Here is a 57,671-nt window from a genome sequence, read left to right on the forward strand (position 1 = left end):
GCCTCAAGGCTTACCGCCGCTCTATTCCCGTTTCTCATGTTCATGTCCTTGGGGGCCCTTGCAATGGGGGTTCTCAACAGCCTGGACCGTTTCTTCGTACCCGCGGTGGCCCCCGCGCTGAGCAACCTGGTGTTCATAGTCTGCGTGTGGTCCTTCTACCCAACTGTTACGGTATGGCACGTGGTGGCGGCGGTCCTTATGGGTGGGCTTTCCCAGATGGTGCTCCAATGGGTGTGGTCCTACCGCTGTGGCATACCCTTGAGTCCCTCGAGGCCCGACATGGGGAACTCGGATCTGCGGAGGATGATGAGGCTCTTCCTGCCCTACGCGGCGGGGCTCTCGCTGAACCAGCTGAACCCGGTGGTGAGCCGGTTCCTCGCGTCGTACCTGGAGGGGGGGGCCATATCGGCGCTAAACTATGCGGACCGGGTGCTGCAGCTCCCCTTGGGGTTGTTCGTGGTGGCCATAGCCCAGGCGGTTTTACCTGCCCTTTCCCGCCTGGATCCATGGGACAGGGAGGGCTTCCGGGTCTTCCTTAGGGATTCTCTGCGGTTCAACCTTTTCGCGGTGCTGCCCGTTTCCCTGGGGCTTGTGATGTTCGCAAGGCCAGTTACTCACCTCATCTTCTTCCGGGGGGCCTTTGGCCAGTGGGCCCTGGATGCCACCTCCGGGGCCCTTAGGATGTACGGGGTCGGCCTTGCCTTCATGAGCTGTAATGCCATAGTGATGAGGGCCCTTTACGCCCGGGGCTTGGCTCGGGGGGCCATGACGGTTACGGCCGTCACGGTGCTGTGCAATCTGGCCTTTGGGTACCTTCTAATGGCCCGGTTCTCCTACTCGGGCCTTGCGCTTGGAACGTCCTTGGCGTTCCTCGCGGCCTCCATGACCGGCATGGCCATGGTGTCCCGGGACTTGGGTGCTCCGCTGGGTATGTTTGAGCTTAAGTGGGTGTTGAGGCAGGGGATCCCCTTGGCTTCTATGGGGGCGGCGCTTGTCGGTTTTTCGAGCATATGGAGCTACCCTTACGGCGGGGCCTTGGGAGGGCGGCTTTGCTGGTTTGCCCTATGCGGGCTTACAGCCCTTGGGGTTTATCTAGGGGTCGCGCTGGGGATTGGCATGGAGGAGCTTAAGTGGCTTAAGCTCAGGGGAAGGAGAGTGGGGACCGGTGTTTAAATCTTTGAGGGCCTGGTTTTCAGCCGTTATCGGGTGTTTTGCGGCGGCAGCGGTGTTTTTGGCCCTTTTGCCCGGGGTTTCGTTGGGGGTGGATGAGAAACTCGCCAAGGTCATAGAGGGGCAGAGCGCCAAGTGCTACGTGGAGGGTCAGGTCCTGGGGGATCTGGTTATAGGGGCCCGCTGCAGCGTGGAGTTCATCCTGGTGGACAGGAGGCTTGCGGATGCGGTTAGGGAGGCCCAGTTCCCGCCCCAGTGGCTTGTGGAGCAGGTTCAGAAGCTGGACTCGGTGCCCAGGGGGCACAGCCTTGTGGCGGTGGCGGTGAGGGCCTATAAGCCCTTTGACCTGGATATGGGCAAGTTGGTGGTGGGGGAGAGGCTGAGCGAGGACCTGCTGATGACGCCCAAGGATCGGATGTTATTTCAGCTCTCATCCGGGGATGAGAGCTTCTTTGGGGTGTTGTCCCCTGGTCGGATAGCCAGGGGGTCGGTGGTGAAGGTGGGTTACGGGGACGACCTGGTGGATATGAGGGTTTCCAGGTGACCATGGAAGGTGGTTTGAGAACCTTGGTTTTAGATGGGAAAAGCGGCGAGGAGGTGTTTGGGTTGCACGTTTATCGTTGTGTGGAGTGTGGGAAGAGGATAGAGACGGAGGGGCACATATCATCCTGTCCTCATTGCCGGTGTAAGGTGTTGATCCACGAGAAGGGAGAGCGGCGCAAGGCCTGTTCCTGTGGCGGTTCCAAGTGCGGCACCTGCGGGAGTTGCAGCTGCGGATGAGGGGGTGCGGCAGCGGCCTTGTGTTGGGCATAGAGAGCAGCTGTGACGACACGGGGGTTGCGGTTCTCGAGGCTCCACGCCGGATAAGGTCGTCCCTGGTGATGAGCCAGGTGGAGGAGCATGCTCCCCACGGTGGTGTGGTGCCGGAGCTGGCCAGCCGAAGGCATCAGGAGGCGGTGGTGGGGCTGGTGAGGCGGTGTCTTGCGGAGGCGGGGGTTTTGAACCCCATGAGGGAGCTGTCCCTCATAGCGGTCACCGCTGGGCCGGGTCTCATGGGGTCTCTCCTGGTGGGTCTTATGGCTGCCAAGGGGCTGTCCCAGGGGTGGGAGGTCCCCATGATAGGGGTTAACCACATGGAGGGTCACGTGTTCGCCAACGTCATAGCCCACGAGGATCTTGAGCCTCCGTTCCTGTGCCTTGTGGTCTCCGGGGGGCACACGGAGATCCAGTTGGTGCGGTCCTTTGGGGACTATCGTTTCCTTGGGGGCACCAGGGACGATGCGGCGGGGGAGGCTTATGACAAGGTGGCGAAGCTGCTTGGGTTGGGCTACCCAGGTGGTCCCGTGATAGACCGCCTTGCCGCCCAGGGGGATCCTAGGAGGTACCAGCTGCCGGTGCCTCTGCGGGGAACTTCGGACGTGGAGTTCAGCTTCAGCGGTCTTAAGACCGCGGTATTATGGCTTGTCCGGAAGGAGGGGGATTCCATTTCGCTGCCGGACCTTTGTGCCTCTTTCCAGAGGTCGGCGGTGGACTCCCTGGTGGAGAAGCTGGAGCTGGCGGTGCAGCTCACGGGGGTTAAGACCGTGGCGGCTTCCGGGGGAGTGGCGGCGAACTCGGAGCTCAGGAGGCGTCTTTTAGGCCTTTCCGACAGGGGCATCAGGGTTTTTCTGCCCCCGAGGGACCTTTGTACCGACAACGGGGCCATGATAGCCGCCGCTGGGTGGTGGGCCTTCATGAGGGGGATCCGGGATGACCTCACCCTCAGGGCGGACCCGTCCTGGGAGATGGCCCGATAAGTCAAAAAACATCAGAAAAAGCAGCTTGGGCCGGATAGAGGCGGTTTATTTGCCTCTATCCGGCTTTATTTGTAGATAATGGTTCTTGAGGAAATCCCGGACTTTGAATAGACTTTCAGCCGTGAGGGTTAGCACTCGGTTGTTGGGAGTGCTAACACTAAAAAACCGGGTAACAAACTCCAAGGAGGAGGGATTTAGATGCAGCTTAGGCCTCTCGGCGACCGTCTTGTGGTGAAGGCGGTGGAGAAGGAGGAGATGACCAAGGGTGGCATAGTGCTCCCTGACACCGTGAAGGAGAAGCCCGTGGAGGGCGAGGTTGTGGCGGTTGGTACCGGCCGGGTGCTGGACAACGGCCAGCGGCTTCCCATGGAGGTCAAGGTGGGCAACCGGGTCATCTACAGCAAGTACTCTGGCACGGAGGTCAAGTTTGACGGCCAGGAGTACCTGATCCTCAGCGAGCGGGACGTGCTCGCCATAGTGGAGAAGTAAGCGACCCTAAGCAGATAGAACACCTTTACTGAAGGAGGGCAAGACACGATGCCGAAGATCCTGCTTTTCAAGGAAGAGGCCCGCAGGGCCCTTGAGCGCGGAGTTAACAAGGTGGCTGACACGGTTGGCGTGACCTTGGGCCCCAAGGGGCGCAACGTGGTTCTGGAGAAGAAGTTCGGCTCCCCCACCATAACCAACGACGGTGTGACCATCGCCAAGGAGATAGAGCTGGAGGATCCCTTTGAGAACATGGGGGCCCAGCTCCTGAAGGAGGTGGCCTCGAAGACCAACGACGTGGCCGGCGACGGTACCACCACCGCCACGGTGCTCGCCAGGGCCATGATCCGCGAGGGTCTCAAGAACGTGGCCGCCGGCGCCAACGGCATGCTGCTCCGCCGGGGCATCGAGAAGGCGGTCGACGTGGTGGTGGAGGAGCTCAAGAAGCAGGCCATCCCTGTTAAGGAGCACGCCAAGATCGCTCAGGTGGCCTCCATCTCCGCCAACGACAAGCGGATCGGCGAGCTCATCGCCGAGGCCATGGACAAGGTGACCGAGGATGGTGTCATCACCGTTGAGGACAGCCAGACCGTGGGTACCACCCTCGAGATGGTGGAGGGCCTCCAGTTCGACAAGGGCTACGTGAGCCCCTACATGATCACCAACCCGGAGAGGATGGAGGCGGTCCTTGAGGACGCTTACATCCTGGTCCACGACGGCAAGATCAGCAACGTGAAGGATCTGCTCCCGGTGCTTGAGAAGGTGGTTCAGACCGGCAAGCCCCTGCTCATCATCGCCGAGGACGTGGAGGGCGAGGCCCTCGCCACCCTGGTGGTCAACAAGCTCCGGGGCATCCTGCAGGTGGTGGCCGTCAAGGCCCCGGGCTTCGGCGAGAGGCGCAAGGCCATGCTCCAGGACATCGCGGTGGTCACCGGCGCCAAGGTGATCAGCGAGGAAGTGGGAATCAAGCTGGAGAACGCGGACATCTCCATGCTCGGTAGGGCCAAGAAGATCCGGGTGGCCAAGGAGGAGACCACCATCGTTGAGGGTGCCGGCGATCCCAAGGCCATAAAGGACAGGGCCGCCCAGATCCGCAAGGAGCTTGAGGACTCCACCTCCGAGTACGACAAGGAGAAGCTCCAGGAGCGGCTCGCCAAGCTGGTGGGCGGAGTGGCGGTCATCCAGGTCGGCGCTGCCACCGAGACGGAGCAGAAGGAGCTTAAGCACCGTATCGAGGACGCCCTCAACGCCACCCGCGCCGCGGTGGAGGAGGGTATCGTCCCCGGAGGCGGCGTGGCCCTTGTGTCCTGCGCCAACGCCCTGGACGAGTTCATCTCCAAGCTGGAGGGGGACGAGAAGACCGGCGCTTCCATCGTGCGGAAGGCCCTCACGGAGCCCCTGCACCTCATCTCCACCAACGCTGGACTCCAGGGTGACGTGGTGGTTGAGAAGGTCCGGGGTCTCAAGAAGGGTCAGGGACTGGATGCTTCCACCGGCGAGTACGTGGACATGATCGAGTCCGGCATAATCGATCCCGTGAAGGTCACCAGGAGCGCCGTCCAGAACGCCGGCTCCATCGCCGCCATGCTGCTCACCACCGAGGTCCTTGTGGCGGACAAGCCGGAGAAGAAGGACATGCCCAAGATGCCCGGCGGCATGGAGGACTACGACTAACGTACCGTCCGAAGTTACCAGGGAGGGGCTTAGGCCTCTCCCTTTTTTATGCCTTGGCCTGATTCAAAAGGTGTGGCATACTGATCCGTGTTTACTTTACCGCCCCTTGGGGTGTTTTAGTCAAGTTGAGGAAGGACGTGTTTCTCATGGACGTTAAGGACATGGTGGTGGTCCTGGACTGCGGTTCCCAGTATACCCAGTTGATCGCCCGGCGGGTGAGGGAGCTTGAGGTGTACAGCGAGATACTCCCTTGGGACGCGGAGCCCGAGGAGGTGCTGTCCAGGTCTCCAAAGGGGATCATAGTCTCCGGAGGGCCCAGGAGCTGCGTGGAGGAGGGGGCCCCTAAGCTTTCGGAGAGGCTCCTCAAGTCCGGCATCCCCATATTGGGCATATGCTACGGAATGCAGATGCTGGCCCACCAGCTGGGGGGGCGGGTCGTCAAGGCCCCAAGCGCCGAGTACGGCCGGTGCAAGGTCCAGGTTGACTCCCCCGGGGGGTTGCTCCGGGGGTTCCCCGAGGAGTTCACCGTTTGGATGAGCCATTGGGATCAGGTGGAGCAGGTTCCGCCGGGGGCTAGGGTTCTTGCCAGGAGCGAGTCCGGAGCGGTGGCGGCCTTCGAGACCGAAGGGGGCAGGATTTCCGCCCTTCAGTTCCATCCAGAGGTGGCCCACACGGAAAAAGGCACCCTGGCGCTGGCGAACTTCCTCTTCGGGGTTTGCGGCTGCGAGAGGACCTGGGTGCTCACCGATTGGGTGGATCGAATGGTGGAGAGCATCCGCACCCAAGTAGGGGATGACCGGGTGATCTGCGGCCTTTCCGGTGGCGTGGATTCCACCGTGGCGGCGGTCCTTACCTCCAAGGCCATAGGGGACAGGCTCAGCTGCATCTTCGTGGACAACGGCCTTCTCAGGAAGGACGAGGCCCGGAAGGTCATGGAGACCTACACCAAGCTGGATCTCAACGTGAAGATGGTGGACGCCTCGGACCGGTTCCTTGAGGCCCTTAAGGGGGTGGAGGAACCGGAGGCCAAGAGAAAGACCATAGGAGAGGTGTTCGTCCGGGTGTTCGAGGAGGAGTCCTCCCAGGTGGAGGGGGCTAGGTGGCTGCTTCAGGGGACCTTGTACCCCGACGTGATCGAGAGCGGGCATCAGGGCAAGGGAGCGGCGGTTATAAAGTCCCACCACAACGTCGGGGGGCTGCCGGACTTCATGAAGCTAAAGGTGTTGGAGCCCCTCAGGGACCTCTTCAAGGATGAGGTTCGACGGATAGGGGCCATTCTGGGGGTCCCCGAGGGTTTCCTCAAGCGGCATCCCTTCCCTGGCCCTGGGCTTGCGGTGAGGTGCCTTGGGGAGGTTGCCAGGGAGCGCCTCGATGTGCTGAGGGAGGCGGACCACATCCTGCAGGAGGAGATAGCCAACTTCGGCTTGTACGATTCTCTTTGGCAGTGCTTCTGCGTGCTCCTTCCCGTGAGATCCGTGGGGGTCATGGGGGACGTTAGGACCTACGCGGAGACCGCGGTCATAAGGGCCGTTGAGTCCCAGGACGGGATGACCGCGGACTGGGCGAGGCTGCCCTATGAGCTCCTCGACCGGGTCAGCCGGCGGATATGCAACCAGGTGAGGGGCATAAACCGGGTGGTCCTAGATGTGACCGGCAAGCCCCCGGCCACCATCGAGTGGGAGTAGGCTGGATATACCGTTGATAGGGGAGCTGGGATAAACAGGAGGGCCCGGTTTTAAAGGGCCCTCTTCCCCTCCCATCCCAGGTACCGCTGTATCCTAAGCTCCGACCGTTTAAGGTCCAGCAGCCGCAGGGCGTCGCTGAGGCTTCCGTCGGGGTTGACCTTGATCATGATCACCGGCCTTAACAGGTCCTCCCCTCCGGAGGACACCACCACCCCTATGGACTTGTCCGAGAGCTCCACCACCGACCCGGGGGGGTACATCCCGAAGGAGGTGAGCAGCAGGCGGCTCACCTTGGGGTCAAAGTGGGTGCCTCCGTCCACGATTATGGTGTTGACCGCGTCCCTGAACGGCACCGCCCGTTTGTAGCTCCGTTCAGATGTCATGGCGTCGAAGGCGTCCGCCACCGCCACGATGCGAGACAGCAGGGGTATGTCCTCCCCCCGCCTTGCCGTCCGGGTATCCGCTTCCGCACCACCTCTCGTGGTGGCTTCTTATTATGGCCAGTACGTCTGGATCGTCTATGCCCAGCTCTCTGGCTAGCTTCTCCCCGAGCACCGGATGGGATTTCATAACGTTGAACTCTTCGTTGGTGAGGGGCCCGGGCTTGTTCAATATCTCAAGGGGTATCCGGGCCTTGCCCAGGTCGTGCAGGAGGCCTCCAAGCACCGCGGTCTCCGCCGACTCCGGTGCCATCCGATGGGCCAGGAAGCCGGATATGGCGGCGGTGTTGAAGGAGTGCACAAAGGTGTACTCGTCCCAGCGGTGCACCTTGGCCACGGAGAAGAGGATCTTGGGCTTCGTTAATATCTGCTCCAGCAGCTCCTTGGCCACCTCGGTGATGGGGCTTAGCAGCTCCGGGGTTATGTGTTGGGTCCTTATGGAATCGAAAAGCCCCTTGATCTCGTTTATGGACTTGCTTGCCACCTCCGGGTCTATTATCACGTTGGAGTTGATCACCTGGTCTATGAACGAGTCCAGGGCGTCCTGTTCCACGTGATCATCCCTGCGGACGTGGACGTAGCCTATCCCCTCGTCCAACAGGTGTCTTATGAGCAGCAGAACGGAGTCCCCGAGCATGGCGAGCCTGGTCCCCTTGGGGATGATGACGGAACCCCTGGCGGATATGATGTCCTCCGCCACGATGCCCCCAAAGCTTATGAGGTCTTGCACCGGCACCTTAAAGACCTCGCCGTCCAGATCCGTCACCTCCCATAGTTCAATTGATAGCTTTGTTTTAATTATATCATTTTGACGGAAACATTGTGGATTTTTGTTCCTAGGGGTTTTGATGTATCATTCTCAGAGCTCCACAAGCGAAGCGGCGGAGGTGTTTTAAGTGTTGCCCATAGTTTGTGTGTGTGGACTCAAGGACAGCGGGAAGACCACCCTTTGTGTGAAGCTGCTGGAGATGTTGAGCCAAAGGGGATGCCACGTGGGTTTCATAAAGAGGACCAGCGAGGAGGTTTTGTCGCCGGTTTCCACCGATACCGGCAAGGCCCTGGGTTCGGTGGGATCTGCGGTTTTGTTGGGTCCCGACGGTGCCAGGCTTGACATGGCGGGGCAGTGGGACGTGGGGGGGCTTGCCATGCGTGTCTTCCCCACCAAGGACCTGGTGATAGTTGAGGGGGGCAAGTCCCTTAGGTTCCCCAAGGTTTGGGTTGGCAACGAGGTGTCGAAGGGGGTGGAGGGGGTCTTCTTCACCTACCGTGGAGGGGATGAGGAGCTTGAGGATCTTTGCGAGAAGCTCCTTGAAATGGCAAGAAAGGGGCATAAGAGGAGCCGGGTTTTCACCCCCGCCGGGGAGGTCCCCATGAAGGACTTCGTGGCGGACTTCGTGCGGGGCGGCCTTATGGGTATGGTGAGAGAGCTCAAGGGGGTTCGATTAAAGAGGGGATGGGTCAGGGCTTACGTGTGGTGTGAAGGGGAAGGAGAGGACTCCTAGGGGAACTTTCCGAATTTGTCAACTCTGGATCTCCCTTGTCTTGGGGTTGAGGGATGGATATAATCAACGTCGGCTTTAGTGCCCCCCTTTTGTGCGGGGGGGCAGTGTTTCTATTTCACTTTTTTGTTCGAGGAGGTCTGGTCATGGGTTACTCGTGGTTAGGAGTGGTGGGCGGAACCGGTGTTCTGGCCATCCTGTTCGCGTTGGTGGCCACGGGGCGCATCAACGCCTTCAAGGTGGACGACGAGAACGTGGTTCGCCTCTCCGGCATCATCCAGAGGGGGGCAATGGCGTTCCTCTACAGGGAGTATAAGGCGCTCATCCCCTTTGTGGCGGTGGTAGGGGCCCTTTTGGCGTACAAGATAGGGGTGCCCAGTGCGGTGTGCTTTTTGGTCGGCGCGGTGTGCAGCGCTTCCACCGGCTACGCGGGCATGAGGGTGGCCACCAAGTCCAACGGCAAGACCGCGTTTGCCGCCACCATGGGCATGAACTCCGCCCTGAGGCTGGCGTTCCAGGGCGGCAGCGTCATGGGCATGACCGTGGTGGGGGTGGGTATCATCGGCATAGTGGCCATGTACGTGCTGTTTGGTGACCCCAACGTGATAGCCAGTTTCGGGTTCGGCGCCAGCTCCATAGCCCTGTTCGCCCGGGTGGGCGGCGGAATCTACACCAAGGCGGCGGACGTGGGGGCCGACCTGGTGGGCAAGGTCGAGGCGGGCATACCGGAGGACGACCCCAGGAACCCCGCGGTCATCGCGGACAACGTGGGGGACAACGTGGGGGACATCGCCGGCATGGGGGCGGACCTGTTTGAGTCCTACGTGAACTCCATCATAGCCGCCATGTCCGTGGGCGCCCTGGTCTCCGGGACCGCCGGGGTGGCCTATCCGCTGTTCCTCGCCGCGGTTGGCATAGTGGCCTCCATACTTGGTACGTTCTTCGTGAGGGTCAAGGAGGGTGGAGATCCCCAGCTCGCCCTTAGGATGGGCCTCGTCTCCACCGGTGTCTTTATGGTCCTGGGCACCTTCTTCGTAACCCGTTGGATATTCCAGGACCTCACCCTCTTCTGGGCGGTGGTGGCCGGTGTGGCCGCCGGCGTGGCCATCGGTTACGTGACCGAGATATACACCTCCGCCAACTACAAGCCGGTCAAGGAGATAGCCGAGGCATCCAACACCGGTTACGCCACCAACATCCTGGCTGGCCTCGGGGTGGGCATGAAGTCCACCGGTTGGCCGGTCATCCTCATCTGCGTCGCCACCCTTGTGGGTGTCAAGTTCGGCGGTCTCTACGGCATAGCCTGCTCCGCGGTGGGCATGCTCGCCATAACCGGCATGGCCCTGTCCGTGGACGCCTACGGTCCCATCGCGGACAACGCGGGTGGGATCGCCGAGATGAGCGGGCTCCCCAAGGAGGTAAGGAACATCACCGACAGGCTGGATGCGGTGGGCAACACCACCGCCGCCATAGGCAAGGGGCTCGCCATCGGCTCAGCCGCCCTCACCGCCCTTGCCCTTTTCGTGGCTTATGGTCAGGCGGTTAAGCTTTCCGTCATAGACCTCAAGGACCCCAAGGTCATGGTGGGGCTCTTCATGGGTGGTCTCCTGCCCTTCATCTTCAGTGCCCTCTCCATCCAGGCGGTGGGCCGGGCGGCTCAGCGGATGATAGACGAGGTGCGCCGCCAGTTCAGGGAGATCCCCGGGATAATGCAGGGCACCGCGGAGCCCCAGTACGAGAGGTGCGTGGACATCTCCACCGCCGCGGCCCTTAGGGAGATGGTGGTGCCCGGGCTTATGGCGGTGGTGGTGCCGGTGCTGGTGGGCTACTTCCTGGGGGTCCAGGCCCTTGGCGGGCTTCTTGGGGGATCCATCGTCACCGGTGTCATGATGGCCATCTTCATGTCCAACGCCGGCGGCGCCTGGGATAACGCCAAGAAGTACATCGAAGAGGGGCACCACGGCGGCAAGGGTACCCCTGCCCATTCCGCAGCGGTGGTGGGGGACACCGTGGGAGACCCGTTCAAGGATACCGCCGGTCCAAGCCTCAACATCTTGATCAAGCTCATGTCCGTGGTGGCCCTGGTCTTAGCTCCTCTTTTCATGTAAGCTTGACCTGTTGAGCTAGGAGGAAGACGCGCCCCCTGGGGTCTCCCCAGGGGGCTTTTGGGCCCTCCAGGGCTTTTTTTAGTCCAAAGATCCGCAGGGGCGGCTCCCACCTCCCTGCGGATCCTTGGTTTGTCGGGGGTGTAGGACTTGAACGACCACGTGCGCCTCATAAAGGAAAGGTTGGACATAGTGGACGTGGTGTCCTCCTACCTGCCCCTGCGCAAGAGGGGCAGGAACTACGTGGCACTGTGCCCCTTCCACTCCGAGAAGACCCCATCGTTTACGGTTTCCCAGGAGCGCCAGACCTATCACTGTTTTGGATGCGGCAAGGGTGGGGATGTCTTTTCCTTTGTCATGGCCATTGAGAACCTGTCCTTTCCGGAGGCGCTGGAGAAGCTGGCCCAGATGGCAGGGGTTGAGATAGACAGGCGAGGTTCCTCCCGGCTCCCCATCTTGGAGGAGGCGCTGCGGTTCTTCCGGGATAGGCTGGACTCCCAGGAGGGGGCGGTGGCTCAAGGGTACCTCGGCAGAAGGGGGCTTGACCGCCGGGGGATTGAACTCTTTGAAATCGGCTGGGGGCCCATGTCATGGGGGGCCTTGAGGGATCACTTGATTTCCAGGGGCTTCAGCGTGAAGGACGCGATCCAGGCGGGCCTCCTGGTGGAAGGCCAGCGGGGCCCCTATGATAGGTTCAGGGGAAGGGTTATATTCCCCTTGAGGAACGAGACCGGACGACTAGTTGGATTTGGGGGCCGGTTGGTGGATGGGGAGGGGGCCAAATACGTCAACAGCCCCGAGGGGCCCCTGTTCGAGAAGAGGAAGTTCCTGTATCTTTTGAACATGGCCAAGCAGGCCATAAGGGAGAGGGGAAGGGTGATACTTGTGGAGGGCTATATGGATGCCATCCGCTGTCACCTGAAGGGCTTCAACGAGACCGTGGCTTGTCTTGGCACGTCCCTTACGGAAGAGCAGTGTGCCGTGATAGCCCGTCATTCGGATCGCTGCGCCGTTTGCTTCGACTCGGACCTGGCGGGCCAGGAGGCGGCGATCCGCGGCATGTATATGTTGCACCGCATGGGCGTTGAGGTTGTGGTGGTACAGATCCCCTCCGGGAAGGACCCGGACGAGCTCCTGTCCGCCCCTGACGGGGTGGAGATGTTTAAGCGGGCCCTTGACGCCGCCTTGCCGCTGCCGGTCTTTCACGCGGTATCCAGGGTGAGGGGCGGGGCTTCCGGGGTGGGGCTCAAGGGGCAGCGGGAGCTGCTGGAGGGCCTTGCTGGCCTGTCGCCCCTGTATCTCAGGGAGCACATACCGAGGGTGGCGGAGGTGCTTGGAGTTTTGCCCCACCAGTTGGAAACGGATCTTGAACGAATGGGTTGGGGCAGGGCCCGGGAGTCCGTGAGGCCCGTGGGGCTGGGGGATGGGTTTTCCGGCCCCAGTGGTAAGGCCGCCGTTGCCGGTGCGGGTGAGGCTTTGCTTGAGGATGACAAGGATGACCTTTGGGAGTGGGGCCTGTGTGCCGCCCTTTGGTATCGCCGGGAGCTCCGGGTGACGCTGCCCCCGGAGAGGGTGATACCGCTGCTAAGGAGGGACGAGGCAAGGACCTTGGTTTTTGCGCTCCTCTGTGGGGAGGATCCCATGGAGATGGAGACCCGGTGGGCAGTGATGGGCGATAGGGTTTACCCTGCCATAATAGCCAAGGGGGGAGCGTTTCTGGATCAGCTTATGGTGGATGACCCGGTGGGGGAGATCCTGGCGGGGCTTGAGAGGAACAGCCAGATGAGACGTTACAGGCATCTTAAGGAACGCATGGCCAGGGGAGAGTCGTTGGGAAAGCAGGAGCTGGAGGAGTTCTTCAACCTGGCAAGGAAGATAAAGGGAAGGGGGTAGGGGCGTCCGACATGGTGGAGAAGCTCGATGGTAACGGGGACGTCAGGGATGATGGTGAGGTCATGGTGACCGAGGATTCCGCTGCCTCGGAGAACATGATGGATTACATAGAGAACGTGAGGGATCTTCTTCACGACGCCAGGGAGAAGGGTTCGGTCACCTACGATGACATAGAGAGGCATCTGCCCAAGGAGCTGCTGTCGGCGGACGTGTTGGACAACCTATACTTTACCCTCATGGAGCTCGGCATAGACGTGGTGGATGAGAGCAAGTCCAGGGGGCAGGAGGGGTTATCCGAGGACGTGCTGCCCCAGATGACGTTGGCCTCCGATGACCTGGGGGATCTTGAGGATCTGCCCCTGTCGGATCCGGTGAGGATGTACCTTCGGGAGATAGGTAGGATACCCCTGCTCTCCCCGGAGGAAGAGGTGGAGCTTGCCAAGGGTGTCGAGGCGGGGGACGAGGAGGCCAAGAGCAAGCTGGTGGAGGCGAACCTGAGGCTGGTGGTCAGCATAGCCAAGAAGTACATAGGCCGGGGCATGCTCTTCTTGGACCTGATCCAGGAGGGTAACATGGGGCTGATCCGGGCGGTGGAGAAGTTCGACTACCGGAAGGGATATAAGTTCAGCACCTATGCCACCTGGTGGATAAGGCAGGCCATAACCAGGGCGATAGCGGATCAGGCCCGCACCATAAGGATACCGGTGCACATGGTGGAGACCATCAACAAGCTCATAAGGGTATCCCGTTCCCTGGTCATGCGGCTCGGTCGGGAGCCGTCGGTGGAGGAGATAGCCGCGGAGATGGGGGTTACCGCCGACCGGGTGGAGGAGATCCAGAAGATAGCCCAGGAGCCGGTGTCGTTGGAGACCCCGATAGGTGAGGAGGAGGACAGCCAGCTGGGGGACTTCCTGGAGGACAAGGACCTTCCAAGCCCCGATGAGGCGGCGGCGAACCAGATACTGCGGGAGCAGTTGGAGGAGATGCTGGAGGACCTCACGGATCGTGAGAGGGAGGTCTTGAGGCTTAGGTTCGGGCTTGAGGACGGCCATTCCCATACCCTTGAGGAGGTGGGGAAGCGTTTTGGGGTCACCAGGGAGAGGATAAGACAGATAGAGGCCAAGGCGTTGAGGAAGCTGAGGCATCCCAGCAGGAGCAAGCGGCTCAGGGACTTCCTGGACTGATGGGATAGCTCCGGGGTGCTCCGGCTAAAGGCAGCCTTCGAGAGGAGGGATCCCCATGACGGAGATAGTGCTGAAGATCCTTGAGGACTTCGATGGGGAGGACCGGGTGCTTTCCCTTTACATGTCCTTCCAGGGGATGAGTGCCAAGCAGGCCTCCATAGAGCTCAAAAACCGGTCTCGTGGTGTGGACCGGGAGTTTCAGCAGGGCCTTTCGATGGGTCTGGATGAGCTCTGTGACAGGTTTGGGGCCTTTAAGGACCTAAGGGCCCCCAGGGGGGTGGCCCTATTCGCCGCCCCGGGAGGCCGTTTCTCGGTCCTGGAGCTCCCCAACCCCGTCCAGGGGGAGTACGTCATGGACGCCCCGGCGGTCCTGCCCGCACTAAAGGTCCTCTCACCTTTGCGGGATGTCTGGCTTGTGCTGCTTCGCAGGGGGGATGCGAGGATATTCCGTTTCGGGAATCGGCTTTCCGAGGTCGATAGGCTCTCGGAGGAGCTAATAAGGCCCGTGAAGGACGCGGGCTTCCGGGGCGGTGAGGAACGCCGGATAGAGCGCCGGTCTGAGACGTCGCTTGGGAGGTTCCTCAAGGACCTCAAGTGGCGGATAAAGGAGCTGGACATGGAGTTCCCCTGTCGAGAGGTTTGGCTGGCCGCTTCTGAGGAGCTACTGCATGAGGCCTTGGGTACCCTCCGGGAGATGGGGCTCCCGGTTCATCCCATGAAGCCCAAGGGGGACGATGACCCTCACCGCTTGGAAGAGGACCTGCGGGAGGCCATGGAGAAGCGGTTCTTCCAGGAGTCCGAGGAGCTGGTGGAGAGGATCCTGGAGGGGCCAAGCCGTTCCGCCCTGGGGCTTAGACAGGTCATAGATGGTGTGAACCGCAGGGACCTGATGAAGCTGGTGATAGAGGACCTGGAGGGCATAAGGGGGGTTAGGTGCGGTTCCTGCGGAGCCCTGGGGATCGACGAGGTTCAATGTCCCTTGTGCGGTGGTGCCATGGGGGAGGAGGAGGACCTCCTGGAAGCGCTGTCCAGAAGGGCACTTCGGGGTGGAGCCCGCGTGGTGGTGCTTGGAAGGCCCTCGGCCCTGAGGGAACACGAGGGCATAGGGGGGCTGCTCAGAAACCCCCGTTGAGGGTTGAGTAAAGTTTGTAAAGTTGTAAAGCCTCCGCGGATTTGATATACTCCACCGGAGATTGTTAGCGGAGGTACAAGCCTTGCGGGTTGATAAGTTCCTGAAGCTTTCCAGGATAGTGAAGAGAAGGACCGTGGCTCAGGAGATGGCGGAGGCCGGTGCCGTCAGGGTTTCCGGGAGGGTTGCCAAGCCCTCCACCGAGGTGAAGGACGGTGACCTTTTAGAGGTGGATTTCCCCTCCCGTTTCCTGAAGGTTCGGGTGTTGACCGCCGACGAAGCCCAGCTCAAGAGGAAGGCGACCCCTTTTGAGGTCTTGGAGGACAGGAAGGTTGCCAGGGATGATCCCTGGTGACCTTCCTTTTAGATGTCCGTAAAAACAAATGCGTGGAGGTGTTTTTAATTGAAGAAGATAATCAACACTGACAAGGCTCCCGGTGCCATAGGTCCTTACAGCCAGGGGGTATGCGCTGGCCCGTTCTTCTTCTTCTCCGGCCAGATACCTTTGGATCCCGCCACCGGTCAGATGGTGGGTTCTGATGCGGCTTCCCAGGCGGAGCGGGTGCTTGAGAACGTGAAGGCCCTCTTGGAGTCCCAGGGGCTCAGCTTCAAGGACGTGGTGAAGACCACGGTTTTCATCACCGACATGGCCAATTTTGCGGCGGTTAACGAGGTCTACTCCCGTTACTTCACCGAGGACTACCCCGCCAGGTCCTGCGTGGCGGTGGCGGCCCTTCCCAAGGGTGCGCTGGTGGAGATCGAGGTGGTGGCCTACAAGGGCTAGGTTGATCGGCCTATGAGGGTTGCGGAGCCTACCGTAGAAAGGCTTGTCCAGTACTACCGTCTCCTTGGGCAGCTCCGGGAGGAGGGGAGGCTGGTGGTCTCATCCCAGCAGATGGGGGAGATGTTGGGCATAAAGGCCAGCCAGGTTAGGAAGGACCTGTCCTACTTCGGAGAGATAGGCAAGCGGGGGGTCGGTTACCACGTGGATCGCCTTTATGACCACGTGAGCAGCATCCTCTCTTCCCCGGGGGTGTGGCGGCTCGGGCTTGTGGGGGTTGGGCACCTGGGCTACGCCCTCCTCGGGCATTCCGCCTTTAGGAGCGATAAGTTCAGGATAGAGGCCCTTTTTGACGTGGACCCGTCAAAGGTTGGACAGGTGATAAACGGTGTCGAGTGTTATCACCTTGACCAGATGCCCCAGGTGGCTCGGGAGAAGGGTATCGAGGTCCTCATTCTGACGGTGCCCGGTTCCTCCGCCCAGGCCTGCGTTGACATGGCGGTGAAGAGCGGCGTCATAAGGGGAATCCTCTCCTTTGCTCCCACCCCGTTGGTGGCCCAGGATGACATCTTGGTCTACCGGGTGGACATATCGGTGGAGCTGGAGAAGCTGCTGTTCTTCCTCAAGGGCGGGGCTGGTGTTTGAGCCCGCCCCCGGTCGTGGTAAAATCTTTCGCGTGCGCTCCAGCGCGGGGCGCACGCAAAATTTTTTGACTTTGGGAGGGGTATCCTTTGGGCAACCAGCAGCAGGGTCTTTTGGGTATGTTGATGCCTTTGGCGCTATTCGTGGTGATATTTTATTTCCTCATCATCCGTCCTCAGAAGAAGAAGCAGAAGGCCCACGAGGAGATGCTGGCCTCCATCAGCAGGGGCGATAAGGTGGTGACCGCCGGCGGTTTCTTCGGCACCGTAAGGGACATCCTGGACGACAGCTTCATAATAGAGGTGGCCGACGGGGTCAAGATGAGGATCCTCAAGGGCTCCATATCCTACAAGAGGACCTCCGAGGGGGATAAGCCGAAGAAGCAGGACTCCGCCCCCCAAGTGGATCAGAAGGACAAGGACTGATCCCTGGCCTTTCGGAGGCAATGGATCGAGAGCTTAAGGAGGACGAGGTAATATGAAGAATAGGGACTTCTGGCGGCTGGGGCTGGTGGCGTTGGTGGCCGTTGTGGCCGCGCTGGTGGCCTTTCCGCTGGATGGAAGGATACGGCTGGGGCTGGACCTTAAAGGGGGGTCCCAGATACTGCTCAGGGCAAAGGGTACGCCGGACAACCCCCTTACGGAGGACGGGGTCCAGCGGCTTCTGGCGGTTCTAAGGAACCGGATAGACCAGTACGGGGTGGTGGAACCGCAGATACAGCGGCAGGGTAGCGACAGGATACTGATCCTGCTGCCCGGCGTTGAGGATCCGGAGGCGGCGTTAGACCTGATAGGCAAGACCGCCCTCCTGGAGTTCCGACCGGTGCTTGGGGCGTCCGGAGAGCTCCCCCCTGGGCCAGAGCGCAAGAACTACGAGAGCGATGAGGCCTACAACGCCGCCAAGGCCAGATGGGAGGCCATAAAGGCCCAGGCGGACAAGGCCGCGGAGGAGCTTGAGAAGTCCGCTCCGGAGGGAAGTTTGGTGGCTAGGGGCGAGGACGGCAGGGTATACCTTTTGGGCAAGCCCTACCTCACAGGCAAGGAGCTAAAGGACTCCAGGACCAACTTCGACCAGTTCGGAAGGCCCGTGGTGTCGCTCAAGTTCAACGACCAGGGGACCAAGCTCTTCGATGAGGCCACCGCCCAGAACGTGGGTAAGCAGATAGCCATAGTGCTGGATGGTGTGGTGGTGTCCGCCCCGGTGGTCCAGGAGCGCATTCGTGGTGGGGAGGCCCAGATATCCGGTCGTTTCACCGAGGCGGAGGCCAAGAGGCTGGCCATCATGCTCAGGGCTGGTGCCCTCCCCGTGGGGGTTGAGGTGATGGAGAACCGCTCGGTGGGCCCAACCCTTGGAGCTGACTCCATAAGGCAGGGTATAAGGGCGGGTCTCATAGGGGCCGCTCTGGTGGGGGCCTTCATGCTTGTCTACTACGGTCTTATGGGGCTGGCCGCCAATGTGGCCCTTGGGGTCGCCATAACCATGCTGCTCGCCGCCATGGTGCTTCTCAAGTCCACCCTGACACTTCCCGGAATCGGGGGTATCATCCTCACCATAGGCATGGCGGTGGATGGTAACATCCTGATATACGAGAGGATAAAGGAGGAACAGCGCTCAGGTAAGACCATGATGGCCTCCCTGGACGCGGGGTTCCGCAAGGCCCTCACGGTCATCCTTGACTCCAACATAACCACCCTGATAGCGGCGGCGGTGCTTTTCTACTTCGGCACCGGTCCCATAAGAGGGTTCGCGGTAACCCTAAGCATCGGTGTTGTGACGTCGGTGTTCTGCAACGTGGTGGTCACCAAGGCTATCCTGCAGTTCATGATGGGCCGGCGAAGGGCCGCCGCTTAGGGGAACGGAGGTTTCTTCCATGACTATCAAGACGCACGATCTGAAGATACCCTTCATGAACTTTAGGCGAATTGCCCTTGGGATCAGCCTTGCGGCGGTTCTTATCAGCCTGTTCCTGGTGGTAACCAAGGGGCTTAACCTGGGAGTGGACTACACCGGCGGTGTGCTGATGCAGGTGGAGACCCCTAAGCCCGCGGAGGTGGGGGAGATAAGGGCAGCGGTGTCTTCCAAGGTGAGCGGGGAACCCGTAATCCAAGCCTTTGGCCCCAGGGACTTCCTGATCCGTCTTAAGAGCGTGTCCGATTCGGAGCGCCGGGCAGCCCTGGATGTGATGAGGGATAGGTTCGGGGAGGTAAAGGTCCTGAAGCTGGAGACCGTGGGCCCCGTGGTGGGTTCGGAGCTCAAGGGACAGGCCATTATAGCCCTGACGCTGGCCCTAGGTGGAATACTGCTTTACATGGCGTTCCGCTTCAAGTTTCGCTTTGGGGTTGCGGCGGTGCTCTCGTTGGTGCACGACGCGGCCATAATGCTTGGGGTTTACAGCCTGACCGGCAGGGAGGTTTCGGTGTCCTTCATAGCCGCGGTGCTCACCGTGGTGGGTTACTCCCTTAACGACTCCATAGTGGTGCTCGATCGGGTCAGGGAGAACTGGAGGGATGTGCCCCGCAAGGGGGTCCTTCAGGTCATAGATGACTCCATAAACCAGACCCTGTCGCGTACGATAAACACGTCGTTGACCACCCTCCTGCCGGTGCTCGCCATGTTCTTCCTAGGGGGGGACGTGATATCCAATTTCGCCTTCGCCTTCCTGGTGGGCATAGGTGTGGGGACCTACAGCTCCATTTACATAGCCGGAGCCATACTGGCGGAGTGGTATCTCAAGTCCCCCCTCAAGGACTAAGCGGCGCGTTCATATCAAGCCCTTATCGGGGTCCGGAACCCTCTTGGGTTCTCCGGGCCCTTTCTTTTTGGGGTTTTGAATGTTTCCTTGCCCCTGAAGTTGGTTTATCATAGGGATCCAAGGGATGACCGGGTTATCATGTTTTGCGGGGAGGGGTTTCATGAAGAGCTACACCTTGGCCATAGCGATTTCCATGCTCCTGTCGGCGGTATATGCCTTTCAGAACGGATCGTCCGTCACGGTTAGGTTCCTGTTCTTTGAAAGATCGCTTCCCCAGGGCATATGGGAGGTCCTCCTGTTCTCCTTCGGTGTCATGCTCATGTGGGTGTTCTCCCTTGTGGCCATGCTGGAGATCCGGGGTAAGCTGAAGGGCAGGATAAAGGATTTGGAGGATAAGGTCAGGGGCCTTGAGGAGGAGAAGAGGTCCCTATTGGAGGCGGTGGGAAGGTCCAGTGGGGGCCATAGGAGCTCCCCGGAGGAGCCTTGCGAGGCCTCCTTCGGGAATGAGGACGGGGAAGAAGGGAAGACAGAGATAGAATAATGGTATTATGCGGAATGGATAAGATAAAGCTGGTTCCCCGAAGCGGGTTCGAGGGTGCGTCGGGGAACTTAAGCCTTTTGTTGGGTTCTATAGCGGCCATGCGTGGGATTGATGAGGAGGAGTTCCTTCGATGGCTTTACTCGGATCTGGAGGATCAGCTTAACGCCATCCCCTTGAACGAGCAGGAGCGCCGGGCCTTCAGCCTCATATCGAACGTGAGGCCCGGTGACAGGGTCATAATATACGGGGATTATGACGTGGACGGCCTTTCCGCCACCACCTTGGCCCTGGAGCTCATGTTGGAGCTGGGGGCCTCGGTGCGCTACTTCATACCTCACAGGAGTAATGAGGGCTATGGGTTCCACATCTCCACCGCGAAGCGGATAGCCATGAAGGGGTGCGACCTTCTCGTGGTGGTGGACTGCGGGACCAAGGATGTGGGAGCCCTTGATTTGATAGCCGCTGCGGGGATTCCCACGGTCATATTTGATCACCACCTGCCGGGTGAAAAGATGCCCGGCGGGGTGTTGGTGAACCCCCACTGCTTTGATGCCCCTTCACCCCTTACCGCCCTCTGCGCCACCGGGGTGTTGTGGGCCTGGATATGGAGGACCTCCCTGATGAACCGTTCCTGGGCCATGGGGAGGCTGGATCTTGCTTGTCTTGCCACGGTGGCGGACTGCATGGACCTGTCGGTCCCCCTCAACCGTTGCATCGTCCGAGAGGGGCTTGAGGTCATTCGGAAGTCCCCCCGGAGAGGCATAGGGGTTTTGCTGTCCAAGCTTGGGGTGGACGTAGAGGGGGTTGACGAGGAAGTCCTATCCATGAAGGTCATCCCCTGTCTTAATGCCCCGGGCCGGTTGGGGTTGGCGGAGGACGCGGTGCGGCTGCTTTTCCCAGGGGATGCTCCAGTGGAGGGCCTTGCGGATCGGGTTGTGTCCATGAACGAAGAGAGGAGGCGCCTCTCCTCCATGATAATGAGGGATGCCCAGGGAGACGTCCATAGGCACGTTTACCACGGATCTAACTGGCCGGTGGGGGTGCTAAGCAGCGTGGCCAGCCGGCTGTGCTGCGAGAGGGGCCGTCCCGTGGCTTTGGTGGCCCCCACGGAGGGAGGCCTTAGGGGTACGTTGCGGATACCCAACGGTTCCGGCGATGCTGTGGGGCTCCTTTCAAACATAGCGGAGCACCTGAGCGCCTTTGGCGGGCATAAGTACGCTGCGGGTTTCTCCGTGGACGCGGAACGATGGGATCTAGTGAGGGATAAGCTGGAGGGGCTGCTAAGGGCCATGCCCTCGGAGGATCAGAGGGTAGATGTCCTTGATTGGCCCCTCAGCATGGTGGGGCAGGATATTGAGGAGGACGTTGAAAGGCTCAAGCCCTTTGGCATGGGTAACCCAGCTCCCCTGCTTTTTCACCGGGGAGGTTTCTCCGTGGAGCCCATGGGGAAGACCGGCCGGGTAAGCCGCCTTGTCGCATCGGGTCGGGAGCTGGTGGCCTTTGCATCCCAATCGGATCTGGAGGGATTGGACCTTGTGGGTTTCGTGTATCGCCCCAAGCTGGAGTTCTGGAGGGGCAAGAAGAGGCTTAAGCTGTACCTAGAAAGGGCCGTCCTTGCGGGCCCGGAGGGGGGATCCCTTTGAAGCCATCTCAGCAATATGGCAGCTCGTCCCAGCCCATGGCCCAGGAGAGAGGGATAAGGGCCCTCATGGAGAGTTTCATAGGCAGGATGCCGGAGGATCATCGGGTGAGTTCCGTGCGGGTTCCCCTGCAGGAGCTTTGGGGCAAGGCCTCGAAGTACATGGACCGCCAGGATCTTATGAAGCTGGGGGAGGCCCTGGTCTTTGCCGCCAACGCCCACAGGGACCAGAGGAGACACAGCGGGGAGCCCTATGTGGTGCACTCCATAAGCGTGGCGGCCATCCTGGCGGACATGGAGCTCGACGTGGACACCCTGTGTGCCGCGCTGCTCCATGACGTTCTGGAGGACACGGAGATAGGCAAGGAGGAGATGCAGAGCCGCTTCGGCGAGGACGTGGTGACCATGGTGGACGGGGTCACCAAGCTGGGGAAGCTTGCCTTCAAGTCCATGGAGGACTACCAGGCGGAGAACCTGAGAAAGATGTTCCTGGTGATGGCCAAGGACATAAGGGTGGTTCTGATAAAGCTGGCGGACCGGCTTCACAACATGAGGACCCTTCAGGCCCACCGGAGGGACAAGCAGATCACCATAGCAAAGGAGACCCTGGAGATATACGCTCCCCTGGCCCACAGGCTTGGAATATACAACGTGAAGCGGGAGCTGGAGGACCTGTGTTTCAAGATCCTGGAGCCCGAGATCTACTACGAGATCCGCCGCCGGGTGCGGAAGAAGCTGCCCGAGCGGGAGGCGATAATAAAGCAGGCCTTGGATGTGCTTCAGCAGAAGCTGAAGGAGGAGGGCATAGAGGCCTCCTTGAGCGGCAGGCCGAAGCACTTCTACAGCATATACGAGAAGATGCGAAGGAAGAACCTATCCCTGGAGCAGCTGTACGACCTTTTGGCCCTCAGGGTGGTGGTGGGTACCGTGGCGGAGTGCTACCAGGTGCTTGGGCTGGTGCACACCATATGGAAGCCCATCCCGGGGCAGTTCGATGACTACATAGCCAACCCCAAGAGCAACATGTACCAGTCCCTTCATACGACCGTGCTTGGCCCCAGCGGGGAACCCCTGGAGGTTCAGATAAGGACCTGGGAGATGCATTGGCTGGCGGAGTACGGCATAGCCGCCCACTGGCACTACAAAGAGGGGAAGCGGCGGGTGGATCAGATAGACCAGAAGCTGTCCTGGATAAGGCAGGTTTTGGAGTCCCAGCAGGAGGGTTCCCCGTCGGAGTTTTTGGATAACCTGAAGACCGATGTGCTGACCTCTGAGGTCTTGGTGTTCACCCCCAAGGGGGATGTGGTGTCCCTCCCCAACGGTTCCACCCCCATAGACTTCGCGTATGCGATCCACACGGAGGTGGGGCACAAGTGCGTTGGGGCCATGGTGAACGGCCGCATAGTGCCTATGGATTACAAGCTGTCCAACGGGGACATAGTGAGGGTGTTAACCTCCCCGCAGGGTAAGCCCTCCAGGGATTGGCTTAAGATAGCCAGGAGCAACAGGACCAGGAACAAGATAAAGTCCTACTTCCGCCAGCAGGACCGGGCGGAGCGGGAGGAGCGCCTTGAGAGGGGCAAGGACCTTTTGAGCAAGGAGCTGCTCCGCAGGATCCCGTCCGCATCGGTCACGCTGGACATGATAATGCCTCAGCTCAACCAGCTGGCCCACGACATGGGTTACTCCTCCGGGGAGGATCTCATCCTGGCGGTGGGATCTGGTAATCATACCGCCTCCGGTGTGCTTTCCAGGGTATCCCTTGATAAATTTGAGCGCGAGAAGTCCGAGGAGAGGGAGAACCTCCAGGAGGTCACCATAGTCCCATCCCAGCCGCTAAGGAAGGAAGTGGACGCGGAGATAGTGGTGGAGGGGGCGGAGGGGGTCCTGGTGTCCCTGGCCCAGTGCTGCAGGCCCGTGCCGGGGGATCCCATAACCGGGAGCGTGACCAAGAGCCGCGGCATAACGGTGCACCGGGCGGATTGCCCCAACGTCAAGTCCAAGGACCGGGATAAGTTGGTGAACGTATATTGGGGGAAGCCCAAGACCAAGTATGTGGCCCGGATCCTGGCGGAGGGGTTTGACAGGCCCGGGCTCTTCTCGGACGTCACGTCCGCCATATCGGTTATGGACGGCTCCCTTGTGGGGGTTAAGGCCAACGTGATAGGCAACGCCAAGGCGAGGATGATCCTGGAGGTCATGGTTAACGACCTGGAACACCTTTACAGGATAATGGGCAAGATCGGGTTGGTTAACGGAATCTCGGGGGTTACGCGGGGGTGATCTTTTGAGGGTTGTTCTTCAGCGGGTGTCCATGGCCAGGGTAAAGGTGGACGGCCAGGTGGTGGGGGAGATAGGTCCGGGGGTTTGCCTTTTGGTTGGGTTTTCCCCCAGGGACTCCCACGAGGACATCGAGTGGATGGCGGATAAGGTGGTAAACCTTAGGATATTCGAGGACTCCAGCGGGAAGCTTAACCTGCCCCTGTCCGAATCGGACCATGGGATCCTGGTGGTGTCCCAGTTTACCCTCTATGGGGATTGTATAAAAGGCCGCAGGCCCTCTTTCTCCGAGGCAGCCCCACCGGATCTCGCGTTGGAGCTGTACGACCGCTTCGTGGAGGCCTTAAGGGACCGCCATCCGCAGGTGCGGACCGGGGTTTTTCAGGCCCACATGGCGGTGGAGCTCGTCAACGACGGGCCCGTGACGCTGATAATAGATTCCGACAGGAGGGGTTCCCGGTGAGCTTTACGGTTAGGAGGTTCCCCCTTGGGGAGCTGTGGACGAACTTTTACCTGGTTTTTGACGAGGGAGGATCCGCCATCGGCATAGATCCCGGTGGGGACTGCCCGGAGGTGCTTGACTTTATCGAACAGATGGGGCTTCGACTCCAGTTGGTCATGCTGACCCACGGCCATTGGGATCACATGGGGGGCCTGGCCTGTCTTAGGAAGGCCTCCAATGGGGGCGTTGCGGTGCATCGTTTAGACGGGAGGGCCTTGACGGACCCGGACGTCAACCTGTCCGCCTTCCTGGGTTCCAAGGGCTGTTTCGATCCCGCGGATCGGCTTGTGGAGGATGGGGATGAGCTTTCCGTGGGTTCCATGAGGGTAAGGGTCTTTCACACCCCCGGGCACACCCCCGGCAGCTGCTGTTTCCTGGTGGAGTCCGGCGATTCCAGGGCGTTGTTCTCCGGGGACACCCTTTTTGCCGGGAGCGTGGGCAGGACGGACCTTCCCGGGGGGGATGAGGCGGCTTTGAGGGGATCCCTGGCACGTCTTGCGGACCTGGAGGACTCGCTCAAGGTATTTCCGGGACATGGACCGGAGACCACGTTGGGGGAGGAACGCAGGAGGAACCCCTTCTGGCCCCGTTAGGGCCGTTGTGCTTCCATCGCCTATGAGGTATTCTCATGTCAGGGGGCTCCTGGGGGTTCCCCTGTTCTTTCGTGCCCTTTAAGGGGATTGGATATGATTTTTGGAGGGGTTTTTGTGTTTAGATTTCTGGGTTTTCTGAGCGACGACCTTGGAATAGATCTTGGTACCGCGAACATGGTGGTTTACGCCTCGAAGAGGGGCATCGTGTTCAACCAGCCCTCCGTTTTGGCCACCAGGAGGACTGGGCGGAAGGGTCAGAAGGAGATCCTGGCGGTTGGAGCGGAGGCCAAGTGCATGATAGGCAAGACCCCCGCCGGGGTGGACACCATAAGGCCCCTGCAGCACGGCGTGATAGCGGACTTCGAGATGACGGAGCTCCTCATAAAGTACGCCATGGACAAGGCCGTCGGAGGGCGCCGGCTCTTCTCCCATCCCCGGGCTATCGTGTCGGTGCCCGCCTGCGTGACCGAGGTGGAGAAGAAGGCGGTGGTGGATGCCACGTTGAGGGCCGGGGCCAGGGAGGCCATGGTGGTTGAGGAGCCGTTGGTGGCCGCCCTGGGGGCGGGCCTGCCGATCAACGAGCCCCGGGGGAACATGATAGTGGACATAGGGGGCGGCACCAGCGAGGTGGCGGTGTTGTCCTTGGGTGGGATAGTGGTGAAGGACTCCATTCGCATGGCGGGGGACGAGATGGACAACGCCATAGTGGAGATGATGAAGCAGAACTACGCCCTTTCGATCGGCCAGACCACCGCGGAGGAGATAAAGCTCTCGTTGGGTTCCGCGGTGCCGCTTGAGCAGGAGCTGCAGATGGAGGTCAAGGGCAGGGACCTCATGGACGGTCTGCCTAAGGTTATAAAGGTCACCTCCACTGAGGTTAGGGAGGCCTTATCCCCGATCATAGAGGGTATAGAGGAGATATTGCGGAACGTGCTGGAGAGGACCCCTCCCGAGCTTGTGAAGGACATAGTGGATCAGGGGCTGGTGCTTACCGGTGGTGGGGCCAACCTGAGGGGGCTCAACATACGTCTTGCGGACTCTTTGAACGTTCCGGTGCACCTGGCGGAGCAGCCCTTGTTCTCCGTGGCCCTTGGGCTTGGCCGGATGCTCAAGGACCGGGATTTCTCCAGGAAGGTCTTCGTTTCATCGGAGGTAAGCTCCTTATAGGAGCCGTGGTTTGAGATGAGACGTTTTGAGCCCCTCTGGTTACACGGACTTAGCGCCACTCTGGCGGGGCTGCTGTTGCTCATCTGGAGCTTGAACTTCCCGGTGGCCAAGGTGTTGGGGGGGCCGTTCATCAACCTCCTGAGCTGGCCGGAGAGCCCCGCCCTTCAGGGGAGGCTCATCCTTCAGGCTTTCACCGGTTGGCTCATAGAGAGGAAGGACCTGAAGGACCGTTTGAGGGAGCTGGAGGCGGAGAACCTGGCCATGAGAAGGGCCCTCAGCGTGCCCGATAAGGGGCGCAGCGCGCCCGCCGCGCCTGGCCTTTTGCCCGCCCTGGTGACCCTTCGTTACCCCGAGGCCTGGTGGTCGGAGATACGCATAGACAAGGGCAGGTCCCATGGGGTGGTCCCGGGTTCCCCGGTCCTTTCGGACGGGTACCTGATAGGTGTGGTCTCATCGGTGGACGATCACAGCTCCTGGGTCAGGCTTTTGACCTCCCAGGAGTCCCTGGTGGCCGTGGTGGTGGATCAGACCCGGGACCTGGGTGTTCTCGGGGGGGACGGCATGGGCAGGATGTACCTGCAGTACCTTCCCCCAGACCGGGAGATAACCAGGGACATGACCATATCCACGGCCCTCATGGGGGACCGGATACCGCCGGGCATACCGGTGGGCAAGGTCCTATCGAAGGATAGGGAGTCCGGGGGTTTTGTGGTCTATAACGTCGCCCTCACGGCTCACCTCACCCAGCTCTACTGGGTGGACGTGATGATAGACGGTGGTTCCCCATGACGCTGGTTCTCCTTTGGCTGCTGCAAGATATGCTCCAGGTGCTCTTCATGGGGTTTTTCCTGGTGCCGGACCTCTTCTTCATCGGGCTTCTCAAGCTGTCAATAGGCAGGAGGGAGGTGCCCTTCCAGTGGCCCATTTGGGCCGCCCTCCTGGGCGGTGTGCTTTGGGATCTCCGGTGGACCAGCGTGGTGGGACTCACTGGGGCCATGCAGGCCCTGGTGCTCACCGTTTCGAGGGCCCTTTGGGATAGGACGCCTTCTCCGGGCAGGACGCCGCTTCTTTGGGTGGCCCTTGCCTGCTCGTCCCAGCTTGCCCTGGGGATTGTGAGGCTTTTGCTCTGGGGGGACTCCAGCCTGGCGGCGTTCAGGATGCTTTTGATCCAGCAGCTGACCGCCATGCCGTTGGTGTTGATCTACGCCTTGGCGGTGCTTTTCCGGGGAAGGCCCTATGACGACTAAGGGTTTTGAACGGTTCTACATGGATCGGCGTCTTCAGCATATGAGGGCGCTGATGGTGGTGCTTCTCCTGAGCCTCATAGGGGGGCTGGCGTACTTCCAGATCCTCAAAGGGGACGAGTACGTGGAGCTGGCCTCCAGGAACCGCCTTAGGGTGGTTAGGCTTTCCCCCCCGAGGGGGGTCATCAGGGATGCTAACGGGGTTCCCCTTGCGGTCAACGTACGTACCTTTGACGTAAAGGCTTACCCCATGGACCTTCAAAAGGAAGGCAACATGGAGAGGGTGGCCGCCCTTTTCAGGAGGAAGGGCATCCCCATGGATGCGTCGTCCCTGGCGGAGGCGGTGGAGAAGCAGTACGTGGCACCCTACAGGGCGGTGAGCGTGGCGAGCAACCTCACCCTGGCCCAGGTGGCGGACCTTATGGGGGAGGAGGAGTTCCGGGGTCTGCTCTTCCCATTCCCGGTTTGGCGGAGGGTTTACCCGGCGGGAGATCTGGTGGCCCACGTGGTGGGTTACGTTGGAGAGGTGACCAAAGAGGAGCTTGAGGAGCTCGAAGATCCCAGATACCAGGGAGGAGACGTGATCGGGAAGAACGGTATAGAGGCCTGGTACGAACAGGAGCTTCGGGGTGAGGTGGGGGAGGACGCGGTGGAGGTTGACGCCAGGGGACGAAAGCTTAAGGACGTGTCCCACGTGGAGCCTGTGAGGGGCAAGGATGTCACCCTCACCCTGGATCTTGGGGCTCAGAGGCTGGCGGCGGAGCTGATGTCCGGCCAGAGGGGTGCTCTCATCGCCATGGACGTGAGGGATGGGAGCGTTAAGGTCCTTTTCTCGTCCCCCACGTTTGATCCGAATCCCCTTACCTGGGGCATATCCGCTAAGGAGTGGAGGGCCCTCATGACCGACAGGGACAGGCCCATGATGAACCGAGCGGTGAGCGGCACCTATCCCCCGGCGTCCACGTTCAAGGTTGTGACCGCCATCGCCGCTTTGGAGGAGGGGGTTATAAGCCGGTCCACCACGGTTTACTGCCCCGGCCACTTCACCTTGGGGAACAGGACCTTCAACTGTTGGAAGAAGAGCGGGCATGGCACTGAGGACCTTACCAGGGCTCTTCGGGACTCCTGTGACGTGTACTTCTACCAGGTGGGGGTGTGGCTTGGGATAGACCGGCTTCTGAAGTGGGCGTCCCTGCTGGGGGTGGGTTCCAGGACCGGCATAGACATAACCGGAGAGGCTTCAGGCAACCTGGCAGGGCCCAAGTGGAAGCGGGCCCGTTTCAAGGAGCCCTGGTACAAGGGGGACACGGTGAACTACTCCATAGGTCAGGGTTTTCTTCTGATGACCCCCATTCAGGTATTAAGGATCTATGCCGCCATAGCGAACGGGGGTTATCTGGTGACCCCTCATCTCAACTCCGAAGCCCCTCACGTGGAGAAGGACCTTAGGATACCGAAGTTCGGGATTGAGGCCATGAGGAGGGGGTTGGAAGAGGTGGTTAACAGCGGCACTGGGAAGAGGGCCGCCGCCTTTGGGGTGTCCGTGGCGGGGAAGACCGGTACTGCCCAGAACCCTCATGGTGATGATCACGCCTGGTTCGTGGGTTACGCTCCCAGGGAGAACCCGAGGTACGTGGCTGTAGCCATAGTGGAAGCCGGGGGGCATGGTTCATCCGCTGCGGCCCCATTGGTGGGGCAGGTTTTAGCCTATCTGGTGAAGAATGAAAATCCTTTAAGGGGGGCGTCTCCGTGATCCAACTTAAGGGCATGGGCGGTGGATTGCGCTGCATAATACCCGAGGGGCTTCCGGACAGTGACATCCCCTCAGCCCTCGATGATCTGGTATCCCAGGGGGAGCAGGTTCTCAAGGGGGCGGAGTTGGTGGTGGACTTTGAGGGCCGGAGGGTAGATGGAGACCTCTTGTGTCTTGTGATGAAGAGGTTGATATGGCCCCTGGGTATTAAGGTGGCCGCCTGGAGGTCCCTTCATGGTGAAAGCCTTGACCTCCTCAAGGGGGCTGGCCTTCCGGTCGAGGAGCCCCGTTTTAGCCTTCCGAACAGGCAGCCGCAGCCCGGGCAGCTCCCCGTCATGCGGCTCAGGAGGTCCCTCCGTTCCGGGCAGAAGGTGGAGCACCGGGGGGATGTGATAGTGGAGGGCAACGTTAACGACGGAGCAGAGGTGTTGGCGGAGGGGAGCGTGGTGGTCTTGGGTCGCCTGCAGGGATTGGTGCACGCGGGAACCGGGGGTGACGAGGAGGCGGCGGTGTACGCCAGGGTTTTCGAGGCCCCTCAGGTGAGGATAGGCTTCAAGGTGGGTTCCATGGACAGGAGTGATCCCTGGTGGGGCATGCCCGCGGTGGTTTCCCTGGAGGACGGTGCGGTTGTGGTATCCCAGTGGCCTCAGGTTTAGGGTCTGTTTAATCGTTGGAGAGTGCTCATCGCAGGGTTTTATGGATTTGCTTAGGGGGGATGAAGATTGGGCAAGGTCATAGTGGTTACCTCCGGCAAGGGGGGGGTTGGCAAGACCACGACCACCGCCAACCTGGCGGTGGCGTTGGCCAAGATGGGTCGCCGAGTGGTTGCCATTGACGGGGATATAGGGTTGCGAAACCTGGACCTTGTTATGGGGCTTGAGAACCGGATAGTCTACACCCTCGTGGATGTTGTGGAGGGATCTTGCAGGCTCAATCAGGCGATGGTCAAGGACAAGCGGGTGGACAACCTGTACATGATACCTGCCGCTCAGACCAGGACCAAGGACGCGGTGACCGCCGAGCAGATGGAGGGCCTTTGCGCCGAGCTTAGGGAGGACTTTGATTACGTCCTGGTGGACAGCCCGGCGGGGATAGAGGCGGGTTTTAGGAACGCCGCCCATGGGGCCGACGAGGCCTTGGTGGTGACGACCCCGGAGGTCTCGGCGGTGCGGGACGCGGACAGGATAATAGGCCTGTTGGAGTCCATGGGAAAGGCCCCCATCAGGTTGGTTATCAACCGGATAAGGCCTCACATGGTGAAGAAGAAGGACATGCTCAGCGTGGACGACGTCCTGGAGGTCTTGGCGGTGGACCTCATAGGGGTCGTGCCGGATGATGAGTCCGTGGTTACCTCCAGCAACCGGGGAGAGCCCCTCACCTTGGGAGAGAATTCCCCCGCCGCCATGGCGTTCCGGGACCTTGCCATGCGGTTGGAGGGCCAGCAGGTTCCCTTCCCACCCCTTGAGGACGAATCCGGTAAGGGGATAATAGCCAAGTTCAAGAGGATCTTCAGAGGTTGAGGAGGCGGTGCCATGGGACTGCTTAACAGGCTCTTCGGGGGCAGCTCTAACTCCGGCGTCACTGCCAAGGAGCGGCTGCAGCTGGTTCTCATCCACGACAGGAGCGATATCTCCCAGGAGATGATGGAGAACTTAAGGCGGGATCTGATATCGGTTATAAGCAAGTACATGGAGATCGACGAGAACAAGATAGAGCTGGAGCTGGAGAAGGAGGACCGCTCCGTGGCGCTGGTGGCCAGCATCCCGGTGGTAAACGTGAGGCGCTGCGGGAGGACGAGAAACGGCAAATGCTGAGCGGTTCCCGTTGGGATGAGATACGGAAGGGGATGGACCTCCCCCTTTGGTTCATCATGTTGGCCCTCTTCGGGTTCGGCATAGTAGCCCTGTTCAGCGCCTCCCTGGGGGTGAGGAAGGCCAATTACGGTTTCCCGCTCAAGCAGCTGTTATGGGGGCTTATGGGAGTGGCGGCTTACTTCGGTGTGGTGACCCTGGGCTACAAGAAGATCATGGAGGAGTCCCATAGGATATATGGGGCCACGCTGTTGCTGCTCCTGTTGGTCTTGTTGATGGGACACACCGCCAAGGGTGCTCAAAGCTGGTTCTCCCTGGGTCCCGTAAGGATCCAGCCGTCGGAGTTCGGCAAGATAGGGTTGGCGCTTTTCATGTCAAGGCACCTATGCAGGTTTCCCCCGGAGGACCTAAAGTCACTGGGGTTGGCCCTGGGGTTTTCGGGCATATCCATGGTCCTGCTCTTGTTGCAGCCTGACCTGGGGAGTTCCCTTGTCTACTGTGCGATGATAGGGGCCGGTCTATGGGTGGCGGGCATCAAGCCCAAGTACATGGCATCCCTTACGGCGGCGGGGCTGTCCATGCTCCCCCTGGCGTGGAGCTTCCTCAAGCCTTATCAAAAGATGCGGCTTATGGTCTTCATAGATCCCAAGGTGGACCCCCTGGGGGCGGGTTACAACGTGATCCAGTCCAGGATAGCGGTGGGGTCCGGAGGCATATGGGGGAAGGGATTCCTCGAGGGTACCCAGGGAAGGCTGCACTTCCTCCCCGAGGCTCACACGGATTTCATCTTCAGCGTGTTCGCAGAGGAGTTCGGCTTTTTGGGAGGGCTTTTGGTGATCCTCCTCTTCGCTGCCCTTATATGGAGGATATTCTGCGTGGCCATGGCCGCCAAGGACCTAAGGGGCAAGGTCATGTGTTCCATGGTGGCCGCCTGGATATTCTTCCAGACCTTTGAGAGCGTGGCCATGAGCATGGGGCTTGCGCCGGTGACGGGACTTCCCCTGCCGTTCTTCAGCTATGGCGGTAGTTCCCTCTTGGCGGAGTTTATAGCCCTGGGGCTCGTGCAGAGCGTGGCGGTTCAGACCAGCCTGGAGCGTTTTGACTGAGTTCCGTCCCTGGGGCGTGGAGTAGATTCGGACTTGCCGGTACTTCCCCGGTGAGGTCCTTTTGCGGCCGTCCGGGGGCTGGATGGGATGTTTGATGATAAAGTTGATGAACGAGAAAAAACTAGAAAAACCGAGAAAAACTGTCCCCTGCGGGGATTTGGAGGAATTTATACATGCGTTTTGCTGATACCGAGGATAGCCGATGGCCCCTTTGGGCATCGGTGAAGCGTCCCGCCAGGTATGTGGGTGGGGAGTACGGGCTCATCCCGCCTAAGAGTGGGGATGGGATAGTGCGCATATGTTTGGCCTTCCCGGACGTATACGAGGTAGGAATGAGTTACCTTGGGTTCCAGATCTTCTACGGTCTCCTGAAGGAGCTGCCGAAGTCCGACGTGGAGAGGGCTTACTGTCCCTGGGTGGACATGGAGCGTGCCATGAGGGAGCGCGGGGAGGTGTTGGGCTCCCTTGACACCGGCCGTCCCCTGAGGGACTTCCATGCGGTGGCCTTCACCCTCCAGTATGAGCTTTCGTACACCAACGTGCTCACCATGTTGGACCTTGGGGGTATACCCTTGAGGAGCGCCGATAGGTCCGACGGGGACCCGCTGATCCTGGCCGGAGGCCCCGGGGCCTTCGTGGCTGAGCCCCTGGCGGACCACGTGGACGCGTTCTTCGTGGGCGACGGGGAGGTGCTGTGGCCCAGGGCCGTGGAGGTTTTGAGCGCCACCATGGGGATGTCCCGGGGTGAGCGCCTCAGGGCCCTTGCCTCCATAGAGGGGGTTTACGTACCCTCCTTTTGGGACGGTTCCGTGATAAAGCGGCAGGTGCTCTTAGACCTGGACGGGGGTTTTTATCCCCGGAGGATGATAGTTCCATCGTGCGGCATAGTTCACGATCGGGTGGCCGTGCAGGTCTTTCGGGGGTGTACCAGGGGCTGCAGGTTCTGCCAGGCGGGTATGATAGATCGTCCCGTGAGGGAACGCAGCGGGGACTCCATAGTTGAGCAGGTGAGAGAGCTCTTGGAATTCACCGGTTGGGAGGAGGTGGGGTTCCTATCCCTTGCCACCTGTGACTGGAGCCATCTCGGCGAAGTGATGGAGAAGCTCCAGCCCCTGCTGAACCAGCGGGGGGTAAAGCTAAGCCTGCCGAGCCTTAGGATGGACGCGTTCTCCGTGGCCCTGGCGGCGTCGTTGGATACCATGAGAAAGGGCGGGCTTACGTTCGCCCCCGAGGCGGGGACCCAGCGTCTCAGGGACGTGATAAACAAGGGGGTTACCGACGAGGACATCGACGCCGCTGTAAGGGCCGCCTTTGAGCACCGCTGGGACCGGGTTAAGCTTTACTTCATGATGGGGCTTCCCACGGAGACGGAGGAGGACCTCCGGGGGATATGGGAGGTATGCCGGCGGGTACTCAAGATCGGGAGGTCCATGGTAAAGAGGCCGGAGGTCACGGTTTCCTTGTCCGGCTTCGTGCCCAAGGCTCACACTCCCTTCCAGTGGGAGGGGCAGATATCCATGGAGGAGCTGAGGGATCGGGGAAGGTTCGTGAAGGGGCTCATGTCCAAGGAGCGGGCGGTCAAGCTCTCCTACCATGAGCCGGGCCAGACGTTCCTTGAGGGGGTGTTCTCCAGGGGTGACAGGGCTCTGGGGGCGGTCTTGGAGGAGGCTTGGCGGAGGGGGGCTAGGTTTGACGGTTGGACCGAGACGTTCAACCTGGACCTTTGGTTCGAGGCATTTCATGCGTCTGGAGTGGACCCCTATAGATATACCGCCCCAAGGCGGTTGGAGGACCCCTTGCCCTGGGATCACATATACCCCGGGGTGAGCAAGGACTTCCTTCTCTCCGAGAGGGAGAGGGCCTTGGGGGCTGTGGTGACGCCGGACTGCAGGCATGGGACCTGCAACTGCTGTGGTTTCCCCCCTGCTTCCTGTCCTGTGCTTCTGAGGAACGGAGGGTTGTCCCATGGGAACTGATTTCGTCCGGGTGCGCTTCGGTTACTCCAAGCGAAGGGGGGCCTGCTTCATCCCCCATCAGGAGCTTCCAACCCTGTTCGGACGGGGGATGCGCCGGGCGGGTTTGACGCTGGAACTGACCCAGGGGTTCTCCCCTCATCCGAGGATAACGTTGGCGCCGCCGCTTCCGGTAGGGGTGATAGGCCTTTTCGAGCTTGGTGAGGTATGGGTTAGGAGGGACACCTTGGGATGTTTTGATCGGCTTAATCGGGTGCTCCCCGAGGGCTTTGCCGTTGAGGCGGCGGAGGTGGTGGAGGATGGCTGTCCTGCCCTCTCCAAGCTTTGCAACGCCGGGGAATACCTGCTTAGGCTGAAGAACGGGGGGCGGCATGTCTCATGAGGAGCTTGTGGAGGTTCTTAGCCGTTGGGACCAGTGGGACTCCGTTGGCAGGAACCCGGTCGCAGCCGGTTCCGGTGGGTACCTGGGGTTCATAATGCTGAATCCCGACCAGGTGGGGCCGTCGCTGATGGTCAAGTTCCTTATATCCTCCGGGGTGGTTTCCTCTTGGGCGGACCTTGAACTGGTGAGGGTCAGGCTGGGGCGTTTCGACTGTAACGATGGCTTTGTGGATCTCCTGTCCCGCCCTGCTAAGGGGGTGTTGGAGGTTTGAGGCGCGGTAAGACCATAGTGGCCAACACCCTGGAGAGCGAGGAGTCGAGGGTGGCGGTGCTAGATCCCTCCGGTCATCTCCTGGACATATACCTGGAGAGGATGTGGGAGAGGCAGCGGGCCGGGGAGATATACAAGGCCCGGGTGGATAACGTGCTGCCCGGGATGAACGCCGCCTTCCTCAACTTGGGGGACGGGCGCAACGGTTTCCTGTACCTGGCGGATTTGGGGCGTAAACCCAGCCCCGGTGAGGAGCTGGTGGTTCAGGTGGCGAAGACCGCTAGGAAGGGCAAGGGGGCCAGGGTGACCCCCAGGGTATCGCTCCCGGGCCGCTACGTGGTGCTGGTGCCGGACGGGAGGGACGTGGGGGTCTCCAAGCGGGTGGCTGATGAGGAGGAGAGGAAGAGGCTTAAGGAACTTGGCAGGCAGGTGCTTCCCGAGGGCTTCGGCATGATAGTGCGTACCGTGGCGGAGGGCTGCGGTCTTGATGAGATGCGTTGCGATGTGGAAGACCTGATGGGCCTTTGGGATGAGATAAGCTCCGCCGCTAGGCGTACCGCGGCTCCGTGCCTTCTTTACCGGGATGGTGGGCTCCTCGAGCGGGTTCTGCGGGACGAGCTTGATCGGGACGTGGCGGAGGTGGTCCTGGACAACCCGGAGGACCTGGAGACCGTGACGTCCATGTGTCTTAAGTTCTTCGGACCCTCTGGGGGGCCGGAGGTGACCTTGTACAGGGGGCGTGGATCGGTCTTTGAGGTCTACGGGGTGGAAAGGGAGCTTGAGCTGGCGCTGGACAAGAAGGTTTGGCTCAGCTCCGGTGCCTACCTGGTGATAGACCAGGCGGAGGCGCTGACCGTCATAGACGTTAACACCGGGAAGTACACCGGTGCCAAGGACCTGAGGCACACGGTTTTGAAGACGAACCTGGAGGCGGCGGAGGAGGTGGCCCGCCAGCTTAGGATAAGGGCCATAGGCGGCATAGTGGTGGTGGACTTCATAGACATGGACTCCGAGGAGGACCGAAAGATCCTCTTGGAGAGGCTTAAGGAGCTCTTCAAGGGGGACCGGCACAGGGCCAGGGTCTTCGGCATAACCCCCTTGGGGCTGGTGGAGCTGACCCGGAAGAGGAGCAGGAGCGATCTTCGAAGCGTCCTCACCAGGGGCTGTCCCATGTGCGGTAGCTCCGGGTTCGTGGAGAGGGAGGAGGCTTCCGCCATGAAGCTGAAGAGGGCCATCCGCAAGGCGGTGGGGTCCTCCTCGCCGGAGGCCATCCTGGTGGCCATGAACCCCCATGGGGCCAGGCACTGTCTGGAGTATCTGTCCTCTTGGGAGGAGGAGTTCCGGTGTCGCATATTCCTGAAGGAGGATCCTTCCCTTCAGTGGGGGAAGTTCAAGCTGGAGTACCAGGGGCAGCTGCGTCAGGTGGAGCATCGCTTGGTCCCGTCTTCTGGGGGGGCTTGGGTTGTACATAGGACGGATTGATCTTAAGGGGTTCAAGAGCTTCGGAGGTGTTCATCAGCTCCCCCTGGAGATGGGCATGGTGGCCATAGTAGGGCCCAACGGGAGCGGCAAGAGCAACATACTGGACGCCATAAAGTGGACCCTTGGTGAGGGGGCCCCGTCTAAGCTTCGGATAAGCAAGCAGAGCGACCTGCTCTTTCAGGGATCCATGTCCATGCCCCCCGCTAGGGAGGCGGAGGTATCGATCCTCTTCAGGGATGGGGCGTCATCGACGATTTTTACCAGGAGGGTTCAGCAGGACGGCACCACGTTGGCGTTGGTGGATGGGCAGAGGAGGACCCTTCTGGAGCTGGAGGACGCCAAGCGGCGGATCAAGATGGAGGGGGACCGCTTCGCCTTCATAGGCCAAGGGGAGGTCTCCGAGGTCATTCAGCAGCGTCCCATGGCCAGGAGGATGCTCTTGGAGTCGCTGCTTGGCATAGACTTCTATCGCCGCCGCAGGAACGAATCCTCCGACAGGCTTAAGGGAGTTGCGGAGGACCTGGGGCGGCTCATGGCCTTTTACGGGGAGCTTTTGAACCGCCGGCGGGAGATATCCCGGGAGGTGGAGATGGCCCAGGAGGTGGAGCGCCTGAGGGCCCAGCTGGAGGAGCTTCAGCGGTGCCATTATTGGTGGAGGAGGTCCGGTTTGGAGGCGGAGATCCGGGAGATCTCGGACTTCCTGCGGTCTGCTCAGGAGGAAAGGGCCGTTAGGACCCGGTGGCTTAAGGTGTGGAGGTCTGCCCTGGCAGGGCTTGAGGCCTTTGGGGTTTCCTTGAAGGACCGGCGGGCGGAGTCCGAAGAGGCGTTGGAGCGTGCCCGCCGGGAGATGGAGGAGCTGAGGCGCCGGGGTTCGTCCCTTGGGGCGGTGCTCATGGAGTTGAGACGCTCTGGGGAGGAGTCGTCGTTGGAGCTCAAGACCCTGGAGGCCTCGAAGGCCCGCATGGAGGAGGAGCTTCGGGAAGCGGTGTCCCAGAGGGAAGAGTCATTGAGGGAGATGCTTTCCCTGAGGGAACAGGAATCGTCCTTGAGCCGCAAGGCGGAGGAGGTTGAAGAGCGCCTCAGGCTTGGCCGCGAGGCTGCACAGGCGGCGGTCAAGAGGTCGGAAGAGGCCAAGGCGGCCCTTGGGACCTGTCTTGCGTCCCTTAAGGCCCTTGGGGTTGAGCGTTTGAGGGGGCTTGAGGAGCTAAGGCTCGCGGAGGAGTCTGTTGAGGAGAGCAGAAGGTCCGTTGCGGAGGCCCAGGCGGCCTTTTCTGAGGCGGAGGGTCGGGCGGAGGAATCGGTGGGGAGCCACCGAAAGGCCCTCGGCGAGTGCCAGGCCCTGGCGGAGAAGGTCCAGGCGGCGAGGCGGGAGATCTCGAAGCTCCGGTCGTCCCTGGAGGACATGGAGGAGACCTTGGAGCTTGAGGTGTTTCCGAGGCCGGTTCAGCAGGTGGTATCCGCTGCCCGCCTTGGTAAGCTGGACGCCACGCCCCGGGTTCTGGCGGACGTGTTCCGCTGCCCGAAGGAGATATCTGGGGCCTTGGACGCGTTCCTGGGGGGGCGGCAGTTCTGGATCCTGGTCAGGGATATGGAGGAGTCCGGGCGCTGCATAGACTTCTTAAAGTCTAGGTCCCTTGGCAGGGCCACGTTCCTTCCCCTGGAGAGGTGCGTACCCAGGAGGCCGGACAGGAGTTTGGCGATGAGGGCCGGCGTGGTGGGTTTTGCCATTGATCTGATAGAGGTTGCAGAGGAGTACAGACCCGCCATGGAACACATCCTGGGGGATCTCCTTGTGGTGGAGGACTATCAGGTTGGGAAGGAGATCACCAGGACCTCCTTCAGGGGGCCCGTGGTAACCCTGGAGGGTGATGTGTTCCAGCCCACCGGGGCGGTTTCGGGGGGACGCAGCAAGTCCCAGCGGAGCGCGGTGGAGATGCGTCAGGCCATAGAGGCCGGGAGGACAAGGCTCAAGGAGCTTGAGGCGCGCTTGGGCGAGATGGAGGCTGCTTTGTCGGAGCTGGAGACCCGGGAGGCGGAGCTTGCTGACCTGGAGAAGAAGTGCCTTCAGGAGGTCTCTTTAAGGCGCAGGGAGCTGGAGGAAGCCCGCCTTGCCCTGAGCTCCCAGGAGGCTCGCCGGGACCGGCAGGCGGGGGTTTTGATGGATCTTGACAGGAGCCTTAAGGAGGCGGGTCGCAAGGTCCTGGAGCTTAGGGAGAGGTCCGTTCTGCCCCAGGGTCTTGAGGACCTCTCCAAGGTCGAGGAGGAGCTTAAGGCCGCCCTCGAATCTCACCGGCAGGTCTCTACGAAGCTTGCTCTGGCGGAGGAGCGGCATGCGGGGGCCTCCGCCCTGGCGGACCGGGTGAGGTCGGAGGTTGAGAGGCTGTCTTCCCGGCTGGATCATCTGAGGTGGTCTTACAAGGACCGGGAGGGTCGTATCGCCTCCGCGGTAGGGGAGCTTGGGGAGATCGGTGTTAGATGGATGGAGCTTAGGGGACAGCTGGTCAAGGCCCAGAGGGATTTGGAGTCCGCTTGGAGTGCCATGGAAGCCCTCAGCGCAAAGTACGATCGTTGCAGGGATAGGATGGCCCGGGCCATGGAGGCCCTTGGTAGGGTGGACATGGCGTTGGAGGAGCTGAGACGCCGGGAGGCATCCTGTGCCAAGGAGCTGGAGGACCTAATGACGACCTGGGAGGAGGTCTACCCTTATCCTGGTGTGTACGAGGGGCCTCCGGGAGATGGGTTGAGGGGTAAGATCCGGGAGCTGGAGAGGGCCATAAGGGAGATGGGGCCCGTGGACATGGGGGTCCTTTCGGAGTCCCGGTCGCTTGACGAGCGGTTGGAGTTCTTAAAGGGGCAGATAGACGATTCCCGAAGGGCCATGGCTGATCTTGAGCGGGTCATTGCGGAGGCGGATCAGAGGGCCCAGACGGTTTTCATGAGGTCCCTTAAGGACATAGACGACCGGTTTGATTCCCTGTTCAAGCGGCTGTTCGGCGGAGGGGAGGCTCATCTGGAGGTGATGGACTCCGGGGGGCTTTGGGACTCCGGGGTTGAGATAACCGCGAGGCCCCCGGGCAAGAGGCCCCAGGGGATAGCCCAGCTTTCCGGTGGGGAGCAGTCGTTGACGGCGGTGGCGCTGCTGTTCTCGTCCCTTGAGGTGGCGGGCTGTCCCATAGCGGTGCTGGACGAGGTGGACGCCGCGTTGGATGAGGTTAACCTAAGGCGTTTTGCGGACCTTGCGGCGGAGAGCTCTGCGGAGAGGCAGATACTGGTCATGACCCACAGACGGATAACCATGGAGAGGGCGGGGCTCCTGTACGGGGTGACATTGAGGGAGCCCGGGCTTTCCCAGGTTGTGGGGGTTAAGCTGGAGGAATGGGATTGAGGAGCACACTTGACGACCTTCTTTGGGGCAACCTAAGGGCGGAGCAGCCCGCGGAGGGGTTTGGCCCCAGGGTTACGGTGGATACGGTTCTGCTCGGGGCCTACGTTAAGGTTCGAGGCGGTTCCCGGGTGCTGGAGCTGGGCTGTGCCCATGGGATCCTGTCGCTGATGTTGGTTAAGCGGGCGTTGGCGGCGGGCAGGCATATCCAGGTGGTGGGGATTGACATCCAGAGGGACCTGGTGGATATGGCGCTTAGGAACCGGGATCGCCACGGCCTTGGGGACTACGCCCGGTTCTACAGCATGGACATGAGGGACGTAGCCGGGGATTGGGAGGAGGCACCGTTTGACGCGGTGGTGGTGAACCCTCCCTACGAGGATCCCAACAGGAGCAGGCCGAGTCCCAGGGGCCCGGTGGCCCTGGCGGTCCACGGGGTCATGTGCAGCCTGGAGGACGTGTTCAGGGCCGCGTCCAGGGTGCTAAAACCCAAGGGCAGGTTCTTCATGGTGATGAGGGCCCACAGGATGGCGGAGGCCCTTTGTGGCATGAGGGACTTTAAGCTGGAGCCGAAGCGCCTGACCGCGGTGCATCCCAAGCCAGAAAGGGCCGCTTCGGTTTTCCTGGCGGAGGCGGTCAAGTGTGCTAAGCCGGGGATGGTGGTAGAGAGTCCCCTTTTCATCTATGGATCCCACGGGGAGTACACGGAGAGGCTTCTTAAGGCCTACCGCGAGGAGGGACTTTGATGCCCCTTGTCTTGGTGCCCACCCCCATAGGCAATCTCCAGGACATAACCTTAAGGGCCCTTGAGGTCCTTAAGGGCTGCGACGTGGTGGCCTGCGAGGACACCAGGAGGACCTTGAAGCTGCTTAACCACTATGGGATAAAGAAGCCCCTGATGAGCCTTCATGAGCACAACGAGGTAATGAGACTTGGGCGGATGAGGGAGATGCTGTCGGAGGGGCTTTTAGTGGCCTTGGTCTCCGACGCGGGTACGCCGGGCATAAGCGATCCCGGTGAGATCGTGGTGAGGATGGCCATAGATGAGGGGTTCCCGGTGGACGTTCTGCCGGGCCCGTCTGCGGCTATCACCGCGTTGGTGATGTCGGGGTTGGGGACTCGGCGGTTCACATTTGAGGGGTTCCTGGAGGGCCGCAGGTCCTTTAAGGAGGCCAGGCTTAGGGCGCTGAAGGACCGGGAGGAGACGCTGGTGTTTTACGCGTCCCCCCACCAGGCTTGAGGAGGACCTGTCCATGATGGTCCGTCTGCTGGGTGACAGGCCCGCCGCCCTGGTGAGGGAGATCAGCAAGATCCACCAGCAGGTGATCCGGGGGACCCTTTCGGAGCTTTTGGAGTCCTGCGGCAGCAATCCCTTTAGGGGGGAGGATGGTGCTGGTGGTATCGGGTTCCGGCTGTGATCCCGGGGGTTGTTCGGGTGAGCGGGGTGCTGCCGGGGCCGAAGGATGGGAGGAGGCCGCCAAGGGTCTTTTGGAGGCCGGCCTTGGGGTGAAGGAAGTGGCGTTGCGGATAAACCAGGAGATGGGGGTGCCCAAGAATCGGGTGAAGGAACTTTTGCTGGGGCTTTTGCGGGGTAATCGTTGATGGATTAGAATACATCGAACAACCGAGGTCTAGGGAGGAATGTCTCGTGAGCGAGAGGAACACCTTTTACATTACCACCCCGATATACTACGTGAACGACGTGCCCCACATAGGGCACGCCTACACCACCATAGCAGCGGACGTGCTTGCCAGACATCACCGGATGTTGGGTCACAGGACCTTCTTCCTCACCGGTACCGACGAGCACGGGCAGAAGATCCAGCAGGCCGCCTCTGCCAAGGGGCTTACCGCCCAGCAGCTGGCGGACCAGACGGTGGAGAACTTCCGCCGGCTGTGGAAGGTGCTTAACATAACCAACGACGACTTCATCCGTACCACCGAGGAGAGGCACGAGAGGGTGGTTCAGCACATATTCTCCAAACTCCTTGAGAAGGGGGACATATATCTAGGCTCCTACGAGGGTTGGTACTGCGTGCCCTGTGAGACCTACGTGCCGGAGGCTCAGATGGGGGAGGGCAACACCTGTCCGGACTGTGGGAGGCCCCTTCAGAAGATGACCGAGGAGAGCTATTTCTTCCGCATGTCCAAGTACGAGAAGCCCCTTTTGGAGTACTACGAGTCTCATCCGGAGGCCATACTCCCCAAGAGCCGCTACAACGAGATAGTGAGCTTCATAAAGGGGGGGCTTAAGGATCAGTCCATATCCAGGACCACCCTTACCTGGGGTGTACCGGTGCCTGGGGATCCGAAGCACGTGGTGTACGTGTGGTTTGACGCGCTCATCAACTATCTGTCCGCCCTTGGCTATCCCGATGAGAACGGGCTGTGGAAGACCTTTTGGCCCGCCTGTCATCACCTGGTGGGGAAGGACATAATACGTTTCCACTCGGTGGTATGGCCGGCGCTCCTCATGGCCTTGGAGCTTGAGCCCCCGCGGATGGTCTTCGCCCATGGATGGTGGACCGTGGACGGGGACAAGATGTCCAAGTCCAAGGGCAACGTGGTGGATCCCTTTGAGATGGCGGACGTCTACGGGGTGGATCCCTTCCGGTACTTCCTTCTCCGGGAGGTCCCGTTCGGCCTGGATGGGGATTTCTCCGAACGGGCCATGGTGCAGCGCATAAACTCTGACCTCGCCAACGACCTTGGGAACCTCTTGAACCGCACCCTGCAGATGATGAAGAAGTATCGTGACGGGTTGGTCCCGTCCGCGGTGTCCCCCACGGGGCTGGAGCTGTCGGTTCGCCGGATGGGGGAGGAAGTGACCGTCCAGGTGGACGATTTGCTCGAGCGGTTTGCCTTTGATGAGGCCCTTAAGGCCATATGGTCCTTCATCGGCCGGGCCAACAAGTACATAGACGAGACCATGCCCTGGAAGCTGGGGAGTGAGGGGAAGGGGGAGGAGCTGGACCGGGTGCTTCGGACCCTCTTTGAGGCCCTGAAGTTGGCCTCTCAGCTGGTGTATCCCTTCATGCCCGAATGTGCGTCGAGGATATGGTCTCAGCTGGGGCTTCCCGGCAGCGTGTCCGACTGCAGGCGTCCTTGGTCCTTCGATGAGATGGAGCCGGTGAAGGTGGAAAAGGGAGACGTCCTGTTCCCCAGGATCGACCTGGCCAAGTGGGACGAGACCCGGGGCCGGCTGCTGGCCGAGCGGGTTGCCGCTGCCCAGGGTGGGCAGGGAAGCGAAGGGGATGATATGGACTACAGCGACCACGAGGAGGAGATCACCATAGATCTCTTCAAGAAGGTGGAGCTCCGGGTGGCCCAGGTCTTGGCGGTGGAGCCGGTCCCCAAGGCGGATAAACTCTACAAGCTGGAGTTGGACCTTGGTTACGAGAAGAGGACAATCGTGTCCGGCATAAGGGAGTTTTACCAGCCCGACGAGCTGGTGGGCAAGAGGATAATAGTGATCTGCAACCTCAAGCCCTCGGTGATAAGGGGTGTCAAGAGCAACGGCATGCTGTTGGCGGCGGAGAGCCCCAGCACCAAGAACTTCACCCTGGGGCTTTTGACCGTGGACCGGGACGTGCCCTTGGGCAGCCGAATTCACTAGGCCCGTGGCGGTTTGATCCTAACCGGGGCCGGTCCCCTCGATGAGGGGCGGCCCTGTTCTAATTTCGTGCCCCCGGGTCTCAATAGGGGCTTTGAATTTTGAAGACTAATTTGGGAATGCTCAGCGGTTGGTTTTCGTTAAGAGGGGGATCCTGAGATATGGAGGTGTTTCTTCCCTTGTTCTTCGATAGTCATTGTCATTGGAACGACGGTTCCATTGATGCCCAGGAGGTCCTTCGGCAGGCGGAGCGGTGTGTTGAGGCCTCGGTGGGGGCGGTTTTGGTGGCCGGTTATGACGTGGAGTCCTCCGTCAGGGGTGCGGAGCTTGCCCGCAAGGGGGTTGGAGCCGTGTCGGTGCTTGCCTCTGCGGGGTTGCATCCCCATGACGCCTCCCAATGGGGTAGGGGGGTCATGGAGGACCTAGTGGGGCTGCTCGAGATGCCTCATGTGAGGGCCTTGGGGGAGATCGGGCTGGACTTTTGGTACTACAACTCTCCCCGGGATAGGCAGTTGGAGTGTTTTGAGGCCCAGCTTCAGCTGGCGGAGGACCTTAAGAAGCCGGTGATACTTCACATAAGGGACGGCAAGGAGCCTGAGGACCGGGCTTTCCCCTTGGCGTTTGACGTCTTGAGGGGTTTCGCCGGGTCCGGGGATGTCAAGGGGGTTCTCCACTGCTTCTCCGGCGGTGTAGCGGAGGCCCGCAGGGGTTTGGACCTGGGGTTCATGATCTCCTTCGCAGGGCCCTTGACGTACCCCAAGTCAGAGGAGAGCCGTCGGGTTTGTTCTTACGTGCCCTCCGACATGCTGCTCTTGGAGACCGACTCCCCGTACCTGGCCCCAAGGTCCAGGAGGGGCAAGAGGAACGAGCCCGCATACGTGGTGGAGGTTTATCATGAGGCGGCCAAGGTCCGGGGGGTTGACGTGGACACCCTGGGGCGGCTGGTCTGGTCCAACGGGGAGAGGCTGTTCGGTCCCATCCCCAAGGGTGTCTCTGGTGCGGTCGGTGGAGGTGAGGCCCGTGAGCTTTAAGGTCGTAGCTCAGTGTCCGGTGACCGGTGCCAGGGCGGGGGAGCTTGTGACGTCCCACGGGGTCGTCCGGACCCCGGTGTTCATGCCGGTTGGTACCCAGGCCACCGTGAAGGCCATGGCTCCCTTTGAGCTCAAGGCCATAGGGGCCCAGATAATACTTGGGAACACCTATCACCTGTTCTTGAGGCCCGGGGAGGACTTGGTGGAGAAGGCGGGGGGGCTGCACCGGTTCATGAACTGGGACAGGCCGATACTTACCGACAGCGGGGGGTTCCAGGTGTTCTCCCTGGCGGAGCTGAGGACCTTGAGCGACGACGGGGTGGTTTTCAGGTCCCATCTGGACGGCAAGAGGCATCTGATGACCCCGGAGCGGGCGGTGGCGATCCAGGAGAAGCTCGGCAGCGACATCGCCATGTGTTTTGACGAGTGCGTCAAGTACCCATCCAGCTATGAATACTCCATGGAGGCCATGAAGAGGACCATCCGGTGGGCTAGGCGCTGCAGGGAGGCCCATGGGCGCCAAGACCAGCTCTTGTTCGGCATAGTTCAGGGCAGCGTCTTCGAGGACCAGCGGCTCATGTGTGCGGAGGCCCTGATGGAGATGGACTTCCCCGGGTACTCCATCGGTGGGTTGTCGGTTGGAGAGAGCCACCAGGAGATGTACAGGATCTTGGACTGTCTCAAGGGAGTGCTGCCCCAGCAGAAGCCCCGGTATCTCATGGGGGTGGGTCATCCCTCGAACCTGATGGAGGGCATATCCCGGGGGGTGGACATGTTCGACTGCGTGCTGCCCACCAGGAACGGCCGCAACGGTACGGTCTTCACTTCCAGGGGGAAGTTGAACGTGAAGAACCTCTCTTTGGCCGAGGACTTTACCCCCTTGGACCCGGAGTGCTCGTGTTACGCCTGCAGGAACTTCTCCAGGGCTTACATAAGGCACCTTTACAAGGCGGGGGAGATCTTGGCCATGAGGCTCTGCACATGGCACAACCTTCACTTCCTGGTGTCCCTGGTCGAGGGAGCCAGGAGGGCCATAATCGAAGGTACGTTCCCGGAGTACAAGGAGAGGTTCTTGCGGGTCTTTGAGGGGGATTCGGCGGATGGATGAGCCGTTGCTGGAGACCAAGGTCGTGGAGGCCCATGAGGATGCGGTGAGGCTTGCAGCGGACCTCATACTTTCCGGGGAGCTGGTGGCCTTTCCCACCGAGACGGTTTACGGCCTTGGTGGGGATGCCACCAATCCAAGTTCTGCCGCCAAGATATACTCCGTCAAGGGGCGCCCGGTGGATAACCCCCTTATAGTCCACGTGGGATCCCTAGAGGAGGCCTGCGGGGTAGGGGTGATGACGGACCTGGCGGAGATGCTTTGCATGGCGTTTTGGCCCGGGCCTCTCACGGTGGTGGTGCCCGCCAGGGAGGTGATCCCGCGGGAGGTTAGGGGCGGGCTTGACACCGTGGCGGTACGCTGCCCATCTCATCCGGTGGCGCTGGCGTTGATCTCGGCGAGCGGGGTTCCCATAGCGGCCCCCAGTGCCAACAGGAGCGGCCGTCCCAGCCCCACCGACGCATCGGCTGTTATGGAGGACCTTGGGGGCCTCATCCCCCTTATACTGGATGGAGGACCCTGCCGGGTGGGGCTGGAGTCCACCGTTGTGGATGCCACTTCGGACGTTCCGGTGATACTGCGCCATGGTGGGGTCACGGCTCAGGAGCTTAGGGATGTGGCGGGGGAGGTGCTCACCGTTGGCGGTGAGGAGCTTAAGAGGAGGTCCCCGGGTACGAGGCACAGGCACTACGCCCCGTCCGTCCCGGTGTTTCTTTGGGCCGGAGGCCCCGTGGACATTGGGTCTTTGGGGGGTGGAATGGTGGGTTACGTGGGGTTGGAGGAGCCTCCCTGCGGGGTTTCTCACGCGGTGAGGGCCCGCGACGTTAGGGAGTACGCCCGGGAGTTGTTCCGCTCGTTCCGGGAGATGGAACGCATGGGGGTATCCGCCATACTGGCCCAGGTCCCTCCCAAGGGGGATCCCATGGGGGATGCACTGTTCGACCGTCTTTTTAGGGCTTCCGGCGGCCGTACCGCGGGATGAGGTTTCACTCCCCATTCTTTTCCTGCGGTGATCCATGAGGTGCTGGTAGGGACCGTTGCGCTTCGTGCTTTTGCCGTGGATAGCACTGGTCCTCCTCTGAATTGGTTTGAATATTGTCTGGCCGGTTGACAGCGGGTGGGATCTTCTGAGGCTTTTTGGGGACGAGCTAGACGGGGTGCCACTTGCCAAGGCCGGTGAAGAATGCTAAAATCCTCAGCGTTGCGCGGTTGAGTAACGAAATCGTTCGAGTCGGGGTGGCGGAATTGGTAGACGCGCTGGATTCAGGATCCAGTGGGTTAGCGCCCGTGGGGGTTCGACTCCCCCCCTCGACACCATAGTTTTCTTGAGGCGTCCATAGTCGGTTGACTAGGGACGCCTTTTTTGCTATGATATCGCGCCGTACGACTTTTTGAAACACCAAAATTTGCGTAGGGAGGTCGTGACTCCCATGGCTGTAGAAGTTCCTTCCCTCAAGGCGATGGCGACGCGGAAGTATTTTGGCAGGCAGAAGGACCTTGTAGAGTTGCCGGACCTGGTGGAGGTCCAGCGTCAATCCTACGATTGGTTCTTCCAGGCGGATGAGAATCCGGACTTTAGGAAAGCGCAAGGTCTTCAGGAGCTTTTCAACGAGATATTCCCGATCGAGAGTTACGATGGCAGCTTTGCCCTGGAGTTCGTCCGCTATTACGTGGACGAGCCGGCCATAAGCTTGGATGAGGCGAGAAGCAGGGATCTCACCTGGTCCATGCCTGTGCGGGCCACCATAAGGCTTGTGAACAGGCAAAACGGGGAGATCAAGGAGGAGGACGTTTATCTGGGGGACTTCCCGGTGATGACGGACCGGGGGACCTTCATAATAAACGGCACCGAGAGGGTTGTGGTCAGCCAGCTGGCCAGGTCTGCGGGGGTTTACTTCTCCGCCGATCTGTCCGCTCCCGGGCAGGAGGTTTACACCGCCAAGGTCATCCCGGACCGCGGGGCTTGGTTGGAGTTTGACCTCACCCCCAGTGAGTTCCTCTCCGTGAAGATAGACAACCGGAAGAAGATACCGGTCACCATGTTTCTTAAGGCCCTTGGGGTCCCCTCGGACGATGAGCTTTTGGAGCTCTTCGGTGCTTCCGTGGAAGAGGTTGACCTGGTGGAGGAGGATGTCAAGGGCATGCTCCTTGGGGAGCCCATAATCGCCGCCGACGGCAGGGTGATCTTCCCTAGGAACGATAGGATAACGAAGGAGCACCTGGACGAGCTTTGGAGGCAGGGCAGGACCAAGATAAAGGTATGGCGGGTGGATCACTCCATAGCCGCCACCATGGAGAAGGACAACACCGACTCCTCTGACGAGGCCGTTTTGGAGCTCTTCCGGCGTCTTAAGCCCAACGAGCCTCCCAGGATGGAGAACGCCAAGGAGCACATGCACGGCCTGTTCTTCGACAGCCGCCGTTACAACCTTGGCAGGGTGGGGCGTTACAAGCTGAACCGTCGGCTTGGGTTGGACGTGGACGAGAACCAGCGGCTTCTAACGATCCAGGACGTGGTGGCGATAGTCAACGGCCTGTTGAAGCTCAGGGACGGCCTTGAGCGGGAGGACGACATAGACCACCTGGGGAACCGCCGGGTCAGGGCGGTGGGGGAGCTCTTGCAGAACCAGGTGAGGATAGGGCTTCTTAGGATGGAGCGGATAGCCAAGGAGAGGATGACCACCATCCCGGATCTGAGCTCCGCCACTGCCAAGGACCTTATAAACGTGCGTCCCATAAGCGCCGCCCTGAGGGAGTTCTTTGGATCGGGACAGTTGTCTCAGTTCATGGATCAGACAAACCCGTTGGCGGAGCTTACCCACCGGCGCCGGCTTTCTGCCCTTGGCCCCGGAGGGCTTTCTCGGGAGAGGGCGGGTTTCGAGGCCCGGGACGTGCACTACACTCACTACGGCAGGATATGTCCCATAGAGACCCCGGAAGGGGCCAACATAGGTCTGGTTACGTCCCTTGCCACCTATGCGAAGCTCAACGAGTACGGCTTCCTGGTCACGCCCAGGAGGCGGGTGGTGGACGGCAGGGTCACCGATGAGGTGGTTTACCTGTCCGCGGATGACGAGGACGAGTTCTACGTGGGGATGGCCAACACCCCGGTGGATGAGGAAGGCAACATCCTGGTGGACGAGGTCCACGTGCGTCATCGGGGGGACATAAAGGTGGTGCCGAAGTCCCAGGTGGACTTCCTGGATGTTTCGCCCAAGCAGATAGTTTCGGTTTCCACCGGGCTGATCCCGTTCTTGGAGCACGACGACGCCAACCGGGCCCTAATGGGGTCCAACATGCAGCGCCAGGCGGTGCCCTTGGTGATAGCGGACTCTCCGTACGTGGGCACCGGGATAGAGGCCAAGATAGCCATGGACTCCGGTTCCTGTGTGCTCGCCAAACGGGCGGGTCGAGTGGAGTTTGTGGATGCGGACCGCATAGAGATACGGGCCGAGGATGGCACCCTTGATTGCTACAGGCTCATCAAGTTCCGTCGTTCCAACCAGGGGACGGTTATACATCAGAAGCCCCTGGCCAAGAAGGGGGATCTGGTGAAGGCCGGTGACGTTATAGCGGACGGCCAATCCTGCCAGGGTGGCGAGCTTGCGCTGGGGCGCAACGTCTTGGTGGCCTTCGTCTCCTGGGAGGGTTACAACTTCGAGGACGCGATCCTGCTCAGCCAGAGGGTTGTGAAGGAGGACTACTACACCTCGATCCACATAGAGGAATACGAGGTGGAGGCTCGGGATACCAAGTTGGGGCCCGAGGAGATAACCCGTGACATCCCGAACGTGGGCGACGATGCCCTTAAGAACCTGGACGAGAGGGGAATAGTCCGCATAGGGGCGGAGGTCCGGGCGGGGGACATACTGGTGGGCAAGGTGACTCCCAAGGGCGAGTCCGACCAGTCCCCGGAGGAGAGGCTGCTGAGGGCCATATTCGGGGAGAAGGCCCGGGAGGTCCGGGATACCTCCCTTAGGGTTCCACACGGTGAGGGTGGCAAGGTGGTGGCCATAAAGCGCCTCAATCGGGAGCACAACAGCGAGGACCTGAGCCCCGGTGTCAACGAGGTCGTTAAGGTCTACGTAGCCCAGTTCCGCAAGATAACCGAGGGGGACAAGATGGCGGGTCGCCACGGCAACAAGGGTGTGGTGTCCAAGATATTGCCCGAGGAGGACATGCCGTTCCTCTCCGACGGGACCCCGGTGGACGTGGTGCTGAACCCCCTTGGGGTGCCCAGCCGAATGAACCTGGGGCAGGTGTTTGAGACCATAATGGGCTTTGTGGCCATGCACAACGGCTGGAAGGTGGCCACCCCGGTGTTCGAGGGGGCGGACGAGGAGGAGATCTTCCGCCTGGTGGAGAAGATCCGGGACGAGAAGTATCCGGAGCTCACCAGGGATTGCAAGATAACCCTGTACGACGGCCGTACTGGGGAGCCCATGGACAAGAAGGTCACCGTGGGGGTCATGTACATGCTCAAGCTGATCCACCTGGTGGATGACAAGATCCACGCGAGGTCCACCGGGCCGTACAGCTTGATAACCCAGCAGCCCTTGGGCGGTAAGACCCAGTTTGGAGGTCAGCGCTTTGGGGAGATGGAGGTCTGGGCCCTTGAGGGTTACGGGGCGGCCCACATGCTCCAGGAGATACTGACCGTCAAGTCCGATGACATAAGGGGTCGTCTTAAGACTTACGAGAGGATCGTAAAGGGTCAGAACCTGGCCAAGCCAGGGGTGCCCGAGAGCTTCCGGGTGCTCATCAAGGAGCTTCAGGGGCTTGGGCTTGACGTGGAGATAGAGTACGACGACGGCACCGTGGGAGAGCTCATCATGGGTGACGATGAGGACGATTCCAGGCCCAGGCCCAAGAGGGAAGAGGGGCTCTTTGAGGCCGGTGATGTCAGCGCCGAGGATGCCTTTGGGGTGAGCGATGAGTCCCTTGCGGATCAGGAGGCCCGGGAGGGGCTTGGGGATATATTCACGGTCCGGGATTTAGAGGAGGACCCCTTTTTGGCGGGGGAAGAGGAGGGGGACGCTTAAATGGCTCATAAGGACATAGTGGGCGTTCGGGTTAAGCTGTCCTCTCCGGAGAGGATACGGGGCATATCCTGCGGAGAGGTCAAGAAGCCTGAGACCATAAACTACAGGACCCTTCGTCCCGAGAAGGACGGGCTCTTCTGCGAGAGGATCTTCGGTCCCACCAAGAGCTTTGAGTGCGCCTGCGGGAAGTACAAGAGGAGCGGCCCCAAGTTCAAGGGTGTGGTGTGCGATCGCTGTGGCGTTGAGGTTACCGATAACCGGGTGCGCCGTGAGCGGATGGGTCATATCGAGTTGGCCGCTCCGGTGGTGCACATATGGTACCTCCGGGGAATCCCAAGCCGTCTGTCCCTCCTCATAGGGACCTCCACCAAGGACCTGGAGAAGGTGGTGTACTTCGCCCCCAATAGGAAGAGGGAGCCCGCCTACAAGGTGGTGGTTGAGGGCAGGAGGACCGATCTGGTCCGCCGGGGGGATGTCATATCCGCTTCGGAGGAGAGGGTGCACCGGTTCTACGACTCCAAGTTCAAGGCCGAGGAGGCTTACCGCATAGTCCGGGTGGATGAGCTTCCGGTGGCGGAGGGGGATGTCATAAGCCTTCACCAGCTGGCCCGCTATAGGGCGGAGTTTGGGGAGGACCTTTTCACCGCCGAGAGGGCCTACGAGGTATCGGATGGGGAGCAGACCCGGGTGATCCCGGAGTCCCAGCTCAAGGAGTTGGGCAGTAACGTTGGGTCTTTCACCCCCATGCTCATAAACAATCAGGAGGCCTACGTGGTCACCAGTGCTCTTAGGCTGCCCTTTGGGAAGAACGACGTGCTCTCCAAGGGGGAGTGCGAGCTCTACATGCAGAAGTTCCCCGGCCGTTTCCAGGCCCAGCCCGAGACCGTGACCATCGAGGACCCCTGCTACATAGTGATTCAAAAGGGGGATTCCCCCTTTGAGATGGGGGAGATAATAATAGACAGGGAGCAGTACCTGTGCTCCCGTTATGATAAGTCCTTCATGGCGGGGATCGGAGCGGAGGGGGTTCTCGAGCTCCTCAAGCGGATCGATCTCGAGGACCTGGCCGCCACCCTGCGGGAGGAGATAGCGGAGTCCTCTGGGCAGAAGAAGAGGAAGCTGGTGAAGCGTCTCCAGGTGGTGGAGGACTTCCGGAAGAGCGACAGCCGTCCCGAGTGGATGATACTGTCGGTGCTTCCGGTGATCCCCCCGGACTTGAGGCCCATGGTTCAGCTGGACGGTGGTCGTTTCGCCACGTCGGACCTGAACGATCTCTACCGGAAGGTCATAAACCGCAATAACCGTTTGAAGAAGCTCATGGAGCTTAAGGCGCCGGAGATAATAATCCGGAACGAGAAGAGGATGCTTCAGGAGTCCGTGGACGCGTTGATAGACAACGGTCGCCGGGGCAAGCCGGTGCCCGGTGCCGGCGGGCGTCCTCTTAAGAGCCTTACGGACCTTCTTAGGGGTAAGAAGGGTCGGTTCCGCCAGAACCTGTTGGGCAAGCGGGTGGACTACTCAGGCCGTTCTGTCATAGTGATTGGTCCTAATCTCAAGATATACCAGTGCGGTCTGCCCAAGCAGATGGCGTTGGAGCTCTTCAAGCCCTTTGTGGTGCACAAGCTGGTGGAGCGGGGGCTTGCGGCGAACGTTAAGAACGCCCGGCGTCTCATCGAGCGGGGCAAGGACGAGGTCTGGGCGATCCTGGAGGAGATAATAAAGGACCATCCGGTGCTCCTGAACCGTGCACCCACCCTTCACAGGCTGGGTATCCAGGCCTTTGAGCCGGTGCTCATCGAGGGCAAGGCCATAAGGCTGCACCCGTTGGTTTGTACCGCCTTCAACGCGGACTTCGACGGAGACCAGATGGCGGTTCACGTGCCCCTTTCTCTGGAGGCCCAGGCGGAGGCCAGGATACTAATGCTGTCCTCCAATAACCTCCTGTCCCCCTCCAGCGGTAAGCCCATAGTTACCCCTACCCAGGACATAATACTGGGGGTTTACTACCTCACCGGCATGAAGGAAGGGCTCAAAGGGGACGGGCTTCACTTCAGGGATGAGGATGACGTGCTGTCCGCCCTGGACCACGGGGTGGTTCACGTCAACGCCAGGATCAAGCTGAGGAACCGTCCCGAGTGGGGTCTTGGGGACGAGCGCTGGGTTGAGACCAGCCCTGGTCGGGTGGTGTTCAACTGTGCCCTTCCGGGTAAGATGAGGTTCATAAACCGCCAGATCAGCAAGAAGGACTTTGGTGCCCTTTTGGACAACGCCTACGACACGGTGGGGCAGGCGGCGATGGTGGAGATGTTGGACGAGATAAAGACCTTGGGTTACCGCTGGTCCACCAAGAGCGGTATAAGCCTGGGCATTGGGGATGTCATAGTGCCTCCACAGAAGGAGACCATAGTGAACGAGACCATGATCTTCGAGGAGGAGTTGTCATCCCAGTACGACATGGGCATCCTCACCGAGGACGAGTACATGCGGCAGAAGGACGCCCTCTGGTCCGAGGCGGTGCGCCGCATAGTGGACAAGATCGTGGAGAACATGGACCCGGATAATCCGCTCCGCATAATGGTGGACTCCGGGGCGAGGGGTTCTAAGAGCCAGGTGGCCCAGATGGCGGGTATAAGGGGACTCATGGCGGATCCTTCGGGTAAGATAATCGACTACCCCATAGTCTCAAACTTCAGGGACGGACTTAACATGCTGGAGTACTTCATATCCACCCACGGGGCCCGTAAGGGGCTCTCCGACACCGCCATGAGGACCGCCAAGTCCGGTTACCTCACCAGGCGTCTTGTGGACGTGGCCCAGGATCTCATCATAACCGAGGAGGACTGCGGCACCGACCGGGGAGTGGAGATGAGGCCCTTGAAGCAGGAGTCCAAGGTTGTCATCCCCCTGTCCGAGCGGATCGCCGGCAGGGTGGCCCTTAGGGACGTGGTCCTTCCCGACGGTAACTGTGCGGTTAGGGCTGGGGAGGAGATAACCCTTAACGCCGCCAAGGCGATAGAGAAGGCCGGGGTGGAGAGCGTGTGGGTGAGGAGTCCCCTGACCTGCGGGTTGAGGAACGGGATATGCAGGACCTGTTACGGCAGGGATCTTGCTACCCGTCACAAGGTGGCCATAGGTGAGGCGGTTGGGGTCGTGGCCGCTCAGTCCATCGGTGAGCCCGGTACCCAGCTGACCATGAGGACCTTCCACACCGGTGGGGTTCGTCAGTTCACCGGAGAGGACATAACCCAGGGTCTTCCGCGGATAGAGCAGCTCTTTGAGGTCCGCAAGCCCAAGAAGGTGGCCCTTATATGCGAGCATGACGGGGTTGTGGTGGAGCGCCGGGAGGGTGACGGCAAGAGGAAGCTGATCATCGCGGTTCCCAGGGAAGATGGCAGCGAGGACCGGGTGGTTTACAACCTGCCCGCCTCCCAGAACCTGCTGCCCGGTGTTGAGGAGGGCATGCCGGTGAGGAAGGGGCAGGTCCTGACCGAGGGCTACATAGATCCCCAGCAGCTCCTTGAGATAGAGGGGCTTGAGGCGGTGCAGCGCTACATCTTGGATGGCATACAGGACGTTTACCGTTCCCAGGGTGTCTCCATAAACGACAAGCACATAGAGGTCATCCTTCGGAAGGTGGCTCCGGTGAACCGGGTGCGCATCGTCGAGGAAGGGGACAGTGCTTTTGTGGCGGGGGAGCTTGTTTGGATCGATGACCTGGAGGAGGAGAGCCGTCGCATAGCCGAGCAGAACGCTCGGTTTATGGATGAGGCGTCCTTCTTGAACGGAATGGTTGTGAAGGATGCGGTGGGTTCCCTGGAGGGAACCGGCATAGCCCGGGACGAGGAGCTCACGTTTGAGAAGGTGGAGCGTCTTCTGTCCCCCGGGGTTGGGGCCTCCGAGTTGTTGTGTCAGGACAGGGAGGGTCTCATCCGGGTGGTCATAGGAGAGGCCTCCTTCAAGAGGGAGCTTGAGGGGCTGGAGCTCCTTCGGGATGTGGAGTTGGCGGAGGGTTGCGTGCTGTCCGCTGGCACGAGGTTGACCTCCGCGGACGTCTCCCGGATAGTGTCCGTTGGGCCCAAGCCCGTATGGGTGAAGGACCTTCGGGCCATGGAGGACATGGTAGGGGAAGTGTACCTGGCGGAGGACGTTCCGGTTGGGGATAAGGTGTTGAGCCTTAAGGACCGGCTTTTCGACCAGGATGTCTTTGAGCTTTTGAGGTCCAATTCTGTTGAGAGCGTCAGGGTGTGGCGCAACCCCGAGAGGCTTGACCTCTGCAAGGACATATATGAATATCTGATAGGCAACTACCTGTCCCAGCGGGTGCTCAAGCTGATCAACCGGGATGGTACGGTTGTCGAGCCCACGGAGCAGAGGATCAGCATGGACGTGGCGGAGGGCTTGAGGTCCGGGGATGTAGAGGCGGTGGAGTTGGACAGCGGGGTGATCTCCAGGGAGAAGATCCTCAAGTCCATCCTCACTGATAAGGCCTATGGCAAGGTGTTGTTGGAGACTGTGCGTGATGCGGATGGTAACCCGGTGATCATGAGCGGCCGGGAGGTCAACCATCAGGTGATGGAACAGATAATCGCCCTTGCCCCTTCGGAGCTTGTGGTGCGTCCCATATTGGCCCAGGGGGAGGCAGAGGCGTCTTATACAGCGGATAGCGTTTGTGAGGCGTCTTAGGGAGCTTCCCACCTGGAAGCCCGTGTTGCACGGGGTCACCAAGGCGGCGCTTGCCACGGACAGCTTCCTCTCCGCCGCCTCTTTCCAGCAGACCGCTCAGGTTTTGGCCTCTGCGGCGGTGAGGGGTGACGTGGATCGGTTGCTTGGTCTCAAGGAGAACGTTATAATAGGGCTTCTGATCCCGTCTGGGACCGGAATTGACAAGTATCGGAAGGTGAAGGTTCATGAGCCTGTGCGGGCTGGTGCGTCGTCCGGGTTGTTTGAGGGGGACGGTGCGGCCTAGAAAAGGGGCTGGGATCTTCGCGGTTTGTGGTGGTTGATTTTTGGTTTGGCGGGCGGTCTTCCTTGACAGGTTTGGCCGCCCGTTGTTATGATTCCTTGGTGCTTTTGCACGGGAGGGATAGGTATGCCCTTGAGCGAGCTCGCTTCGGAGGATCGCGTTGTGGGGATCCGTTCGGTGATGAGGAGGTTGGAGAAGGGGGAGCTCAGGAAGGTGTTTCTCTCCCGGGATGCCGAGGCGGAGTTAGTCTTGGCGGTGGAGGAGGAGGCGCTCCGTCGCGGGGTGGACGTGGAGTGGGTGGATGAGTCCCTGCTGTTGGGCAGGGCCTGTGCCATATCTCGTCCAGCCGCTGCTGCGGGTTTGAGGAAGCGTTAATAACCCCCGTTGATGTTGGGGGTTGCGAAGCCTAGAAAGGAGGTAATTGTGTGCCCACTATAAGTCAGTTGATCAGGTACGGCCGTGAGGAGAAGAGGCGTAGGTCCAGTGCTCCCGCCCTGCAGGAGAACCCTCAGCGGAGGGGTGTTTGCACCCGGGTTTACACGGTGACCCCGAAGAAGCCGAACTCGGCTTTGAGGAAGGTTGCTCGTGTGCGTTTGACCAACGGGATAGAGGTGACCGCCTACATTCCCGGGGAGGGTCATAACCTTCAGGAGCACTCGGTGGTCCTGGTCCGGGGAGGCCGTGTGAAGGACCTTCCGGGTGTTCGTTACCACATAGTTCGCGGTACCCTTGACTGCGGCGGCGTGGAGAAGAGGCGTCAGGGCCGTTCTAAGTATGGGGCCCGTCGTCCGAAGCAGGGTGCGTAGGGAGGAATTCGAATATGCCTCGCAAGGGACATGTGAAGAAGCGGGTTGCGTCGCCGGACCCAAGGTTTCAGAGCCAGGGGATAAGCAAGTTTATCAACTGTCTGATGATCGGCGGCAAGAAGAGCATAGCGGAGAGGATCATGTACGGTGCCTTGGACTTGGCGGGACAGAGGCTTGGCATGGAGCCGGTGGATGTCTTTGAGAAGGCCATGTCCAACGTGAGGCCCGTGGTGGAGGTTCGTCCTCGCCGGGTTGGGGGTGCCACCTATCAGGTGCCGGTGGAGGTGGAGCCTGACAGGGCCCAGGCGCTGGCGATACGGTGGATCATAAGCTACGCCCGTTCCCGGAAGGGCATTCCCATGGTGGAGCGTCTCGCCCGGGAGTTCGCCGACGCATGCAAGGGCGAGGGCGGAGCGGTGAAGAAGAAGGAAGACACCCATCGCATGGCGGAGGCCAACAGGGCTTTCGCTCACTACAGGTGGTAGTGGTGTGTAGTCTGGCTATAGGAAGGACGATTCTGTGGTGACCGCAACTAACCTTCAGTCGATAAGGAACATCGGTATAGCCGCCCATATAGACGCCGGCAAGACCACCACCAGTGAGCGGATACTCTTTTACACCGGCCGCAAGCACAAGATCGGTGAGGTCCACGAGGGTGCCGCCACCATGGACTGGATGGAGCAGGAGCGGGAGCGCGGAATCACCATAACTTCCGCCGCCACGACCTGTCAGTGGCGGGATTGCACCATCAACCTCATTGATACGCCCGGCCACGTGGACTTTACCGTAGAGGTGGAGCGCTCCATGCGGGTGCTCGACGGTGCGGTATCCGTGTTCTGTGCCGTGGGTGGTGTGGAGCCTCAGTCTGAGACCGTGTGGCGTCAGGCGGACAAGTATCGGGTGCCCCGCATAGCCTTTGTCAACAAGATGGACCGGGTGGGGGCTGACTTCTGGGGTGTGGTATCCCAGATGAAGGAGCGTCTTGGGGCCAGGCCGGTTCCCATTCAGATGCCCATAGGGGTTGAGGACGGCTTTGTGGGGGTGGTGGACCTTGTGGAGTTCAAGGCCGCCATCTACGAGGATGATCTTGGAACTGACTACAAGAAGGTGGAGGTTCCGGCGGAGCTCCTGGAGGAGGCGAAGCTCGCGAGGGACGCCATGCTCGAGCAGCTGGCGGACTTTGACGAGAGGATAATGAACGCCTACCTGGAGGGGCAGCCGGTGGAGGAGGCTTGGATAAGGGAGACCTTGAGGGCCCAGACCATAGGGCTTAACATAGTCCCGGTCTTGTGTGGCTCCGCCTTCAAGAACAAGGGGGTTCAGCTGCTGCTGGACGCGGTGGTTGACTACCTGCCGAGCCCGGTGGACATCCCTCCCTGCGAGGGGGTTAATCCGGACACCGGCGAGACCGTTTACGTTAAGGCGGATGTCGATGAGCCCTTCGTGGCCTTGGCGTTCAAGATAATGGTGGATCCCTACGTGGGCCGTCTCGCCTTCTGTCGGGTTTACTCCGGCAAGCTGGAGAGCGGGTCCGGCATATACAACTCCAACACCCGTCGTCGGGAGCGGGTGGGCCGAATCCTTAGGATGCACGCCAACAAGAGGGAGGAGCTTGATTCTGCCAGTGCGGGGATGATAGTGGCGATCCCGGGGCTTAAGCAGGTTCGCACCGGTGACACCTTGTGTCTTGAGGACAAGCCGGTGGTCCTTGAGTCCTTGGAGTTCCCCGAGCCGGTGATCTCCTTGGCGG

At 60.7% G+C, this 57,671-nt stretch carries 53 protein-coding genes and 1 tRNA gene (2 of these 54 cut by a window edge); 52 read left to right on the forward strand and 2 right to left on the reverse strand.

All coding sequences use genetic code 11. The features are described from left to right. From murJ to guaA, 7 genes are all read left to right on the forward strand, one after another. Positions 1–1,173, forward strand: partial view of a murein biosynthesis integral membrane protein MurJ gene (murJ, locus tag THEVEDRAFT_RS02650; protein ID WP_006583184.1) — the 3' portion only. 423 nt of this gene lie to the left of the window's left edge; only the last 1,173 of its 1,596 coding nucleotides appear in the window; the start codon falls outside the window, past its left edge; its stop codon occupies positions 1,171–1,173. Continuing rightward, positions 1,166–1,714 carry a hypothetical protein gene (locus THEVEDRAFT_RS02655; protein WP_006583185.1) on the forward strand — a complete coding sequence of 183 codons (549 nt, stop codon included), beginning with the start codon at positions 1,166–1,168 and terminating at the stop codon, positions 1,712–1,714. The genes murJ and THEVEDRAFT_RS02655 overlap by 8 nt, the downstream gene beginning before the upstream one ends. 2 nt (positions 1,715–1,716) lie before the next feature. Beyond that, positions 1,717–1,950 (forward strand): zinc ribbon-containing protein, encoded by a 234-nt coding sequence (locus THEVEDRAFT_RS02660; RefSeq protein ID WP_050802122.1) that lies wholly within the window; start codon positions 1,717–1,719, stop codon positions 1,948–1,950. Beyond that, on the forward strand, positions 1,947–2,966 hold the full coding sequence (gene tsaD, locus THEVEDRAFT_RS02665) for a tRNA (adenosine(37)-N6)-threonylcarbamoyltransferase complex transferase subunit TsaD (protein WP_040825156.1): 1,020 nt from the start codon (positions 1,947–1,949) through the stop codon (positions 2,964–2,966). The genes THEVEDRAFT_RS02660 and tsaD overlap by 4 nt, the downstream gene beginning before the upstream one ends. 198 nt (positions 2,967–3,164) lie before the next feature. Continuing rightward, positions 3,165–3,455, forward strand: coding sequence for a co-chaperone GroES (groES, locus tag THEVEDRAFT_RS02670; protein ID WP_006583188.1), 291 nt, complete (start codon positions 3,165–3,167; stop codon positions 3,453–3,455). 48 nt (positions 3,456–3,503) lie between these two features. Beyond that, positions 3,504–5,126: a chaperonin GroEL gene (gene groL, locus THEVEDRAFT_RS02675; RefSeq protein ID WP_006583189.1), complete on the forward strand. Its 1,623-nt coding sequence runs from the start codon at positions 3,504–3,506 to the stop codon at positions 5,124–5,126. 146 nt (positions 5,127–5,272) lie between these two features. Next, positions 5,273–6,811: a glutamine-hydrolyzing GMP synthase gene (guaA, locus tag THEVEDRAFT_RS02680; RefSeq protein ID WP_006583190.1), complete on the forward strand. Its 1,539-nt coding sequence runs from the start codon at positions 5,273–5,275 to the stop codon at positions 6,809–6,811. Between the two features lie 50 nt (positions 6,812–6,861). Here guaA and THEVEDRAFT_RS09805 read toward each other — a convergent pair whose 3' ends face one another. Both THEVEDRAFT_RS09805 and THEVEDRAFT_RS02685 read right to left on the reverse strand, forming a co-directional pair. Then, positions 6,862–7,221 (reverse strand): HD-GYP domain-containing protein, encoded by a 360-nt coding sequence (locus THEVEDRAFT_RS09805; protein ID WP_245522708.1) that lies wholly within the window; start codon positions 7,219–7,221, stop codon positions 6,862–6,864. After that, positions 7,184–8,017, reverse strand: coding sequence for an HD-GYP domain-containing protein (locus THEVEDRAFT_RS02685; RefSeq protein WP_245522709.1), 834 nt, complete (start codon positions 8,015–8,017; stop codon positions 7,184–7,186). The genes THEVEDRAFT_RS09805 and THEVEDRAFT_RS02685 overlap by 38 nt, the downstream gene beginning before the upstream one ends. Before the next feature lie 130 nt (positions 8,018–8,147). Between THEVEDRAFT_RS02685 and THEVEDRAFT_RS02690 the strand changes: the two genes are divergently transcribed. From THEVEDRAFT_RS02690 to fusA, 45 genes are all read left to right on the forward strand, one after another. Then, a complete protein-coding gene (locus THEVEDRAFT_RS02690) occupies positions 8,148–8,753 on the forward strand; it encodes a molybdopterin-guanine dinucleotide biosynthesis protein MobB (protein ID WP_006583192.1) in 606 nt (201 codons plus the stop codon). A gap of 143 nt (positions 8,754–8,896) precedes the next feature. Continuing rightward, positions 8,897–10,858, forward strand: a complete 1,962-nt coding sequence (locus tag THEVEDRAFT_RS02695) for a sodium-translocating pyrophosphatase (protein WP_006583193.1) — start codon at positions 8,897–8,899, stop codon at positions 10,856–10,858. 147 nt (positions 10,859–11,005) lie between these two features. Beyond that, the gene (gene dnaG, locus THEVEDRAFT_RS02700; RefSeq protein ID WP_006583194.1) at positions 11,006–12,748 is read left to right on the forward strand and encodes a DNA primase; all 1,743 of its coding nucleotides are present in this window, start codon (positions 11,006–11,008) and stop codon (positions 12,746–12,748) included. Positions 12,749–12,759: 11 nt separating this feature from the next. Then, positions 12,760–13,932: an RNA polymerase sigma factor RpoD gene (gene rpoD / locus THEVEDRAFT_RS02705; protein WP_006583195.1), complete on the forward strand. Its 1,173-nt coding sequence runs from the start codon at positions 12,760–12,762 to the stop codon at positions 13,930–13,932. A 55-nt stretch (positions 13,933–13,987) separates the two neighbouring features. Next, positions 13,988–15,064, forward strand: coding sequence for a hypothetical protein (locus THEVEDRAFT_RS02710; protein WP_006583196.1), 1,077 nt, complete (start codon positions 13,988–13,990; stop codon positions 15,062–15,064). Positions 15,065–15,146: 82 nt separating this feature from the next. Further along, complete coding sequence (locus tag THEVEDRAFT_RS02715) at positions 15,147–15,416, forward strand: S4 domain-containing protein (RefSeq protein WP_006583197.1); 270 nt, start codon at positions 15,147–15,149, stop codon at positions 15,414–15,416. A gap of 48 nt (positions 15,417–15,464) precedes the next feature. Further along, positions 15,465–15,845, forward strand: a complete 381-nt coding sequence (locus THEVEDRAFT_RS02720) for a RidA family protein (protein ID WP_006583198.1) — start codon at positions 15,465–15,467, stop codon at positions 15,843–15,845. A gap of 12 nt (positions 15,846–15,857) precedes the next feature. Further along, a complete protein-coding gene (locus THEVEDRAFT_RS02725) occupies positions 15,858–16,487 on the forward strand; it encodes a redox-sensing transcriptional repressor Rex (RefSeq protein ID WP_006583199.1) in 630 nt (209 codons plus the stop codon). Between the two features lie 86 nt (positions 16,488–16,573). Then, complete coding sequence (yajC, locus tag THEVEDRAFT_RS02730) at positions 16,574–16,909, forward strand: preprotein translocase subunit YajC (RefSeq protein ID WP_006583200.1); 336 nt, start codon at positions 16,574–16,576, stop codon at positions 16,907–16,909. 52 nt (positions 16,910–16,961) lie between these two features. Continuing rightward, the gene (gene secD / locus THEVEDRAFT_RS02735; protein ID WP_006583201.1) at positions 16,962–18,335 is read left to right on the forward strand and encodes a protein translocase subunit SecD; all 1,374 of its coding nucleotides are present in this window, start codon (positions 16,962–16,964) and stop codon (positions 18,333–18,335) included. Positions 18,336–18,354: 19 nt separating this feature from the next. Continuing rightward, positions 18,355–19,236: a protein translocase subunit SecF gene (gene secF, locus THEVEDRAFT_RS02740; RefSeq protein WP_006583202.1), complete on the forward strand. Its 882-nt coding sequence runs from the start codon at positions 18,355–18,357 to the stop codon at positions 19,234–19,236. 160 nt (positions 19,237–19,396) lie between these two features. Then, entirely contained in the window at positions 19,397–19,777 is a 381-nt protein-coding gene (locus THEVEDRAFT_RS02745) for a LapA family protein (RefSeq protein WP_006583203.1), read from the forward strand. Positions 19,778–19,791: 14 nt separating this feature from the next. Then, on the forward strand, positions 19,792–21,420 hold the full coding sequence (locus THEVEDRAFT_RS02750; RefSeq protein WP_245522710.1) for a single-stranded-DNA-specific exonuclease RecJ: 1,629 nt from the start codon (positions 19,792–19,794) through the stop codon (positions 21,418–21,420). A 35-nt stretch (positions 21,421–21,455) separates the two neighbouring features. Continuing rightward, positions 21,456–23,699: a RelA/SpoT family protein gene (locus tag THEVEDRAFT_RS02755; RefSeq protein WP_050802124.1), complete on the forward strand. Its 2,244-nt coding sequence runs from the start codon at positions 21,456–21,458 to the stop codon at positions 23,697–23,699. Positions 23,700–23,703: 4 nt separating this feature from the next. After that, positions 23,704–24,159, forward strand: coding sequence for a D-aminoacyl-tRNA deacylase (gene dtd / locus THEVEDRAFT_RS02760; RefSeq protein ID WP_006583206.1), 456 nt, complete (start codon positions 23,704–23,706; stop codon positions 24,157–24,159). Further along, the gene (locus THEVEDRAFT_RS02765; protein WP_006583207.1) at positions 24,156–24,791 is read left to right on the forward strand and encodes an MBL fold metallo-hydrolase; all 636 of its coding nucleotides are present in this window, start codon (positions 24,156–24,158) and stop codon (positions 24,789–24,791) included. The genes dtd and THEVEDRAFT_RS02765 overlap by 4 nt, the downstream gene beginning before the upstream one ends. Before the next feature lie 114 nt (positions 24,792–24,905). Continuing rightward, entirely contained in the window at positions 24,906–25,958 is a 1,053-nt protein-coding gene (gene mreB / locus THEVEDRAFT_RS02770; RefSeq protein ID WP_006583208.1) for a rod shape-determining protein, read from the forward strand. A 15-nt stretch (positions 25,959–25,973) separates the two neighbouring features. Continuing rightward, positions 25,974–26,747: a rod shape-determining protein MreC gene (mreC, locus tag THEVEDRAFT_RS02775; RefSeq protein ID WP_006583209.1), complete on the forward strand. Its 774-nt coding sequence runs from the start codon at positions 25,974–25,976 to the stop codon at positions 26,745–26,747. Further along, entirely contained in the window at positions 26,744–27,205 is a 462-nt protein-coding gene (locus THEVEDRAFT_RS02780; RefSeq protein ID WP_006583210.1) for a hypothetical protein, read from the forward strand. Before mreC ends, THEVEDRAFT_RS02780 begins: the two co-directional genes overlap by 4 nt. Beyond that, positions 27,195–28,955, forward strand: a complete 1,761-nt coding sequence (gene mrdA, locus THEVEDRAFT_RS02785) for a penicillin-binding protein 2 (RefSeq protein WP_006583211.1) — start codon at positions 27,195–27,197, stop codon at positions 28,953–28,955. The genes THEVEDRAFT_RS02780 and mrdA overlap by 11 nt, the downstream gene beginning before the upstream one ends. Beyond that, positions 28,952–29,611, forward strand: coding sequence for a septum site-determining protein MinC (locus THEVEDRAFT_RS02790; protein ID WP_006583212.1), 660 nt, complete (start codon positions 28,952–28,954; stop codon positions 29,609–29,611). The genes mrdA and THEVEDRAFT_RS02790 overlap by 4 nt, the downstream gene beginning before the upstream one ends. Before the next feature lie 66 nt (positions 29,612–29,677). Next, positions 29,678–30,475, forward strand: a complete 798-nt coding sequence (gene minD, locus THEVEDRAFT_RS02795) for a septum site-determining protein MinD (protein WP_006583213.1) — start codon at positions 29,678–29,680, stop codon at positions 30,473–30,475. Between the two features lie 12 nt (positions 30,476–30,487). After that, the gene (gene minE / locus THEVEDRAFT_RS02800; protein WP_006583214.1) at positions 30,488–30,769 is read left to right on the forward strand and encodes a cell division topological specificity factor MinE; all 282 of its coding nucleotides are present in this window, start codon (positions 30,488–30,490) and stop codon (positions 30,767–30,769) included. After that, positions 30,763–31,872 carry a rod shape-determining protein RodA gene (rodA, locus tag THEVEDRAFT_RS02805; RefSeq protein ID WP_006583215.1) on the forward strand — a complete coding sequence of 370 codons (1,110 nt, stop codon included), beginning with the start codon at positions 30,763–30,765 and terminating at the stop codon, positions 31,870–31,872. The genes minE and rodA overlap by 7 nt, the downstream gene beginning before the upstream one ends. A 173-nt stretch (positions 31,873–32,045) precedes the next feature. Then, positions 32,046–33,848: a TIGR03960 family B12-binding radical SAM protein gene (locus THEVEDRAFT_RS02810; RefSeq protein ID WP_006583216.1), complete on the forward strand. Its 1,803-nt coding sequence runs from the start codon at positions 32,046–32,048 to the stop codon at positions 33,846–33,848. Then, on the forward strand, positions 33,838–34,227 hold the full coding sequence (locus tag THEVEDRAFT_RS09810; protein WP_050802094.1) for a TIGR03936 family radical SAM-associated protein: 390 nt from the start codon (positions 33,838–33,840) through the stop codon (positions 34,225–34,227). The genes THEVEDRAFT_RS02810 and THEVEDRAFT_RS09810 overlap by 11 nt, the downstream gene beginning before the upstream one ends. After that, the gene (locus THEVEDRAFT_RS09815) at positions 34,217–34,498 is read left to right on the forward strand and encodes a hypothetical protein (RefSeq protein WP_040825195.1); all 282 of its coding nucleotides are present in this window, start codon (positions 34,217–34,219) and stop codon (positions 34,496–34,498) included. The genes THEVEDRAFT_RS09810 and THEVEDRAFT_RS09815 overlap by 11 nt, the downstream gene beginning before the upstream one ends. Beyond that, positions 34,495–35,979 carry an Rne/Rng family ribonuclease gene (locus tag THEVEDRAFT_RS02825; protein WP_006583218.1) on the forward strand — a complete coding sequence of 495 codons (1,485 nt, stop codon included), beginning with the start codon at positions 34,495–34,497 and terminating at the stop codon, positions 35,977–35,979. The genes THEVEDRAFT_RS09815 and THEVEDRAFT_RS02825 overlap by 4 nt, the downstream gene beginning before the upstream one ends. Next, a complete protein-coding gene (gene smc / locus THEVEDRAFT_RS02830; RefSeq protein ID WP_006583219.1) occupies positions 35,960–39,364 on the forward strand; it encodes a chromosome segregation protein SMC in 3,405 nt (1,134 codons plus the stop codon). Before THEVEDRAFT_RS02825 ends, smc begins: the two co-directional genes overlap by 20 nt. Continuing rightward, positions 39,355–40,107: a tRNA1(Val) (adenine(37)-N6)-methyltransferase gene (locus THEVEDRAFT_RS02835; RefSeq protein ID WP_425358266.1), complete on the forward strand. Its 753-nt coding sequence runs from the start codon at positions 39,355–39,357 to the stop codon at positions 40,105–40,107. The genes smc and THEVEDRAFT_RS02835 overlap by 10 nt, the downstream gene beginning before the upstream one ends. Then, the gene (gene rsmI, locus THEVEDRAFT_RS09820; RefSeq protein WP_083830686.1) at positions 40,107–40,601 is read left to right on the forward strand and encodes a 16S rRNA (cytidine(1402)-2'-O)-methyltransferase; all 495 of its coding nucleotides are present in this window, start codon (positions 40,107–40,109) and stop codon (positions 40,599–40,601) included. The genes THEVEDRAFT_RS02835 and rsmI overlap by 1 nt, the downstream gene beginning before the upstream one ends. Positions 40,602–40,614: 13 nt before the next feature. Next, entirely contained in the window at positions 40,615–40,779 is a 165-nt protein-coding gene (locus THEVEDRAFT_RS09825; protein ID WP_156787096.1) for a hypothetical protein, read from the forward strand. Next, complete coding sequence (locus tag THEVEDRAFT_RS09830; protein WP_040825197.1) at positions 40,751–40,963, forward strand: hypothetical protein; 213 nt, start codon at positions 40,751–40,753, stop codon at positions 40,961–40,963. The genes THEVEDRAFT_RS09825 and THEVEDRAFT_RS09830 overlap by 29 nt, the downstream gene beginning before the upstream one ends. 46 nt (positions 40,964–41,009) lie before the next feature. After that, positions 41,010–42,977, forward strand: coding sequence for a methionine--tRNA ligase (gene metG, locus THEVEDRAFT_RS02850; RefSeq protein ID WP_006583221.1), 1,968 nt, complete (start codon positions 41,010–41,012; stop codon positions 42,975–42,977). Between the two features lie 158 nt (positions 42,978–43,135). Then, positions 43,136–44,005 (forward strand): TatD family hydrolase, encoded by an 870-nt coding sequence (locus tag THEVEDRAFT_RS02855; protein WP_006583222.1) that lies wholly within the window; start codon positions 43,136–43,138, stop codon positions 44,003–44,005. Beyond that, complete coding sequence (gene tgt, locus THEVEDRAFT_RS02860; protein WP_006583223.1) at positions 43,995–45,113, forward strand: tRNA guanosine(34) transglycosylase Tgt; 1,119 nt, start codon at positions 43,995–43,997, stop codon at positions 45,111–45,113. The genes THEVEDRAFT_RS02855 and tgt overlap by 11 nt, the downstream gene beginning before the upstream one ends. Then, positions 45,106–46,092 carry an L-threonylcarbamoyladenylate synthase gene (locus THEVEDRAFT_RS02865; RefSeq protein ID WP_006583224.1) on the forward strand — a complete coding sequence of 329 codons (987 nt, stop codon included), beginning with the start codon at positions 45,106–45,108 and terminating at the stop codon, positions 46,090–46,092. Before tgt ends, THEVEDRAFT_RS02865 begins: the two co-directional genes overlap by 8 nt. A gap of 248 nt (positions 46,093–46,340) precedes the next feature. Then, positions 46,341–46,427: transfer RNA gene (locus tag THEVEDRAFT_RS02870), tRNA-Leu, on the forward strand. Between the two features lie 113 nt (positions 46,428–46,540). Continuing rightward, complete coding sequence (rpoB, locus tag THEVEDRAFT_RS02875; RefSeq protein WP_006583225.1) at positions 46,541–50,152, forward strand: DNA-directed RNA polymerase subunit beta; 3,612 nt, start codon at positions 46,541–46,543, stop codon at positions 50,150–50,152. Continuing rightward, complete coding sequence (rpoC, locus tag THEVEDRAFT_RS02880) at positions 50,153–54,835, forward strand: DNA-directed RNA polymerase subunit beta' (RefSeq protein ID WP_245522711.1); 4,683 nt, start codon at positions 50,153–50,155, stop codon at positions 54,833–54,835. Continuing rightward, a complete protein-coding gene (locus THEVEDRAFT_RS10295) occupies positions 54,822–55,118 on the forward strand; it encodes a hypothetical protein (RefSeq protein WP_245522712.1) in 297 nt (98 codons plus the stop codon). Before rpoC ends, THEVEDRAFT_RS10295 begins: the two co-directional genes overlap by 14 nt. A gap of 123 nt (positions 55,119–55,241) precedes the next feature. After that, positions 55,242–55,490 (forward strand): ribosomal L7Ae/L30e/S12e/Gadd45 family protein, encoded by a 249-nt coding sequence (locus THEVEDRAFT_RS02885; protein WP_006583227.1) that lies wholly within the window; start codon positions 55,242–55,244, stop codon positions 55,488–55,490. Between the two features lie 50 nt (positions 55,491–55,540). Then, positions 55,541–55,921 (forward strand): 30S ribosomal protein S12, encoded by a 381-nt coding sequence (gene rpsL, locus THEVEDRAFT_RS02890; protein WP_006583228.1) that lies wholly within the window; start codon positions 55,541–55,543, stop codon positions 55,919–55,921. 14 nt (positions 55,922–55,935) lie between these two features. Further along, positions 55,936–56,406, forward strand: coding sequence for a 30S ribosomal protein S7 (rpsG, locus tag THEVEDRAFT_RS02895; protein ID WP_006583229.1), 471 nt, complete (start codon positions 55,936–55,938; stop codon positions 56,404–56,406). A 34-nt stretch (positions 56,407–56,440) separates the two neighbouring features. After that, positions 56,441–57,671, forward strand: the 5' portion of a protein-coding gene (gene fusA, locus THEVEDRAFT_RS02900) for an elongation factor G (RefSeq protein ID WP_006583230.1). Its footprint extends 836 nt past the window's final position; the window shows 1,231 of its 2,067 coding nt (coding positions 1–1,231); it begins with the start codon at positions 56,441–56,443; its stop codon lies off the right edge, out of view.

Origin of the sequence: Thermanaerovibrio velox DSM 12556, assembly GCF_000237825.1 — a bacterium.
Taxonomy (GTDB): domain Bacteria; phylum Synergistota; class Synergistia; order Synergistales; family Synergistaceae; genus Thermanaerovibrio; species Thermanaerovibrio velox.

Coding starts and splice junctions, on each gene's coding strand:
- THEVEDRAFT_RS02660 (WP_050802122.1), top strand. CDS start 1,717: ATGGAAGGTGGTTTGAGAACCTTGGTTTTAGATGGGAAAAGCGGCGAG.
- tsaD (WP_040825156.1), top strand. CDS start 1,947: ATGAGGGGGTGCGGCAGCGGCCTTGTGTTGGGCATAGAGAGCAGCTGT.
- groES (WP_006583188.1), top strand. CDS start 3,165: ATGCAGCTTAGGCCTCTCGGCGACCGTCTTGTGGTGAAGGCGGTGGAG.
- groL (WP_006583189.1), top strand. CDS start 3,504: ATGCCGAAGATCCTGCTTTTCAAGGAAGAGGCCCGCAGGGCCCTTGAG.
- guaA (WP_006583190.1), top strand. CDS start 5,273: ATGGACGTTAAGGACATGGTGGTGGTCCTGGACTGCGGTTCCCAGTAT.
- THEVEDRAFT_RS02695 (WP_006583193.1), top strand. CDS start 8,897: ATGGGTTACTCGTGGTTAGGAGTGGTGGGCGGAACCGGTGTTCTGGCC.
- rpoD (WP_006583195.1), top strand. CDS start 12,760: ATGGTGGAGAAGCTCGATGGTAACGGGGACGTCAGGGATGATGGTGAG.
- THEVEDRAFT_RS02710 (WP_006583196.1), top strand. CDS start 13,988: ATGACGGAGATAGTGCTGAAGATCCTTGAGGACTTCGATGGGGAGGAC.
- THEVEDRAFT_RS02725 (WP_006583199.1), top strand. CDS start 15,858: ATGAGGGTTGCGGAGCCTACCGTAGAAAGGCTTGTCCAGTACTACCGT.
- secD (WP_006583201.1), top strand. CDS start 16,962: ATGAAGAATAGGGACTTCTGGCGGCTGGGGCTGGTGGCGTTGGTGGCC.
- secF (WP_006583202.1), top strand. CDS start 18,355: ATGACTATCAAGACGCACGATCTGAAGATACCCTTCATGAACTTTAGG.
- THEVEDRAFT_RS02745 (WP_006583203.1), top strand. CDS start 19,397: ATGAAGAGCTACACCTTGGCCATAGCGATTTCCATGCTCCTGTCGGCG.
- THEVEDRAFT_RS02750 (WP_245522710.1), top strand. CDS start 19,792: ATGGATAAGATAAAGCTGGTTCCCCGAAGCGGGTTCGAGGGTGCGTCG.
- THEVEDRAFT_RS02755 (WP_050802124.1), top strand. CDS start 21,456: ATGGCCCAGGAGAGAGGGATAAGGGCCCTCATGGAGAGTTTCATAGGC.
- mreC (WP_006583209.1), top strand. CDS start 25,974: ATGAGACGTTTTGAGCCCCTCTGGTTACACGGACTTAGCGCCACTCTG.
- THEVEDRAFT_RS02780 (WP_006583210.1), top strand. CDS start 26,744: ATGACGCTGGTTCTCCTTTGGCTGCTGCAAGATATGCTCCAGGTGCTC.
- mrdA (WP_006583211.1), top strand. CDS start 27,195: ATGACGACTAAGGGTTTTGAACGGTTCTACATGGATCGGCGTCTTCAG.
- minE (WP_006583214.1), top strand. CDS start 30,488: ATGGGACTGCTTAACAGGCTCTTCGGGGGCAGCTCTAACTCCGGCGTC.
- rodA (WP_006583215.1), top strand. CDS start 30,763: ATGCTGAGCGGTTCCCGTTGGGATGAGATACGGAAGGGGATGGACCTC.
- THEVEDRAFT_RS02810 (WP_006583216.1), top strand. CDS start 32,046: ATGCGTTTTGCTGATACCGAGGATAGCCGATGGCCCCTTTGGGCATCG.
- THEVEDRAFT_RS09810 (WP_050802094.1), top strand. CDS start 33,838: ATGGGAACTGATTTCGTCCGGGTGCGCTTCGGTTACTCCAAGCGAAGG.
- THEVEDRAFT_RS09815 (WP_040825195.1), top strand. CDS start 34,217: ATGTCTCATGAGGAGCTTGTGGAGGTTCTTAGCCGTTGGGACCAGTGG.
- THEVEDRAFT_RS02835 (WP_425358266.1), top strand. CDS start 39,355: ATGGGATTGAGGAGCACACTTGACGACCTTCTTTGGGGCAACCTAAGG.
- rsmI (WP_083830686.1), top strand. CDS start 40,107: ATGCCCCTTGTCTTGGTGCCCACCCCCATAGGCAATCTCCAGGACATA.
- THEVEDRAFT_RS09825 (WP_156787096.1), top strand. CDS start 40,615: ATGATGGTCCGTCTGCTGGGTGACAGGCCCGCCGCCCTGGTGAGGGAG.
- THEVEDRAFT_RS02855 (WP_006583222.1), top strand. CDS start 43,136: ATGGAGGTGTTTCTTCCCTTGTTCTTCGATAGTCATTGTCATTGGAAC.
- THEVEDRAFT_RS02865 (WP_006583224.1), top strand. CDS start 45,106: ATGGATGAGCCGTTGCTGGAGACCAAGGTCGTGGAGGCCCATGAGGAT.
- rpoB (WP_006583225.1), top strand. CDS start 46,541: ATGGCTGTAGAAGTTCCTTCCCTCAAGGCGATGGCGACGCGGAAGTAT.
- rpoC (WP_245522711.1), top strand. CDS start 50,153: ATGGCTCATAAGGACATAGTGGGCGTTCGGGTTAAGCTGTCCTCTCCG.
- THEVEDRAFT_RS02885 (WP_006583227.1), top strand. CDS start 55,242: ATGCCCTTGAGCGAGCTCGCTTCGGAGGATCGCGTTGTGGGGATCCGT.
- rpsG (WP_006583229.1), top strand. CDS start 55,936: ATGCCTCGCAAGGGACATGTGAAGAAGCGGGTTGCGTCGCCGGACCCA.